Origin of the sequence: Bradyrhizobium sp. BWC-3-1 (assembly GCF_032917965.1) — a bacterium.
Classification (GTDB): Bacteria; Pseudomonadota; Alphaproteobacteria; order Rhizobiales; family Xanthobacteraceae; genus Bradyrhizobium; species Bradyrhizobium canariense_D.
The window spans coordinates 972,501-1,028,391 of record NZ_CP136625.1; the positions used below are offsets into that span (position 1 = coordinate 972,501).

The following is a 55,891-nucleotide window of genomic DNA, read 5'->3' on the forward strand; positions in this document are numbered from 1 at the left end:
GGCGTTTTCGTTTGTGCGCGGCGTTTATTTGTCCGCACCGACGCTGCATCCCTTGCATCTTTCCGTCACGATCCCCGTTCAGCATGGATGGCGCGTGAGCCGCCGAAGCCGGCGCTCGCCGCCCGCTGCATCCACTGTCCTCGCTCTCGTCGAGTTGAGAGCGGCCGAGCGGAAGTTCATGAGGCATTCACGCGGGGACCGATAATCCGATTCCGGCTCTGAGTCCTGCCAATCAAAGATCCGAGGAGACCTCCATGCCAGCCTTGCTTCGTCCCGCCCTCTCCGCGCTCGGCGTCGCGTGCCTTCTGTCCGCAGCATCGCTTGCATCATCCGGCACCGCGCTCGCGCAGGCCAAGCAGCAACCGGCGCCGGCACAGCAGGCGGCGCCCGCACAGGCCCAGGCACAGGAATCTGCGCTGAAGCAGATCGCGCTGACCGACAAGCAACTCGACGGCGTGCTCGCCGCGCAGAAGGACATGGATGCGATCACGGAAAAATTGCCCGAGAATACCGCGCCCGACCAGAAGGTGATCGGCCAGCTCGACGCCGTCGCCAAGAAGAACGGCTTTGCCAGCTACGATGATTACAACAACGTCGTCGACAACATCAGCCTGGTGCTCGGCGGCTTCGATCCCGCGACCAAGAAATATGTCGGCACCGAAGCCGTGATCAAGGCGCAGATCGCGCAGGTCCAGGCCGACAAGAAGATGCCGGCCAAGGACAAGAAGGAAGCGCTCGACGAGCTCAACGAAGCGCTGAAGACGCCGGCGCCGCAGATCGAGAACAAGGCCAACATCGACCTCGTCGGCAAGTACTATGACAAGCTGGTCGCCGCGCTGGGTGACGATCAGAACTGAACCTCTACTCTCACCGCTGTCATGCCTCGACTTGACCGGGGCATCCAGTACGCCGCGGCGGATGCGATGAGAGCGAGCTCTATAACGAGGGCCTCTGGATACTGGATCGCCGGGTCAAGCCGGGCGACGACACCTTTGGTGACGCGAGCTTTCGCTTAGCCCCGCAAACATCGCCGCAACAAAAAGCCCCGGAGACATCTCCGGGGCTTTCGTCGTTTCCGACGTCACGCCTCGCTCAGGCGTCTTACGTCCGTGTCCGCATCCGCATCATGAAACTGTCGAAGCTCAGCTCGGCCACCTGCATCCAGGCCAGCGATTCGCTGCGGAAAGCCGTCAGGCTCGCATACATCTTGCCGAAATGCGGATTGGTCTTGGCGAGATCGGCGTAGATCTCGTTGGCCGCGCCATAGCAGCTTTCCAGCACTTCCTGGGGGAACGGCTTCAGGATCGCGCCGGCCACCAGCAGGCGCTTCAGCGCCGGCGGATTGACGTAGTCGTACTTGCCGGTCACCCAGGTGAAGGTATCGCGCGACGCGGAATCGACCGCGGCCTGGTAGTGCTTCGGCAGCGTGTTCCACTTGTCGAGGTTGATGATGTTGTGACCCTGGCCGGTGCCTTCCCACCAACCCGGATAGTAATAGTACTTCGCGACCTTCACGAAGCCGAGCTTCTCGTCGTCATAGGGCCCGACCCATTCGGCGGCATCGAGCGTGCCCTTCTCCAGCGCCGGATAGATGTCGCCCGCCGCGATCTGCTGCGGCACGCCGCCGACCTTGGCGATGATCGTTCCGGCAAAACCGCCGACCCGGAATTTCAGCCCTTTGAGATCGTCGATCGACTTGATCTCCTTCCGGAACCAGCCACCCATCTGCGCGCCGGTGGATCCGGTCGGAATGCCGATGGCGTTGTATTCCTTCAGCAGGTTGTTGATCAGGTCCTGGCCGCCGCCCCACTGCAGCCATGAAATATGCTGGCGCGTGTTCAAGCCGAACGGCAGCGACGTGCCGAACGTGAAGGCGGGGTTCTTGCCCCAGTAATAATACAGCGCGGTGTTGCCCATCTCCACCGTTCCGTTGGCGACGGCGTCGAGCACCTGCAGGCCCGGCACGATCTCGCCGGCGGCGAATGGCTGGATCTGGAAACGATTGTCGGTGATCTCGGCAACGCGCTTGGCGAAATACTCGCAGCCGCCGTAGAGCGTATCCAGCGCCTTCGGCCAGCTCGCGGCGTATCGCCATTTGATCTCGGGCATCGACTGCGCGATCGCCGGCGCAGTGACGGCACTGGCGGCGAGGCCCAATCCGCCTGCCGTCAGGAATTTACGACGTTCCATGCGCTTCCCTCCGTTAAGTCGATGCTTCGACCAGGGACCGATCTTGGTGTCGTCTTGTCTTCGTCGACGCTCGACGTTGTCTGTTGAGACGTTGTGGCGTTTCCGAACGGCCCTTGCGGGCACTCGAAGATGGAATTCCGATCGTTGCGGTTCCGCGGCGAGGATGACCGGGCGCTTCGCCGGAATCAAGCCTCACGGGCGCCTCGCAGGTGCGAACGCCGGCCTGACGCAAGTCGGGCCTGCAAGCGATCTGCTATTCGGTCATTCAAAAACCAGGGAGGCTCGCGCATGACGGGCAAGAAAATCGTGGTCGCCGGAGCGAGCGGTCTCGTCGGCAATGCCGCGTTGCGACACTTCGGCGTCTCGGGCGGGTGCGATGTCATTGCCCTGTCCCGGCGGAAGCCGCGCGACCTCTACGGTGCCCGTCATGTCCCGATCGACCTGACCAGCGCAGCGGATTGCGGGCGTGCCGCCTCGGAACTGAGCGGCGCAACGCATCTGATCTACGCCGCGCTCTACGAGGCGCCGCAGCTCGTCGACGGCTGGCGCGACCCGCAGCAGATCAAGACCAACGATTTGATGCTGCGCAATTTGATGGGTGCGCTCGAGCCTGTGGCGCCCGGCCTCAGGCACGTCGCCCTGCTGCAGGGCACCAAGGCCTATGGTGTCCACGTTCGCCCCTTGACCGTGCCGGCCCGCGAAGGCCGCTCCGAAATGTACGAGCAGCCCAACTTCTACTGGGCGCAGGAAAACTTCTTGCGCCAACTCCAAGCCGGCAAGGCTTGGCATTGGACCATCCTGCGGCCGGTGCTGATCGTCGGCCTCGCCATGGGGGGCGCCATGGATTTGATTCCACCGCTCGGCGTCTACGCGGCGATGCTGCGCGAGCAGGGCAGGCCGCTCGATTACCCCGGCGGCGCCCCGCGGGTGGGGCAGGCCGTCGACGTCGATCTCCTCGCCCGCGCCATCGCCTGGTCGGGAGAGGCCGAGGCCGCGCGGAACGAGGCCTTCAACGTGACCAATGGCGACGTCTTCACCTGGGAGAACATCTGGCCTGCGGTCGCGGATGCGCTGGAGATGAGGCCGGGTAAGCCGGTCCCGCTGTCGCTCGCCAGGGCGTTTCCATCCTGGGTCGACCCCTGGGATGCGCTGCGCCGCAAGCACGATCTTGTGTCGCCTGCGTTGGCCGAATTTGTCGGGCTCTCGCTTCAATACGCCGATTATAGCGTGCGCTTCGGCCAGACCGAATCCGGTCCGCCCTCGATCGTCTCGACCGTGAAGATCAACCGCGCCGGCTTCACCGAGATGATGGACACCGAGGATATGTTCCGGAAGTGGTTCAGGCAGGCGAAGCAAGAGCGACTGCTTCCCTGACCGAGAGCCAAAGCGGATATGTCCGGGATCGTTGCCCAGGTCAGACTGTGACCCGGAGCGGTCCGCTGGCCGAGCCGGTTCGAACGGCTTCAGATCTGGCTTATCTGAGCGTGTGTCGCAACCACCGTGAGGGACGGACATCACCTAGGACGGCGATCCTCTGTAGCGGCGAAAAGTCGACTTTCCACAGATCAAGTTCAAACAACTCGTCGCGCTGGCCGAGGTTCAGCGCGACCGACACCAGCACTCCATCGGCATCGTCGAATTCGCATTCGCCAATACATCGGCCGAAACGCCGATCTGCCGCGCCGACAAAGAGAAGGCTACCCATCCCACCGTCGTTCATTTCCTCGACGAGCCCAAAATGGTCCTGCAAGGGCGAATGCTGACCTAGAATAAAGGCAACCAGATCACGCTCTGCGGGGGTGAGTGGGCGTGGCATCTTCTTTCTCGTAGCGGCTGGCTCTATCACGCTGCGAATCCTTATTGATCCAAGCTAGGTTGGCTCGTTCAACAATGTCAGCAGAGAACGAGCTTTGACTAAATCTGCAGTGGCAAGTCCCTCGGAGAAACGAACGTAAAGGGGCGCTAGCAGCTCCCGTGCCTCACCGATACGCGACTGCTTCTGCATCAGGGATGCCAGAGTTGTCGCCGTCCTGAGCTCCCAGGATATTGCGCCTTGGCGGCGTGACCACTCGAGAGAGTGATTGAGGTGCGCTTCGGCCGACACGAGCGCCTCCGCGCCACCTTGATTGAGCGCCAGGATACCCTTGATGCGCAGCAGTTCAGCGACGAACCAGCGGTCCTCGTTCCTTTCCGATTGAGCCAGCGCCCTTTCGATCGTTGTATTGGCTCCGCGGTGATCGCCGATATCAGACTCACCGAGTGCGAGATTGCCCAGAAGGAATAAATAGCGGCTTTGAAAGCCGGTCGGGGGGAAGCCACTCAAGCCTTCGCGAAGCAGGGCAAGGCCCGCAGCGGTGTGGCCACCCTTCATCTCCAGAATACCCGCATAACAGCGGCCCCATACTCCCATTGCTCTGAACGTCGCTTCTCGATGAAGCATAGTTGAGATGAGCGCTTCCGCAGCATCAAAATTGCCGATCTCAAGCGCTAGAGGGCAAGCGCCGAAGGCAATCGCATAGAGAAGAGAAAAATCGTGTCCAAGTGCCGTCGCATGATCGAAGGCGTGTTTGCCGACCGCGGCTGCCTGGTCCGGAAAACCCAACAGCCAAAGCGTTTGGCTGTAGTACGTTCGGGCAGCCACATGTTGATCAAACTGATATCGCAGGGCGTGCATTTGCCCTGGCGGCGCGACGTAGCCTGCCAGCATTTTTTCCAGATGTCGCCGGGCGCCGGCTTGGTCCCCTAGAATGTGCCGCGTCACTCCCAAAATCCGCTCTCCGACGAAACGATCAGCGACATCGATAGCGCCATCAGGCAGGTTGACGAATTTTTCGGCGATCTGCAGTGCACCGGGGAAATCGCCTCTTAGGTATCGCCCTATCCAGAGACCCCATAAGCTCCTCAGCCGATATTCGTTGTCGTCCAGTTCTTCAGCCAATCGGGATACACGCAACCACGCATCGTCGATGATCGCAGCGTCCCCGGTCGATTCCATATGCGCAACCGCCAAAGTGAAGAAGAGGCGGAGCTCCCGGCGCGCGTCACGACCCAGCTTTTCGTCGATTTGGAAAACCGCTTGCTCTGTCCGCTCCCGACATTCGTCTATGAGCATATGATGAATCCAGACCGGTGCGGCAGCGGCCGTGAGGTCGAGCGCTAGCAGCGAATCACCAGACTTGCCATGCGCCCAGTCGAGGGCAACGCGGATCTCATCGATCGGCCGACCATTAGTGGCAACCGATGCTTCGGTCAGATTGTTGCTTCCTGCCCCTTTCAGGGACCGAACGAGCTTGGAGGCAGACGCATTTTCGCTCTTCCGGAAACCGGACAGCTCGACCCCAATCCGCTCGAATAAAGTTAAATGATAGACAGCATGACGGCGAGCAACGAGGTTTGCATCATCGCTTCTGGCCAACTGTTCCTGCACATACCCGCGGGTGGTATCCAGCAATCGGTATAGCGGGATGGCGAGACGAGCGTTCGCTGTCAGAAGTGACTTGGCGGCAAGACTGGCAACGGACTCGATCACCTGCGAATCGTCCAAATCATCTCCGGCCGCGATCGCGAAGGCAGCCTCGATCGTAAACGGCCCAACGAAAACAGATAGTCGGCGCAGGATAATCTGCTCAAGCTCCGGCAAAAGATCGTAGCTCCAGTCGAGCGTTGCAGCCAGAGTCTGGTGTCGCGGCAACGCCGTTCGCCGGCCTCGCCAGAGCTCGAACTTGTGGTCGAGGAGCCGCAAAACGTCATGGACTCCGTAAGCGTCCACACGACCAGCTGCGAGTTCGATTGCGAGGGGGATTCCGTCGAGCTTTCGGCAGATCTCGGCCACGACCGGTGCATCGACGTCGTTGAGTATGAACTGAGGCTGACTTGCTGTAACGCGTTCGACAAAAAGCTGTACTGCAGCGTATGCCATCGCCTCTCGTGCATTGGGACCCTCAGGCGGAAACTCGAGGGGAGCTATCCAATGAACGTGCTCGCCTCTGACCCGCAAGGTTTCACGGCTTGTTGCCAAGATGTAAACTTGCGGCGTTTCCTCGAAGATGGTTTCTGCCAGCGCAGAAGCCGCCTCAATCACACGCTCGCAGCTATCGAGCACCAGCAAAACTCGGATGTCTCGCAGTGCGGCCAGAAGGCCGGGGATAGGATCGCGATCGTCAACGGCAAGTCCGAGCGCCGAGCCGATCGTACCCGCCACGAGATGCGGATCAGAAAGTGAGCCCAGGTCAATAAGGTGAACCAGATCGGCAAACTCTGTAGTGAGTTGGTGGCCGACAGATATTGCCAGAGTTGTTTTTCCGATCCCGCCCGGACCGACAATGGACACGAATCGTTCGGCCATAAGATGCGAGGAGATCGCTTGCACGGCGTCGTCCCTGCCAATCATCCTGCCAAGGCGATTCGGAAATGTTGAGCGTCGACCCGATTTTGCGATTTCAGCAACAGGCTTGAGCGTTCGTGAGACAGGCGCCACGAAGCTATACCCTTGTCCTGGCACGGTCGTGACATACGTCGCTCCGGCCTCTCCATCGCCGAGCACCTTGCGCAAGCCCGCCATATGAAATCTAAGGCTACCCTCGTCGACGGTGACGCCGGCCCAAACCCGAGCTAGCAGAGTCTTCTTGCTGACAACTTCGCCAGCATGCTCGACAAGAACTGTAAGGATGTCCAAGCTACGGGCGCCCAACTGAAGTGGTACACCCGATTTTTCTAGACGTCTCCGCTCCGGGATTAATTCAAAGGGCCCAAAAGAAAAACTTTCTTTCGCGAGCCGATCTTCATTGACGACCGAGCCCACCATCATCATGCGTCCAACTGGTTGTGCCGCGCGAGCTACCTTGCCATGGTTGCCACTGAAATCAATGGACTGGTGAAGGCGGCGGAACTCAGCAGAGCATGTTCGCCCCTCTGTCGCGCACATGTGGCGGCCAGCGGACATCGCTCAGTCCGCACCAATAAATCTCGATTTTATGAGTACAGGGCCTACTCTGCGCTAATGAACGCCGCTTCCATGGCCTTCCGCGTCCTGATCGTCTCGTTGCCCGCGTCGAACTCGACATCGCTCCAGCGCACGATCTCGCCATGGGCGACGTCGTGCTTCAGCCTCACGCGATGCGCCAGCCCGATAGGCAGCGCGCCGGCCTTGAGGCTCGCGGCCGCCGGCAACAGCTTGCCCCACACCGTGTAGCCGCCTTCGCCGTCCAACATCTCGCCGGCGCGCAGATTGCGTTTTGCCACGGCGGCGACGTCGCCGCGGAAACCATGGGGCTGCCCGGTCGGCTCGCCCCGCAGCGCGGCCGACAGCACCGAGATGTTCAGCTCGAGGCCGATCAAATGGTAGGGCTTGTACATCGCCGCGTACCGTCCGCTGCCGTCGGTCTTGAGGCCGTATTGCCTGAAGCAGTCGGCGGCGTAGTCGTTCGGCGCCTCCAGCACGACGTAGACGCCCCAGCGCAGATCGCGAAACACCGGCCTTCCATCGCGCTCGAGCGAGGAGACCACCTCCACGACGCCCGATCGCTCCAGCACGCCGCCCTTGCTGCCCGGCCGCATGATATGCGGCAGGTCGTCGACGCCGCAGGGTGGAAACAGCAGGCCCTCCGCAGGCACGTCCAGTCCGCAGGCGTTCGCAATCGCGGCCATCTCGATCGCCGATTTGGTACCGTCGAGGAAGGAGTTGAACATCTGCGGATTCATCCCGGCCGATTGCGCCTCGCCCGCGGTCAACCCGTAATGCTGCCAGACGCTGTCGGGCGTCACGTCGTGATAGGCCGGCAGATATTTTGTGCCTTTGCCGGCGGCAACGACGTGAAAACCGGTGGCGCGCGCCCAATCCACCATTTCCGCGGTCAGCGCCGGCTGGTCGCCATAGGCGAGCGAGTAGACCACGCCGGCCTTGCGGGCTTCCTGGGCGAGCAGCGGACCGGCAAGCACGTCGGCCTCGACATTGACCATCACGATATGCTTGCCGGCCGCGATCGCCGCGCGGGCGTGTTTGATGCCGACGGCGGGATTGCCGGTCGCCTCCACCACCACGTCCATCGCGCCGCCGGCGATGGCGCGCGCGCCATCATCGGTGAAGACGGTGGCGGCGATCCGCTCGGCGCTCCAGCCCACCGTGCGGCAGGCCTCGCGCGCGCGGTCGCGATCGATGTCGACGATGATGGGTACCTCCAGCCCCGTCGTGTGCGGCACCTGCGCCAGGAACATCGAGCCGAATTTGCCGGCGCCGATCAGCGCCACACGGACGGGCTTGCCGGCGGCAGCGCGGGCCTGGAGGAGGCGGAAGAGGTTCATGTTGTTACCCGATCAAGTATGGTGGTCCGGACGCGGTGCAGCGCCATAAGCGCGTTCACGCGCGTCTTCGACGCACTATGGCGCTACTCCGCAGAGCCGGCACCCAGAAAGAAAACTATCCGTGTGGTATGGGCCCGGCTCTGCAGCGCACCGCTTCGCGCTGCGCTGCGTCCGGGGCACGAGAGTGTCCTACTCCGCCGCCTGCCGCGGCGCACGGGCGAGCCGCACCAGTGCGTCGTCCTCCACCGTCTTGATCGGTGCAAAATCGCGATGCGCGATGTACTCCGGCCGCGTCGGGGTACGGATGTAATTCGAAACCGCGTTCAGCGTCAGGTACACGATCTTGCGCGGATAGGGCGTGATGTTGCCGGCCGAGCCGTGCACGAGATTGCCGTGGAACATCAGCATGCCGCCGGGCTTTCCCGTCGGCGCAACGATGCCGCCCTGCTTGACCAGCCGCGTCACGGTCTCCTCGTCCAGCGTCCACAGCGGATAGGAGGTCGTCGCGAGGTCATGCGAGGCCTTGAGGTCGCCGGCGTTCTGGCTCTGCGGTACCAGCATCAGCGGGCCGTTGATCGGCATCACCTCGTCCAGGAAGATCGCGATGTTCATCGCGCGCGGCTCGGGCATGCCGTCGTCGCGCTTCCAGGTGCCGTAATCCTGGTGCCATTGCCAGACATCGCCGGTGAAGGCGGATTTCGCGTTGATCTTGAACTGGTGCATGTAGACCTGCTCGCCGAACAGCTGCTCGACCGGGCCGATCATGCGCGGATGAGCACCCAGAATGCCGAACGCCTCGTTGTAGAGATGCGCGGCAAAGGCGGTGCGTGGCGCGCCGCTCTTCTCGCGCCAGACTTCCGGCCGGTTCGTGTCATAGATGCCGACCGCCTCGCGCGCGAGGAGATCGACCTCCTCCGGACTGAACAGTTCGGGCAGGAACAGCCAGCCCTCGTGGTGGAAGAACTCCAATTGCTCCTGGGACAGTTTCACGGCGCGTCCTCCTGTTTTGATTTGTTGTCGCTCGTCTTGGCCGGCCATCCACGTCTTGGCAGTGGCGGTCGCTACGCCGCCGCCTCTTCCGTCGCCCTCAATCTCTCCTCAGTCATCCGTCCCGCCGTCTGCGCGTGCGCAAGCGCCGCACGTTCCGCCGCCTTCGCATCGCCCGCGAGAATGTGTCCGGCGATGTCGGCATGCTCGGCCCAGGCGCTGCCGCGGTAATCGAGCTCCGACAGCACCGTCGCCATCGAGCGGCGCATATGCGGCCATTGCGGCGTGATCGTCTCCTCGATCACGGGATTGCCGGAGAGCCGATAGATCGCGCGATGAAACGCGACGTCGAGCGCGATCAGCTCGGCGAGCGTGGTCTTGCCATCGATCCCGCGCCCGGCGGCGAGCACCGCCTCCAGCCGCGCGCGTCCCACCGCATCGCTTGCGGCGCGTTCGCCGGCAAGCCGTGCCGCCAGCGCATCGATCGCGCCGCGCACCTCGTAGAGCTGGCGGATGCGTGCGGGATCGAGCTGGGTGACTTCAAAGCCGCGCCGGCCGCTCTCGGCGACGAGTCCCTGCCGGTGCAACAGGTGCAGCGCATGCGACACCGGCTGGCGCGACACGCCGAGCCTGTCGGCGAGCTCGTTCTGCCGGATGCGCTGGCCGGGCTGCAGCGTGCGGTCGGAGATCGCCTCCAGGATCCGCGCATAGACCTGGTCGATCAAGTTCGGAAGCGGGTCGAGAGGGATCACGCCGGCAGCTCCGTGACCATGAGAGGGAATACGGAATTCCGTATTCGAAGATACGGCGAGAAGGGGAAGGGCGTCAAGCGCGGCCAAGGGGGCGACTAGCCTCATTCTTGCGCTCCTCTAAGCCATTGATATTGCTAATGCCGGCTACTGTGCATGGGGTTGTTTTCGAGAAAAAGAGGTGTGAGGCCCTTACTCAGCCAGAAACGCGCTCACGGCCTCGCCGAACTGCAGCGGTGCCTGCTCGAACATCCAGTGGCCGGCATTGGGGATCACGGCCGTCTTGGCCCCGGTGATGTGCTCGGCCAGCACACGCCACATCACCGACAGGCTCCCCGTCGTCGCCCCGCCGCCGATCAGGAGGGTCGGGGTCGTGATCGCCTGCGCGTCCGCGAGCGTGTAGGGCCTGCGCTGCTCGTTGATCTGGCCGAGGAAGGTGATCGCGTTATCGCGCAATTGCTGCTTCGCCGCCGCCGGCACGCGCCGCCACGACCCGTCGCCTTCGATGCCTTCGTAGAAGTTCTGCAGCGCCCCCTCGACGTCGCCGGCGCGGATCATCTCGACCGAGCGCGCCGTGCGCGCGGCCAGCGGCGGATGCGCGGGCGTGCCCGCAGGCACCGGCAGGCTCGCATCGAGATCACCGCCGGGTTCTGCCAGCACCAGCTTTCGCAACAGATCGGGCCGCGACTGCGCCACACGAAAGGCGATGTGGCCGCCGCGCGAATGGCCCATCAGATCGACCGGCGCGGGTTCGACCTGCTCGATGAAAGCGATCACGTCAGCGACGTGCTGGGCCATCTTGTAATCGTCGCCGACGGCATCCCAATGTTCGGGAAAGAAATGCCGCAGGCTGACCGAGATCACGCGATGCGATTTCGACAGCGGACCGAGCACGGAGTACCAGGTGCGGAAATCGCCGAGCGTGCCGTGCACGCAGACCAGCGGCGGCCCCTCGCCCACTTCGAGATAGGCCATGTCGTAACCATTGACGCGAAGTGTCTGCATGATCAGCCCGCCAGAAAATCCAGCACCAGTTCGGAGAATTTCTGCGGCGCCTGCTCGAACATCGGGTGCGTTGCGTTTGGGATGACCGCCGTCCTGGAATACGGCACATGCGCCGCGAGCGCATGCAGCACTTTCGGCAGCAGGCCCTTGGTCCGCGCGCCCAGGATGAACAGCGTCGGCATCCTGATGGACTCCGCGTCGGCCTTCGAGAACGGCGGGCGGTTGTCGCGGACCTGGCCGATCAGCGTGAAGGCGTTGTCACGCAGATTCTGCTTCACCAGGGCCGGCAGCCGCGGCCAGGTGCCGGGCCCTTCCAGCGTGTCGACGAAGACTGCAAGGCCGCCGTCGATGTCGCCGGCCGCGATCTTCTCGGCCGAGGCCGTGAACCGCGCCAGCAACGGCGAGGGGCCGCCGGCATAGTCTGGATCGAGGCTCGCGTCGAGCTCCCCGCCGGGCTCGGCCAGCACCAGCCGCCGGAGCAGGTCCGGCCGCCGCTGCGCCACGCGGAAGCAGATGTGCCCGCCGCGGGAATGGCCCATCAAATCAACCGGGCCGAGGTCGAGTTCCTCGATGAAGGCGATGACGTCGTCGACATGCTGGGCGATCGAATAGGTGTCGCCAACGCCATCCCAGCGATCGGGGAAGAAGTGCCGCAGGCTGACGGCCATCAGCCGGTGCCGCTGGGACAGCGGACCGAGCACGCAGCCCCAGACACGAAAGTCGTTGAGCGAACCATGCACGCAGACCAGCGGCGGCCGCCCTCGGTCTTCGCCCACGTCGAGATAGGGCATGTCGTATCCGTTGACGTGGAGGCTTTGCATTCTGGGCTCGCAAACAGGGAAGGCGGAACTCCTGTGCAAGATTCCCGGAAACCGGGTGGATCGCAACTATTTCCAAGTCTAGATTTGAGCTCAGTTCACATTGGGGCATGCGAGGGGAACGCAAGCCAAGGACCAAGTTATGACCGACCAGCATTTTGCCCTGTTCGACAGCAAGATCGGCCTTTGCGCCATTGCCTGGGGTCCGCGCGGCATCAACGGCACGCAACTGCCGATGGGCGGTGAGCAGAAGATCCGCACCCGCATCAGCCAGCGCCATGCCGATGCCAGCGAAGCCGCGCCGACCGCCGAAGTACAGCAGGCGATCGACCGCATCACAAAACTGCTCGCGGGCGAGCCGGATGCCCTCACCGACATCCCGCTCGATCTCGACGGCGTGCCCGACTTCAACCGCGGCGTCTACGCCATCGCCCGCACCATTCCGCCGGGCAAGACCGTCACCTATGGCGACATCGCCAAGCAACTGGGCGGTGTCGAGCTGTCGCGCGACGTGGGCCAGGCGCTCGGCCGCAACCCGTGCCCGATCGTCGTGCCCTGCCATCGCGTGCTGGCGGCCGGCAACAAGCCCGGCGGCTTCTCCGCGAATGGCGGCGTGGTGACGAAGCTGAAGATGCTGGAGATCGAAGGCGCGCTGGTGAACCACACGCCGAGCTTGTTCGATTGAGGCGATGACGCCGCGGGCTAGATCTTCGCCGCCGTCTTCGGCCAATATTTATCGCGCAAATGCCGCTTCACCAGCTTGCCGGTTGGCGTGCGCGGCAGCTCGGCCTCGAAATCGATCGAGCGTGGGCATTTGATCGTCGAGAGGCGGCTCCTGCAGTAGGCGATCAGGTCGGCCTCGAGCTCCTTGCCGGCGCGCTTGGGATCGTGCGGCTGCACCACCGCCTTGACCTCTTCGCCCATCTCCTCGTTCGGCACACCGAACACGGCGACGTCGGCGACCTCGGGGTGGGTGATGAGCACGTCCTCGGTCTCCTGCGGGTAGATGTTCACGCCGCCCGAGATGATCATGTAGGACTTGCGGTCGGTGAGAAAGAGAAAGCCATCTCTATCGAGATAGCCGACGTCGCCGAGCGTCGACCAGCCTTTTGCGTTATAGGCCTTCTTCGTCTTCTCGGGATCGTTGTGATAGGCGAAAACCGGCGCGTCGGCGAAATAGACCGTGCCGATTTCGCCCGTCGGCTGCTCCGCGTCGTTCTCGTCCAGAATCTTGATGTTGCCGACCACGGCGCGGCCGACGCTGCCGCGGTGCTCCAGCCATTCTTTCGAGTTGCAGACGGTGACGCCGTTGCCTTCGGAGCCCGCGTAATATTCGATCAGGATCGGCCCCCACCATTCGATCATCTTGGCCTTGACCTCGACCGGGCAGGGGGCGGCGGCGTGGATCGCGCCCTTCAATGTCGAGACTTCGTAGCGGTTACGGACCTCGTTCGGCAGCCTCAGCATGCGCACGAACATGGTCGGCACCAGCTGCGCCTGGGTCACCTTGTACTTTTCGACCAGTTTCAGGAAATCTTCGGCGTCAAAGTGCTCCATGATGATGGAGGTGCCGCCGAGCAGGACCGCCATCATGTTGAAGCGCAAGGGAGCGGCGTGATAGAGCGGTGCCGGTGAGAGATAAATAGTCTCGGCGTTCATGCCGCACATGCTGGCGCAGAGCACGCGCAGAAACGCGTTCGGCTCGTCGATCGGCTTGCCCTCGAAAGCCTTCTTGATACCCTTGGGCCGGCCCGTGGTGCCCGACGAATACAGCATGTCATAGCCGGCAACCTCGTCGGCGATCGGCGTTGTCGGCTGTGCGGCGGCTTCCCTGTCGTAGGAGCGGAAGCCGGCTTGCGGCTCGTCCATCATGTAGAAGACCGGCTCGCCGGGCGCACCCTTGATCAGCGTCTTGATCTGGTCGGCACATTTCGGTGTCGTGATCACGACCTTGGCGCCGCAATCGGCGATGATGTAGTCGATCTCGTCCTGCTTTAAATAGCGGCTGATCGCGGTGTAATAGAGCCCGCTGCGTTGCGCAGCCCAGCAGATCTCCATAAAGGCGAGGCGGTTCTCCATCAGCAGCGCGATGTGGTCGCCGGCCTTCAGCCCGAGCGAGCGGAACAGGTGCGCGCCCTGGTTCGAGAGCTCGTCGAGCTCGCGATAGGTAATCGCCTTGCCGGTCCCGGCCATTTGATAGGCGATCTTGTCGGGTGTGGCGCGGGCGTGGATGGAGGGGTGTGTCATGTCTCTGTTTACGCGGCTGGGAGTAACGTTCCCCGGATATCCGGGGTCCATTGTGAGGCATGGGTCCCGGCTCTGCGCCGCAGCGTTTCACGCTGCAGCGCGTCCGGGACACGAGAGGGCTTACAGCCGCTCCACGATCGTCACATTCGCCATGCCGCCGCCTTCGCACATGGTCTGCAGGCCATAGCGTTTGCCGCGCTGATGCAAGGCATGCACCAGCGTCGTCATCAGCTTGGTGCCGGAGCCGCCGAGCGGATGGCCGAGCGCGATGGCGCCGCCATTGACATTGAGACGTTCCGAATCGGCGCCGGTGGTCTTCAGCCACGCGGTCGGCACCGAGGCAAAGGCCTCGTTGACCTCGAACAGGTCGATGTCGTCGATCGCCATGCCGGCCTTCTCCAGCGCGCGCTTGGTGGCGTGCAGCGGTGCGTCGAGCATGATCACGGGATCGCCACCCATCATGGTCATGTGGTGGACGCGCGCCAGCGGCTTCACGCCGAGCTGCTTCAGGCCACGCTCGTTCACCACCATCACGCCGGAAGCGCCGTCGCAGATCTGGCTGGCGCTGGCCGCGGAGAGCTTGCCATTCTCGGCGATCAGCTTGACGCCCTTGATGCCGTCGAGTGTGGCGTCGAAGCGGATGCCCTCGTCGATGTGGTGGGTGTCCTTGGAGCCGTCGGCGCGGGTGATCTCAAGCGGCACGATCTCCGTCTTGAAACGGCCGGCCTGCGTCGCCGCGATCGCGCGCTGATGACTGTTGTAGGAGTACTCGTCGAGCTCATCCTTGGAGAGGCCGTACTTCTCGGCCATCATCTCGGCGCCGGTGAACTGGCTGAACACGATGTTGGGATAACGCTGCTCGATACCCGGGCTCTTGTAATTGCCAAAGCCGTTCTTGGCGGGAAGCTGCGACGACAGGCCCATCGGCACGCGCGTCATCGATTCCACGCCGGCGGCGATCACCACGTCCATCGCGCCCGACATAACGGCCTGCGCAGCAAAATGCAGCGCCTGCTGCGACGAGCCGCATTGGCGGTCGATCGAGGTGCCCGGCACGCTCTCCGGCAGTTTCGAGGCCATGATGGCGTTGCGCGCCACGTTGTTGGACTGCTCGCCGACCTGCATGACGCAGCCCATGATCACATCCTCGACCAGCGCGGGATCGACCTTGGTGCGGTCGACCAACTCGTCCAGCACCTTCGCGGCGAGATCGGCCGGATGCCATCCGGCGAGGCGGCCCCCCTTGCGCCCACCGGCGGTACGCGCAGCGGCGACGATATAAGCCTCGGCCATGTCGGTTTCTCCCTGGATTATTTTGAACGGTTGGTTGTCGGGGCGGGATTTAAGGGGCGACCGGTTGTTTAGTCAATCGATCAATTAACTCTTGTGGGGAGGCGCTGCTTGGGCTTATCTGCGGCCGCTCTTCCGCCAAAATCCGGGATCTCCGTGACTACCAGCGTACCGAACAGGCTCCCCAGCGGAAAGAATTCCACGGCAGAGAAATTGCTCGTGGCCGCGAGCGAGCTGATGATCGAACGCTCCTCGATCGAGATTTCCCTGAGCGACATCGCCCAGAAGTCCGGCGCCAACGCCGCGCTGGTCAAATATCACTTCGGCAACAAGGACGGCCTGCTGCTGGCGCTGCTCGAGCGCGACGCAGGAACGGAACTGTCCAACCTGGAATATCTGCTGGCGCAGCCGATCACGCCGACCGCGAAGCTGAAGCTGCACATCGGCGGCATCATCCGCGCCTATCACCGGTTTCCCTACATGAACCGGTTGATTCACTATCTGCTGCACGAGAGCGTCGCGGGCTCCGCGGACGAAGTCTCGAAATTCTTCGTCGCACCGCTGCTGGATTTCCATCGCCGCCTGCTCGCCGAAGGTGTCAGTCAGGGCGAATTCCGCGCCACCGATCCCGTGCTGTTCTACACCAGCCTGATCGGCGCCTGCGATCATTTGTTCTTCGGCCGGCACGCGATGTCACGCGCGACCGGCGTCGGCCCGGTCACCGACGACGTCTGCCGGCAATATATCAAGCACATGGAAACGCTGATCTGCGGCGGCATTCTCACGAATATCGAGGAAGCCGCCGCGGCCGGATGATCCGGCCAGAACGCAGAAGTCTAGAGAAGAAACGCCCAAGGAAAAGGTTCGAGGAAAGGTACAAGCGATGCAGTTGAAAGACGTAGCCGTTCTCATCACCGGCGGCGGGTCGGGCCTTGGTGCCGCGACCGCCCGCGCCATGGCCGCCAAGGGCGCCAAGATCGGCGTGATCGACCAGAGCAAGGAAAACGCCGAGAAGGTCGCCGCCGAAGTGAAGGGCATCGCGCTTCATGCCGACGTCACCAGCGAGGAGCAGATCAAGGCGGCGATCGCCAATGCGGAAGCCGCGCACGGCGTCGCGCGCGTGCTGATGAACTGCGCCGGCATCGGCGGCTCGCAGCGCATCGTCGGCCGCGATGGAGTCTACCCGCTGGAAAAGTTCGCGCGCATCATCAACGTCAATTTGATCGGCACGTTCAACTGCCTGCGTCTGTTCGCCGAGCGCTTGGTCACGATCGAGCCGGTCGGTGAAGAGCGCGGCGTCATCGTCAACACTGCTTCGGTCGCGGCTTACGAAGGCCAGATCGGCCAGATCGCCTATGCAGCGTCGAAGGGCGGCGTCGTCGGTCTCACGCTGCCGGCCGCGCGCGACCTCGCGAGCCAGAAGATCCGCGTCAACACCATCGCCCCCGGGCTATTTCTGACGCCGCTGCTGATGGGCTTGAACGAAGAGGCCCGCAAGAGCCTCGGTGCCCAGGTGCCGCATCCCGCGCGTCTCGGCGACGCCAATGAATACGGGTCGCTGGCCGTGCACATCGTCGAGAACCCAATGCTCAATGGCGAAACCATTCGCCTCGACGGCGCGATCCGCATGGCGCCGCGGTAGAGCTCTTTTTCCTTCTCTCCTTGTGGGAGAAGGTGGCGCGCTCCTGAGCGCGCCGGATGAGGGGTTCTCTCCACGATCTCACCTGTGGAGGCAGACCCCTCACCCGAGCGAATGCGCGGCGCGTGACGTACATGCCCTCTCCCACAAGGGGAGAGGGCGCAGTAATCGGCACCATCGTTGCGGATGAAGGAAGTCGCGCGCATGTCCCAACTGCTGCTGATCGAGCACAATGACGGCGTCGATACCGTGACGCTCAATCGTCCGGAACACCTCAACGCGCTCGATCCTGCGCTGATCGACGCGCTCAATGTCTACTTCCAGGGCCTCCAGCGCAACCGCGACACGCGCGTCGTGGTGCTGAAGGGCGCTGGCAAGAATTTCTGTGCGGGCCTCGACCTCAAGGCTGCAATGCAGCGTCGTGCCGGGCAGCAGGAGCCGCCTGATGTCACCGAGTCGCTGGATTCGCAGCGACGCATCGCCGACATCGTGATGCTGATGCGGCGCTGTCCGCAGCCGATCCTCGCGCTGGTACAGGGCGCGGCCGCCGGCGGCGGCTTTGCACTCGCGCTCGCCTCCGATATCCGCATCGCGACGAGATCGGCGCGGATGAACTGCGCCTTCATCAAGCTCGGCCTTGGCGGCTGCGACATTGGCACCAGCTATTTCCTGCCACGCCTTGTCGGTGTCTCCGTGGCATCGGAGCTGATCCTCACCGGACGCTTCATCGGGGCCGAACGCGCACTCGCGGTCGGGCTGGTCTCCGAGGTCGTCGACGAGGACAAGCTCGCTGAGGCCGCCGAACCCTATGTCGACGCGATGATCACGGCCTCGCCCGTGGGCCTACGCCTGTCCAAAGAATGTCTCAACATGAGCGTCGATGCCGGATCGCTGGAAGCCGTAATCGCGATGGAGGATCGCAACCAGGTCCTGTGCAGCCGCTCCGAGGAATTTTCGGAAGGCATCAGGGCCTTCCTTGAGAAGCGAAAGCCTGTCTATATCAGGCGCTGACAATGAAGATCCGTAAAGGACGAGAAATTCCGGGAGACGCACTATGAGTGGAAGCGCGGCGGCGGTGATGACGAAACCCACCTTTCGCAAGGTCAAGTGGCTTGCGCGCGACATCGACGTCGAGCGCCGCGACGACGGCACGGTGGTGCTGAAGTCGCGCATCCCGCTGCAGACCTACGAGAAGCATATTCCGGCTTCGCTGGCAAAATGGGCGAAGGAAGCGCCAGAGCGGATCTGGCTTGCCCAGCGCGGTGGCCCGAACCGCGAATGGCGCAAATTGTCCTATGGCGAAGCCAAGCGCACCGTGGATGCGCTGACGCAAGGCCTGCTCAATCTCGCGCTCGATGGCCGCCCGGTCGCGATCCTCTCCGGCAATTCGATCGAGCACGCGTTGATGACGCAGGCCGCGATGCAGGCGCGCGTCCCTGCCGCGCCGGTCTCGCCGGCCTACTCATTGATGAGCCATGATCACGTCAAGCTGAAATACCTGTTCGACCTCATCAAGCCCGGCGTGGTGATGGTGCAGGACGGCCCAACCTTCGAGAAGGCGCTGAAAGCGCTCGATCTCACCGGCGTCACCGTCGTTCACGTCTCGCGGCCCTGCGAGGGTATCGAGAGCGTCAGCTTCGCCGAGCTCGCGGCGACAGCCGTGACCGCCGATGTCGAAGCGTCGATCGCGAAGATCACGCCTGAGACCGTCGGCAAACTGCTGTTCACGTCAGGTTCGACCGGCATGCCCAAGGCCGTCATCAACACGCAAGCGATGATGTGCGCCAATGCGGCGATGATGATGCAGGTACGGCCGCGCGATCCCGGCGGTCCGATCTCGACCATGCTGGACTGGATGCCCTGGAACCACACCATGGGCGGCAATGCGGCGTTCCATCCCATCCTGGTCGATGGCGGCACGCTCTATATCGATGACGGCCGGCCGATGCCGGGCCAGTTCGATGAGACGCTGCGCAATCTGCGCGAGATCTCGCCGACCTATTACGCCAACGTCCCCGCGGGCTATGCCGCGCTCGCCGCCGCCATGGAAAAGGACGACGCGCTGTGCCGATCCTTCTTCAAGAACCTCTCGATCATGGCTTATGGCGGCGCGCGACTGCCGGATGATCTCTACGACCGCATGCAGGCCCTCGCCGTGAAGACCACCGGTGAGCGCATCGTGTTCTACACCGGGTGGGGCTCGACCGAGACCGCGCCGACATCGACCGGTACCTATTGGGACACCGAACGCGTCGGCCTGATCGGCCTGCCGTTCCCCGGCGTCGAGTTGAAGATGGTGCCCTGCGGCTCGAAATACGAGCTGCGTCTGCGCGGCGTCAACGTCACGCCGGGCTATTTCGGCCAGCCTGACCTGACGAAGAAGATGTTCGACGAGGAAGGCTTTTATTGCATCGGCGACGCCGGAATCTTCGTCGACGACACCGATCCGGTGAAGGGCATCATCTTTGCCGGGCGCGTCGTCGAGGATTTCAAGCTGACCACCGGCACCTTCGTCCATGTCGGTTCGCTCCGTACGGATGCGATCGCCGCCGCGACGCCCGTCGTGCATGACGCGCTGGTCGCGGGGCAGGATCGTGCCTTCATCGGCCTGCTGGCGTGGCCGAACCTGCATGCCTGCCGCCAGCTCGTCGGCAATCCCGATCTCAGCTTCGAGGATGCAGTGAAGCATCCCGAGGTGATCGCTTGCTTCAGGCGCGGGCTGGAGGCTCACAACAAGGAGTGCGAAGGCGCCAGCAGCCGTATCATCGCGCGCGCCATGCTGATGGCGGAACCGCCATCGATCGACGGTAACGAGCTCACCGACAAGGGTTACATCAACCAGCGCGCCGGCCTGGAGCGCCGCGCCGGGCTGGTGGAGCGCCTTTATGCGGAGAATCCTGATCGGGACGTCATCATTCTCAAGTAATCGACATCATCAACACGGGTACGCGCCATGAACTTCGATTTCTCCGACGACCAGAAGCAGCTCCGCGACCAGGCGCGCAAATTCCTCACCGAGAAGTGCCCACCGAAGGCGGTGCGCGCAGTTCTCGACGGCAAGGCGCCGTACGACAAGGACCTGTGGAAAGGCCTCGCCGAGATGGGTTTTCTCGGTGTCGCAATCCCGGAGGAATTCGGCGGCGCGGGCGCCGGTCATCTCGAACTTTGCGTGATCGCCGAAGAAATGGGCCGGGCGAACGCGCCGGTGCCGTTTTCCTCCACCGTCTATCTGGCTGCCGAGGCGCTGCTGATCGCCGGCAGTGACGCGCAGAAGAAGAAATGGTTGCCGGCGATTGCCTCGGGCGAGGCGATCGGAACGCTGGCGCTGTTCGAGGGAAAAGGCAATCCGTCACCGAAGACCATCAAGCTGACGGCTGCGAATGGCATGCTCAACGGTGTCAAGAAGCCGGTCGCCGATGGCGCGATCGCGGACTTCGCGGTGGTCGCGGCACGCACGGGATCGAGCGGGCGCGACGGCGACATCTCCTTGTTCATTGTCGATCTCAGGGCCGGCGGAGTCGAGGTGAAAAGCCTGACCAATCTCGATCCGACCCGCGGACAGGCCGAGATCACTTTCAGGGATTGCAAGGCCGAGCCGCTGGGCGCGGCCGGCGAAGGCTGGAGCATCTTGACTCAAGTGCTCGATCGCGCCGCGGTGCTCTGCGCATTCGAGCAGGTGGGCGGCTCCGACCGCGCGCTGGAGATGGGCCGCGACTACGCGCTCGACCGCATCGCCTTCGGGCGACAGATCGGCTCGTTCCAGGCCGTCAAGCACATGCTGGCGGACATGTACGTGTCGGCGACGCTGGCGCGTTCCAACAGCTATTACGGCGCCTGGGCGCTCTCGACCAACGCCGCGGAGCTGCCGGAAGCCGCCGCCGCGGCCCGCATCAGCGCGACGCAGGCGTTCCAGCACTGCGCCAAGAACAACATCCAGGTTCACGGCGGCATGGGTTTCACCTGGGAGTTCGACTGCCACATGTACTACCGCCGCGCCAACGCGATGGCGCTCGGGCTCGGCAGCCTGTCCTATTGGGAAGACCAGTTGATCGACCGCATGCGCAAGAAGAACGCGGCGTAGGCGAAAGGCAACGCCATGAACTTCGACGACACTCTGCAAGAAGCCGAATTTCGCGCCACGGCTCGCGCCTGGATCGCGGCAAATGCGCCCAAGCAGTACGAGGAGGAGCTTCGCAAGTCCTCGCTCGGCCGCACGCAATTGAAGAACGCCAACATTCTGGAAGTGGCAAAGGCCTGGCAGAAGAAGAAGGCAGATGCCGGCTGGGCCTGCCTGCATTGGCCGAAGGAGTATGGTGGCCGCGGTTCGTCGCCGATCGAACGTGTGATCTGGCAGCAGGAAGAAGGGCCGTTCGGCCAGCTATCCCGCATGTTCATCATCGGCCACGGCATGTGCGGGCCGACCATGATGGCGTTCGCGCGCGAGGAGCATAAGCGCGCCTATTTGCCGCCACTCGCCTCCGGCGAAAAGGTCTGGTGCCAGCTGTTCTCCGAGCCCGCCGGCGGCTCCGACGTTGCGGGCCTACGCACGCGCGCCGAGAAGGATGGCGATGACTGGGTGATCAACGGCCAGAAGATCTGGACGTCGGGCGCGCACTATTCCGATTACGGCATTCTGCTCACCCGCACCGATCCGACCGTGCCCAAGCACAAGGGCCTTACCATGTTCTTCCTGGACATGAAGAGCCTTGGCGTCGAGGTGCGGCCGATCAAGCAGGCGAGCGGCGCTTCCGACTTCAATGAAGTCTATTTCACCAACGTCCGCATTCCCGATCACCAGCGCCTCGGCGAGGTCGGTGACGGCTGGAACGTCTCGCTGACCACGCTGATGAACGAGCGCAGCGCGATCGGCGCGGCCGTCTCGACCGGCTTCCCCGAGCTGTTCGAATATTGCTCCAGCCTGATGCTGGACGATGGCCCGGCAATCGAGGACCGCGCGGTGCGCGCGAAGCTGGCGAGCTGGGCGGCGAAAGCGAGCGGACTGAAATACACCAGCATGCGCGCGATCTCGGCGCTGTCGAAGGGCGAGCGTCCGGGACCGGAGAACTCCATTGGCAAGCTGGTCGCGGGCTCCATGATCCAGGATGTCGCGACCTATGCGCTGGATCTGCAAGGCGCTGCCGGTGTGATCAGCGGTGCCGAAGATTCCGAACTCGCCGGCCGCTTCCAGGCGATGCTGCTGCGCGCGCCGGGAACCCGTGTCGAAGGCGGCACTGACGAGATCATGCGCAACATCATCGCCGAGCGGGTGCTGGGCCTGCCCGGCGACATCCGTGTCGACAAGGACGTGCCGTTCAACAGGATCCCGACGAAGGGAAGAGGCTGATGATCCTCATCCTGAGGAGCCGCGGAGCGCGGCGTCTCGAAGGATGCAGGACCAACTGGGGCCTCGTGGGTCGAGACGGCGCTGCGCGCCACTCACCATGAGGGACTAAGACAGAGCAAGAACGAAGAGGTCCGCCATGAATTTCGACGACACCCCGCAGGAAGCCGCCTTCCGCGAGACCGCGCGCAAATGGGTCGAGGCCAACGCGCCGAAGGAGTTTTTGGCTGAGCTGTCAAAATCCTCGCTCGGCCGCATCCGGCTGGCCAACCACGACATCGTCGATGTCGGCAAGGCCTGGCAGAAGAAGAAGGCCGAAGGCAATTGGGCCTGCCTGCATTGGCCCAAGGAATATGGCGGCCGCGGTGCGACGCCGATCGAGCGCGTGATCTGGCAGCAGGAGGAAGGCGTCTATGGCAAGCTGACGCAGCCGTTCCAGATCGGCGAGGGCATGTGCGGGCCAACCGTGATGGCTTTTGGCAGCGAGGAGGCCAAGCGGCGCCATTTGCCGAAGCTGGCCGCGGGCGAGGAGATCTGGTGCCAGCTGTTCTCCGAGCCATCAGCGGGCTCTGACGTCGCGGGCTTGCGCACGCGCGCGGAGAAGAAGGGCGACAATTGGGTCGTCAACGGCCAGAAGATCTGGACCTCGGGTGCGCACTATTCCGACTACGGACTTTTGATCGCGCGCACCGATCCCAATGTGCCCAAGCACAAAGGTCTCACCATGTTCTTCCTGGACATGAAGAGCCCCGGCGTCGAGGTGCGCCCGATCAAGCAGGCCAACGGCATGCAGGAGTTCAACGAGGTCTATTTCACCGACGTCGTCATTCCCGACAGCCAGCGTCTTGGCGCCATCGGCGAGGGCTGGAGCGTGTCGCTGACCACGCTGATGAACGAGCGCATGTCGATCGGCTCGCGGCTTGCGACCGGCGTCCCGGAGATGTTCGAGTTCTGCTCCAACCTGATGCTGGAGGATGGCCTCGCCATCGACGATCCCGCCGTGCGCTCAAAACTCGCGAGCTGGGCGGTGAAGTCGAGCGGGCTGAAATACACCAGCTACCGCGCGATCTCGGCGCTGTCCAAGGGCGAGCGGCCGGGACCGGAAAATTCGATCGGCAAGCTCGTCTCCGGCATGATGCTACAGGACATCGCGACCTATGCCATGGACCTCCAGGGCGCGGCCGGCGTTCTCACCGGCACGGACGAGGAGACCGTGCAGGGCCAGTTCCAGCAGATGCTGCTGTCCTCGCCTTCGATGCGCATCGCGGGCGGCACCGACGAGATCTTGCGCAACATCATCGCCGAGCGCGTGCTGGGATTGCCGGGCGACATCCGCGTGGACAAGGACGTGCCGTACAACAAGATTCCGACCAAGGGGCGTTGACATCTCGTGTCCCGGACGCGCGAAGCGCGAGCCGGGACCCAGGAGCCATAATAGACAGGCCACAATGGGCCCCGCCTCAGCGCCGCATCACTTCGTGCTGCGTCGCGTCCGGGGCACGAAAGCGAGCTTAAGCAATGGACGCTGCAGTCAATCATAACAACCGCATCGGCGTGCTCGAAGAGCTGCTCAACGAGCGCTACTCGGTGCGCGCCTTCCTGGCCAAGGAAGTCGATCGCGCGACGATCGAGCACGTGCTGACCACCGCCCAGCGCACGGCGTCCTGGTGCAACAGCCAGCCCTGGCAGGTCGTCATCGCCAGCGGCGAGGCCAAGGAGCGTTTCCGCAAGCTGATCTACAAGGAGGCTTCGGGCGGGCTCGGGGACGACTATGATTTCACGCCGCCGCGCGAATATCTCGGCGCTTATCTCGAACGCCGCCGCGAGAGCGGTTTTCAGCTCTACAACACGCTCGGCATCGCGCGCGGAGACAAGATGGCCTATGCCAAGCAGGCGCTGGAGAACTACAATTTCTTCGGCGCGCCGCATGTGGCCATCATCCATACCGACGAGCCGCTCGGCATCTACGGTGCGATCGATTGCGGCGCCTATGTCTCGAACTTCATGCTGGTCGCGCAGGCGCTCGGGCTCGGCACAATTCCGCAGGCGGCGCTCGCGCGCCACTCCGGCCTGATCCGCCGCCATTTCAATTTGCCTGATGATCGCCGCATCGTTTGCGGTATCTCGTTCGGCTATGCCGACAATGCCCACAAGGTCAACAGCTACCGGACGTCGCGTGCGAGCCTGGCCGAGACCGTGACCTTCGTGGACGAGTGATCGAGGCGATGCACGCTCCGTATTGGACGTGATCCCGTTCGCGCGAAAAGACGGCCGCGGATGCGGCCGCCTTCATCGCGGTCTCAGTTCGATTGACGCCGGCCGTCAGCCGCCGCTGCCGCCGATCACGGCGCGAATGGTCTCGTCGGGCCCGAAATCCTCGGCGCCGTCGACATAGAGCAGCGCCGCGAGCTTGGAGCGCGCACGGTTGACGCGGCTCTTGATCGTGCCGACTGCGCAGCCGCAGATCGAAGCCGCGTCCTCATAGGAGAAGCCGGAGGCGCCGACGAGGATCAGCGCTTCACGCTGGTCCTGCGGAAGCTTGTCGAGCGCCGTGCGGAATTCCTCGAACTCAAGATGGGCGTTCTGCGAGGGCTGCGTCTTCAGCGTCTTAGCATAATTGCCTTCGGCATCCTCGACTTCCCGCCGCCGCTTGCGATAGTCGGAGCGGAACAGGTTGCGCAGGATCGTGAACAGCCATGCCGGCAGATTGGAGCCGGGCTGGAACGAGTCGATGTTGGCGAGCGCCCGCAACAGCGTCTCCTGGACCAAATCGTCGGCGCGGTCCGCATTGCCGCTGAGCGAGATGGCAAACGCGCGCAGACTGGGCACGGCCGCCAGGATGTCGTTACGCAGGGAATCCGTGAGAGGCATCAATCCCTCCCATTGTTGTCGTTAGAGCCGCCACCATTTTCCACTTGGGGGGTCGCTCCCGGCGCATCAAGTTTCTTGATCAGTTCCGCGAACCGGTCCGGAACCCCCTGCCGCACCACGTCGTCGTACATGGCGCGCAGCTGGTGCCCGATCCGGGACTGGATCTCCGGAGTGAGCCCTCCCTTGCCGGGGGTCGTGCTTTTGCTGGCTTGAGACTTGAGATCTTTCATGACCTGTTCCACGTTTCCCCGAGTTAAGTAGCTGTAAAATCGAGAAGTTCTCTCAACCGGGAGCCGTTCCCTGGATAGGCTCAATGCGAGCTGCGAGAAAAAGTTCCGCCCCCATGCGGAACTTTTCTTGGTCTGAGGCGTAATCAGCCCAGCAGGGGAACCCGGGCCCCCCGCCTAACGCCTGCACGTCAAGGTCGGCCCGAAGATGATATGGAGTGGGGATGTCCCGTTCACAGCTCGTTGCTGAACACTTGCCGTTGTTGCGCCGGTACGCACGCGCCCTGACGGGCAGCCAGTCCTCCGGTGACGCCTATGTCGCAGCCATGTTGGAAGCCATGCTGGGAGATCCGTCGGTGCTCGACGAGAGCCACGGGCCGCGCGCCGGCCTGTTCCGGCTGTTCACCCAAATCTGGAATTCCGTTTCCGTCAACGACGATTCCGAGGTGACGAACCTGCCGATGCCGCCGGAGCGGCGGCTGTCCAACATCACGCCCTTGCCGCGGCAAGCCTTCCTGCTGCTCTCGCTCGAGGGATTTTCGGAAGAAGAGGTCGGCTACATTCTCGGCACCGACGTCGGCGAGACGCGCCGGCTTGCGGATGCTGCAGGACGTGAGATGGCCGCCGAGATCGCCACCGACGTGCTGATCATCGAGGATGAGACCTTCATCGCCATGGATCTCGAGAGCCTGGTGAAGAACCTCGGCCACAATGTCGTCGGCGTCGCCCGCACCCACGCCGATGCGGTCGCGCTGGCAAAGAACAAGCGACCGGGCCTGATCCTCGCCGACATCCAGCTCGCCGACGGCTCGTCGGGCCTCGACGCCGTCAACGAGCTGCTCCGCACCTTCGAAGTGCCGGTGGTGTTCATCACCGCATACCCCGAGCGCTTCCTCACCGGCGAGCGACCGGAGCCGGCCTTCCTGATCTCGAAACCGTTCCAGCCGGCGATGGTGTCGGCGGTGGCGAGCCAGGCGCTGTTCTTCCAGCGCAACTCCCGCAACCGCGCGCCGAAGGTACCGGCGGCGTAACGAAGGCGCCAGCGCCCGGCATTTTGACGAAATCCGATCCGGCGTGCCGCAAGGTGCGCCGGATTTTTGTTGATCCGGTTGTCACGCTTGACGGCCATCGAATTCGCCGCTCATACCTCGCGCAGCGGCCGTTGCAGCCGCGGTGCCATCGGAGACGTGTTCATGGACCAGCAACTCCTCGATCGCCTCGCCATCCGCGACCTCGTCGAGAACTGGGCGGTGTGGCGCGATGCCGGCGATTGGGAGCGTTTTGCCACCGTCTGGCACGAGGAAGGCTGGATGTCCGCTACCTGGTTTCAGGGGCCGGCGCGGGATTTCATGCGGGTCAGCCAGGAGGGGTTCGCCAAGGGCGTGCGCATCCTGCATTTCCTCGGTGGCTGCAGCATCGATCTCGAGGGGGCGCGCGCCATCGCGCAGACCAAGATGACCATCTCGCAGCGCGCACCGGTGCACGACGTGCCCTGCGACGTCGTCTGCACCGGGCGCTTCTACGATTTCCTGGAGAAGCGGCAGGGAAAATGGGGCATCGTCCGCCGCCAGCCGATCTACGAGAAGGACCGGATCGACCCGGTTGATCCCTCCGCGACGCTTCAGCTCGACCAGAAAACCCTTGCCGCGCTGCCCGAAGGCTACCGCCACCTCGCCTACATGCAGGAGCTGATCGGCTACAAGGTCAAGCGCGACATGCCAGGCCTCACCGGGCCCGAGGTTGAGAAGCTCTATGCGGAGGGGCGGGAGTGGCTTGCGGGGAAGGCGAACTGAACGCCAGACAAAAGTAAGGCGCGACTGGCATCACCCCGGCCCTGAATAGAGTCCGCGGCAGTTCAGAGGAGTCCGCCTTAGTCTGTTAAGCATTTGTCGGCGCAGAGATTTCTCCGCCGTTCCAGTCCGTGCTAGACCTAGTTCATTGGCCGGAGATCGCCCCGATCCGACGCCTGAAGTGGGAACGGAAGTGGGAACGTATGGCGCGAGTGGCGTTTAAGCTGAGCGCTCGTAAGGTCGAGACGCTCAAGGAAAAGGGAAGATACAGCGACGGCGCTGGTCTTTACCTCCGCATCGCGGATGGGGGACGCCGGTCCTGGGTTTTCAGATATCTTCGTCCAGGCGGCGGCGGACAAACTGAGCTTGGCTTCGGACCGGCCGTAGGGAGAGGCAAGGATGGCCTCTCGCTCGCAGATGCACGGGAGAAGGCCGAAGCGGCCCGGGCGCTGCTGCGTCGTGGGGTGGACCCTGCGGCTGACCGTAAGACCGCAGGCACAGGCGTCCAGACCTTCGGCGAGTTCGCGGACGACTACTTGGAATCGATCAAGGCGGGCTTCAAGGGAAAGAACGCTGTGGCCGACTGGAAGCGGGATTTGGAAGTGCGGTGCAAAGCCCTCCGTCCCAAGCTTCTGCCGGACATCACCACAAACGATGTGCTGGCGGTGCTCGCGCCCATTTGGCTTGCCATCCCCCGCACAGCTCGCGAGACCCGTAGCCGAATTGAGCGCGTACTGTCGGCCGCAAGGGCCAAGGGTCTTCGGTCCGGCGAAAATCCGGCGCTGTGGCGGGGCAATCTCAAGGAGCTATTGCCGAAGGCGCCGAAGTCCAAGCGGCACCACAAGGCCGCCCCCTACAAGGAGGTGCCCGGCATCGTAGCCGCGCTTCGTACGAAGCACAGCGGCGCCGACACCGCCGTGAACCGCGCGGCCGAATTCATCATTTTAACAGCTGTGCGGACCGGCGAAGCCCGCTTCATGCGCGCTCGGGAGATCGATTTTGAGCAAAAGCTTTGGACCATCCCCGCCGCTCGCATGAAGACGGAAGACCACCCCGAGGGCAGGCCGCACGAAGTGCCCCTATCCGCTCGCGCCGTCGCGATCCTACGTGCGGTGATGCCAGAGGGCTTGGACCCGGACGCGTACGTGTTCGCCGGGCAGTGGTGCGACGAACATACGAAGCCACTTGGCCACAACGCCGTGCTCCATGCCCTTAAGTCTGTCTATCCGGCTATGACTACGCACGGGTGCCGCTCCAGCTTCCGGGATTGGTGCGGCGACGAAACGAACTTCCCCCGGGAGATTGCGGAGATGGCCCTGGCGCACAAAGTGGGCGACGAGGTTGAGCAAGCCTATCGGCGCGGGACCGCGCTGAAGAAACGGCGCGAATTATTGGACGCGTGGAGCCGCTACATCGAAGGACAATCAAACGTGGTAGCCCTGCGAGCCTAAAACAGGTATACCTACGCGGGGCTTATGGTGAGGCTCACCCTTTTGTTTCGTACGACGTAAAGCCCGGCTTCCATGCCGGGCTTTTGCTTTTTCATTCGTTACTGGAATCGCTCGCCACGTCAGGAGCATCAAGGACTCATATTTTGTGATTTTGAGTCCGAAGATTGCGTTCCGAGTTCGACAAGTGGAATGATGCATTCAAGGCCGACGCCGCTGGGCGGACGGGACCACTGGTCGCGGCCATTCGTGAATCAACAGGTGTAATCCCGCCATACGCCATTGAGCGACTTGCCTACCGTCTCGAGCTAACGCCCATTCGCAAAAAGTCCGGCCGAAAGGAAACACCGCGCGATGGTTGCGGTGCTACCCCGTATATCGCGAAGCTCTGCGACATGTACGAAAGGTACTATGACTTAATCGGAGCCAACGTTCCGGCGAACCAAGCTGAAGCGGAGGCACGCCGCATTTATGTCGTTTCGGACGAACAGTGGTTGAAGCTCATTCGAAACGGCAATACGCGCGCAGTAGCTGTACTGCGCAAGCGGGGAGCATTGCGATCAAAGCGAAGCCCCTCGAATATTCCGGGGGCTTATGTCGGTTGAGACCCCTCGATATTGCAAAGGCAACCCAACTGGAGTTGCCGACATGCGATCGCTTCCTCTTCCCGCACACGCCCAAGACATCCTAACCCGCATCGAACTTGAAGATCAGCAGATCAGCGACGCAGCCCGTCGCCGCGCGGCTGACCTTCAAGAGCTAACCAAAGAGGAGGCAGAAGCTGTTACGGAGTGCCTGCGGCTTGCTGATGCCGACGACGCCGGAAAGCTGAACCGCGAAGAGCGTGGCGGCTGGAACGACGACACCGGAGAACAGATTATCCAGAAGGTCCGCGACCCGTCCCGGCTTTTGGCTGCTCAAGCACACCTTGCGTCCATTCGGCGGAAGAAATCCCTTCTTGCTTCCAGGGTGCAGGTTGCGCGTATGACCGGAACTCGCATCAAGTATGAGCTTGCGAGTCACAAAGGTAAGCTTGTTGCGGTGAAACGCCCGCATGTCCCCCTAACCAAGGGTGAACGGGCTGCCGAAGTTCTTCCCCGTCTTCGTGAAACTTCGCTTGGTCTAATCGCAGAACGTCAGGCCCTTGTGAAGGCGCCGCGTACCAGCAGCGAAGTCAAAGCGGCCGCATACGCCGAAATCGACAAGCTCGCCGACGCCGGCCTGCCCAAGACGTTGGCCATGTTCCATGGCGCTGGCATTGCGTGGTCGCGTCACACGATTGCCGAGGGCCGCTATCACGTGCCCGATGGCGTTGCGTTGGTGGCCTTTTTGATGCGGGACCAACTGAAGACGCAGCTTTCCAAGGTGATCGATTTCAACGCCAGCGCGTTTCCGGATGCCATCTCAGCTGGAGAGAAGGCCGAACGGCTCGCCGAGTTGGACTCGGAAATTGAAGTCGCCGAGCGCCTGGAGGCTGCGGCCGTTGAGCAGGTCATTTCCGAGGGCAGCGTTGCGTACCACCGTCCCGATTGCTCCGTCCTTGCAGCGCTTTCGCTCCGCACTGAATAGCGGCGCGCCGACAGTTTTCATCACGATCATCATTTTCTAAGGAACGTTATCATGCCTGACAATATTGCAGACCTGTTCTCCGGTGACGCCTTTGAGCTTTCATCGCTCACCGCAGCCATCAACGAAGTTGACCATATCCCCGGTCGCGCGGGTCAGCTCGTCTTCGCCGACTCCAAGGTGTCGAAGCCGATTTCAACGCTGTCCATCGCGATTGAGCGTGTTGGCGAGACGCTGGAGTTGCTCCAGACGACGCCGCGTGGCGCACCGGCCGAAAAACTAGCGGTCGACCGCCGCTCACTGGTGAGCTTCAAGGTTCCGCACCTTCAGGTCGAAGACTCGATCTACGCCGATTCGGTGCAGGGCATCCGGCAGTTTGGAAGTTCGAACGTCCTTTTGACAGTGGAATCCAAACTAAAAGAAATTTTGACGAAGATGTCCCATCGGATCGACTACACTCTGGAGCACCACAGACTTGGCGCGCTCAAAGGCGTGATCCGCGATGCTGACGGCAGTGTGTTGACTGACCTGTATGAGTCGTTTGGCTTCTTGAATTCCAGCGGCCTTGCGCAACCTGAAACGTTCGACTTCGACCTCGATTCGCTCGCGACCGAGTCGGTGGACATCCGGGTCAAGTCACAAGATATCGCCCGCTACATGCGCCGCAATGCCAAGGTGCCGCTCCCGAAGGAGGCGCTTGTCTGGGCTTTCGCCGGGGACACCTTCTTTGACAAGCTGATTTCGCGCCAAGACGTGAAGGACGCTTGGGTCGGTACCGAGGCAGCCGCCGCAATGTTGGGCGGTAACTGGGCACATGGGGTATTCGAATTCGGAGGCATCTTCTGGGAAAACTACAGGGGCAGCGACGACAACGAAACCATTGCAATTGGGCAGGACGAAGCGCGCATTTTCTTTGTTGGCGTCCCGGAGCTGTACGTGGAGGCGTTTGCACCGGCCGATTACATTGAGACGGTGAACACGCCCGGCCTCCCCAAGTACGCTAAATCCGCGCCGGACCGCATGGGCCGCAGCGTGGAGATCGAAGCGCAAAGCAATCCGCTGCCGCTGTGTGTGCAGCCTGCAACCTTGTGCCGAGCGGTCTCGGGTTCATCGAGTTAACGATAACCGCCCGCTGCACCACGGTGAAGTTACGTGTGCTTCGAAGTTCACACGCGCAACTTTTCTCCTACCAGCGGACGGAACAAGGCCGGTGGCGTCAGTGGTGGCGCTGTTGGTCGATCCGGCCGGAGGTGTTTGTTGATCCTTCGAATGGCGCCTCCGGCCGGTCTTCACAGTTCATTTCAGCACTAAAGGAGATTTCAATGCGATGTTCGACTGATCGTCTTAAAGCTTCGGCCGCCTTCTATGCCGAAGCGAATGGCTCCGACGCGTTGCGCTCGCTCTTGCTCGCGGTCGCGGGCGTCACGGACGTGGCCGACGTGCCCGAAGCCGAACGCATGCGCGTCAACAGCGACTTGCGGGAGCGCGTGGGCGAGGGGATTCCGACTGGTCCGGTTGCATTGCAGGGCGTCGCACGCCGCGCCTTTGCAAAGATGGCGGTGCGCAAATGAGGCGCCGCGACGGATTTATTGGCTTTCCAGAAGTAGCGCGCAGACTGAAGAAGAGCCTCTCATATACTTATCAGCTTGCGAGCGCGGACCTAATGTTCCCCCCGGTCGAAAAGGTGGAAAATGGGCGCCAGCTCTTCTCGCCGCACACCGTGGCCTATTACCGCAGGCATTGCCGTCGTTGGTACCGGCCCCGCAAGGAGCTCCAGTGATGGCCGAACACTTCAGCTATTCGCGACCCGCAACCAAGAACGAACTAGCGACGCTCCAGGCCAAGCGTGCGAATCGCGCCGCCGAATTGAACCGCCTAATCGCGACTGCGGCGGCGAAGGCGGTGGCTGCGTTGCCGAAGCCGAAGGATGGCGCGCCCGGACCCATCGGGAAGGATGGTCCTCCGGGCAGAAACGGCATCAACGGCTTGGCGGGCATGGACGCGTGGAGCCCATTGTTCGCGCTGGCTGAATTCGGCGGACGCTATGTGCTCGAACTGTATGGCTGGACCGGTGGTGCGGGCATGGCCCCCGAGTTGACCGGGTACATCGGCGAGTTCGGAATTGTCGCTGACGCCGCCGATGCCGTGAACTTATCTGGAGCTACCGGTGCGAGTGGCAAGGATGGAGTTGACGGCAAAGACGGCTCGATTATCCTCACGGGTCCACGCGATCCAAGAAGCTCCGACGGCAAGGACAACGACTTTTGGCTCAACGCCAAGACGGCTGATTTCTTCGCCAAAGAAGATGGCATGTGGCGCTTTGTCATCAACCTGCGCGGACCGCGCGGCCCATCTGGCAAGACGGGTGGCACGATCATCGGCACCGGCGAGGAAGGCTCGTCTATCATCGTGAACGCCGGACCTCCACCGGAAGGCGGCGTCGTCGGTAAGGAGATTCTAGTTGGAAGCGGAGTTCCGTCATGAAAGACGGCACAATCCACTTCGACCGTGACTCGGGCAATTGGTGGGCGATGGTTAGGGGCCGCTGGGTCTTGCAAGGTAACCTCCACGACGTTGCCCGCAACGCGGCGCGGTGGGACAGTGATGTGATCGTCAATATCGCAACAGCAAGATGTTGGGCCGCGAAGCCGCGCAGCTAAGCGAGCATCGTACGACCCAAAACAGACAGTCTCGGAAAACAAGTGGCCGCCGGCGCGGGCAAGCGCTGACGGCCGATAGGAGATTGTCGAATGAGCAACAGCGAGCAGATCACGGCCAAGGGCGCCGCTCAAGTAACGATTGCGATCCGCCCGGCGTTCACTGTCAACATTGTGCGCCCGGAGAAAGATCCGGATTACGAGGTTGAGCCGAATTTCCATTTTGGGCCGCCGCCGCGTTGGGGGTGGGACAACGCCGTTGATGTCGCGGAAGCGAAACGCTGCTGCCAGGACATGGCTTATTGCCCTTTGGATAACGCTTGGGGCCGTACGGTTATCTTTGACCTCGCCCTGAACCTTCGCGATTTGGGCATCTCCAAGCCGATGGCGGTGGACCTGATTCATACCTATTGCATTAGCCCGCTTCCCAAGGGCGACGTTAACGAGCAAGTCCACGATGCCTACTTGGCGGCGCGGAGCGAGCCGGGTTTGGAGAGTAGCGCGGGCCATGTCAGCGCCGTTGATGCTGCCGTAGTTGGTGGCGCGTGGCCCGAAGCGCCGGGTGATGTCCCTACCGTCTGGCCGAAGCCGCTTCTGTATCAGGGCCGAGACAACGCCAGCAAATCCGCCGAAACACTCCTGGCGAACCGTCCGGGTGAGCTCATTTCTTCTGATGGCGCGCTATACACGTTGGAGGGCACCTGCGTGTGGCGCATGCTTGAAGATGACGAACTGGCCGCCGAAATCCGCGCCACCGATCCCACTAACGTGGTGGACGTGGGCAAGATTTATCAGATGGTCAAGGCCGTCCATCTTGCACGCTTCATTAAGGCGCGACCATTCGAATGGATCGACAAGCCCAAAGATGCGCCGGAGCCCACGGACTTGGTCCTTGCGGCAAACGGCATCCTTGATGCAAGGACGCTCGCATTGGCGCCGCACACCGGCCGCTACTTCGCGACGGGCGTTCCCGCTTGGGAGTACGATCCGGCGGCAACGTGCCCGCTCTGGCTTGAGAAGCTGGACGAATGGTTGCATCCGTCATTCCACCCGACGCTTCAGGAGTTCATGGGGTACCTGCTAACCTCAGACACGTCGATTGAAGTGCTGCTGGCGATGATGGGCGCAAAGCGTGGCGGAAAGGGCACCATCACCAAGGTCATGCAAGCACTAGTTGGTAAGCATCACCACGCGTCAGTGACTCTCAACGACTTGGGTAGCGACTTCGGCTTGGCTGGTCTGATGGACAAGCGCGCCGTGTTCATCCCCGATGCGCACGATGCGAAGCAACCGGCTGCCGCAATTGAGCGGATCAAGTCCATTACAGGCAATGACGAGCTGTCGGTAAACCGCAAGAACCAAGCTATGCTGTCGGTCCGCATTCCGGCCAAGATCGTTTTGGTTGCCAACAAACATCCCAAGTTCTTGGACGAGTCAGGCGCGCTTGCTGACCGCGAGTTGGTGTTGGTCTTCGAGTCATCTTTCGCGAAGGTGAAGGATACCGAGCTTGGCAACAAGCTGCGAGCCGAATGGCCAGGCATCGCGAAATGGGCCCTTGAGGGGTTGCGGCGGCTCCGCGCTAACGGCAATCGCTTCACAGTTGGCCAGCGCGGGCGGAAGGCCCAGCAAGAGCTTGCGGAGGCTCAGAGCCCCGCACTGCGGTTCGCGAATGAGTCGCTCATCGTGACCGGGGACGAGGCGGACGCCGTTCCGCTGGCCGTCCTGTTTGAAGCCTATGAGCATTGGGCCTTCCACGTTGAAGGCATGTCGGGCCGCGAGAAGCGCAACCGCGCCGACTTCAAGGCGGACTTGATCGCCGCGTTGGGGGAGAGCGGCGTCCGGTTTGATCCTAAGCTTGCCCGTCGCTGGCGCGACCCCCGCGCAGAGTCCAAGCACGGGAAGGGCGTCGTCATGCGCAGATGGTTCACGGGACTTAAGATCAGACCTGCGGTAGTGCTTGAGTAGCAACCCCACCCAGCACTCCAATGGTGTCAAAAGACACTTTAATGGTTGACCTGGGCCCCGTAATGGTGTTCTATCCACCATGACGGCGGCATTTGGCGCTGCGAGCATAATGGAGGGTACGATTATGGCGAATACAATTACCTTTAATGTTACTGATCCTGTTCTCGCGATGCAGGTAGCGGAGCTGATCGCGCGGTACGAAGGCAAGGGCGGTGCTCCGGGGGTGGAGCAGTCAACCGAGTCTCAGAAGCCGCTTGTGGGCATAACAAATGGGCGCAGGATTGAAGTCCCGCACGGGGAGCAGCTGTGGCACAATTATCTTGGCACCGATCTCTACGCGACTGTCGAGAATGGAATGATCAGATTTGGAGACCAAATTTACGACACTCCGAGCAAGGCCGCTTTGGTCGCCGGTCAAACCGTTAGTCCGAGCTGCAACACTCCCAACGGATATAAGTGGTGGAACGTCAAGCGCGATGGCAGGTGGGTGCCAATCGAAAAGCTCACAAAATGAAAACGAGCCCGGGTATCTTACCCGGGCTTTTTTCTTCACGGGAAGCCGATTGTTGACTGTTGCCAGCGTTGACGTCGTGTTGCTACGCGACGACAACACGCAAGTCATTGAAGGGGCAAACTAATAGGCAAGTGTTGCGCGTGTTGTCGTGTTTTCTGAGGTTCGCATGCCGCGCGGCCCATTAGCTAGGCGACACCAAATAAGAGCTTAGCAGCCCAGCAATAAGCACTTCTCAAGCGACTTTGGTTTTTGAGCAGCAACATGGCAACAAACCAGGGAAAACGCTGGAGGCTCAAAGCCTTTGGTGTTGCTGCCGACGGCAACACAACGGCAACATCAGACTTGAAGGGCAACACTTGGTACCGCAATCGCTCGCCGCGTCACCGAAAGAGCGGAATAGATTAGAGACCTTCTCCGCTTCCAGATTAATTCGACAGCCGGGTCCCTCTCGCGCGCGACGCAATGCGGGCAGAACGGAGGCGCGGAGGGCGCCCAGCTGGGGGATTTTTTAAAACAGCTTAGGGTATCGATGCGCATGCGTGCCTAGGCGCATTGTTCTAAGCCGTTGCTCGCCTGCGCTTTGACTTCTCTGGAACAGCTGCCAATGGCGCCGCCGCCTTCTCGTAGAGATTGAAGAGGTGTTCGACGCGCTCGCGCTCAAACGCGAAGCCGGCTCGGCGATATAGGCGGTCAACTGCGCGATCTAGCTCGGCATGTGCGCGCCGAAGCGGTGGAGGCATTGCGTCGGCATCGTACAGGTCTTCAAGCGAAGCGTTTGGGAAAGCGGCCCGAGCGTCCAAAACTCCTTGAGCGAGGACTTCGATGTTGGCTTTCTGCTTGTCATCCATTTCCGGCCAAGGAAACGAATTGTAGATCGAAGGAGAATAGCTGTAGTCGCTTTTCAGCCGCCCTCCCACCGTTCGCATCCACGCCATATGCATAGCAGACGTTAGTATTCCCAAGTACACCAGCGGCGCGCCAGGAACAATCTGAAGCTTGTTGGACGCGATGACGTCCGGTCCCAGAATTGCCATCGGGATGTATTCCCGAGTCTCGGACGACACTTCGGGAACGGCTAGATAACGCGTGGACGGCTGTCGATCTTGAGTGAACAAGGTCGGATATTTCGCGAATGCTTTCACGCTCGGTGTTGGGCTTAGAAGGCGACCTTTCCGTACTCGATCTAAGCGCGCTGCAATTGGCTTGGATTTGCGAAGTTGAGTCGGATCAACGTCCTTGAGCCAAAGACACCATCTCCATTGGCCCGATATAAGTTCATCGCCCCCGACGTAAGGCTTTAGCCACTTCTTGCAATTTGCGTCCGCTTGAATCAGGTTGCTCTTCTCTTCATCGTCCAGGATCAAATTGCTGTAAGTCACGTAGCCGCCGCCGGGCTTCTTAATACGCGCGCCATCAGTCGGCTGACTGCCCTTCATCATCGAAAGGCGACCGGCGGGTGGTTGGGTTCGCGCCGGCACAGCGTATTGAGGCCCGTCTATCAAATAACCATTGATGCGCGAGACTTTCGCAAGGTGTGGGTCGCCCCTGACGTGGTCGTACTCATAAACGACACGCTGCACTTCAGCCTTGAAGGTCATACCAACAATGACGCAGTGCACTGCCGCCTTCCCGCGAGCTTCATTGTTCCATTGGAAAGTTCGATGAGCAAACCGGATCGAAAGTTTGTCCGTAAGCATTATCGGCCACAGTATTCCGCATTGCTCGCCTTGCGTTATCGAATTCGTAGAGACGAAAGCTATCTCGATCTTATGATTGGATGAGGCGTAATCTTTCGCCTTCTTGAACCAGCACGTTACGTAATCGAGGCGATTGAATTGGCCCTTGGTTCCCCAGATGCGCGCCATGTCTGTTTGTTGAGCGGCCTGCCGCCACTGGTGACCGACGAAAGGCGGGTTGCCGAATACATACGAGCATTTGGCTGCCGGGAGGAGCTTGGTCCAATCATAGTCGAGGGCGTTCGCGACTGCGATGTGAGGTGATTTCTTCAAGGGAATACGAACGTACGACCGCCCAAAATCCAGGCTCAACCTGTTGTTCATGATATGGTCAGTCATCCACAGCGCTGTTTCAGCGATACGAGCGGGAAATTCATCGATCTCGATTCCGTAGAACTGATCAACGTCCACGAGAGACAAAGCCGCGACGTCAAGTTCACGCTGCTCCTCTGCGGCAATATATTCGCGTAGTTCTCTGATTAGCTCGATTTCCAGTAAGCGTATCTCGCGATACGCAATGATGAGAAAGTTGCCGCATCCGCAAGCTGGATCAAAGAATGTGAGCTTAGATAACCTTTCCTGAAAGTTTTGTAGTTCGACTCGACGGCGACTATCCCTCCGCGCCTTGAGTCTGGCGAACTCGGTCCTTAGCTCCTCCATGAACAGCGGTTCGATGACTTTTAAGATATTTTGCTCGCTAGTATAGTGAGCGCCTTGCAACCTCCGTTCTTCAGAATTCATCACCGATTGAAATAGAGAGCCGAAGATGGCGGGCGAGATTGCGGACCAATCAAATTGGCATGCATCCAGCAGTCGCTGTCGCATTTCGGAGTCGAATGAAGGGATCAAGAGGGGGTCGCGAAAGAGATCGCCATTTACATATGGAAACCGAGCGATATCCGCATCTAGAGTCTTCGGGCGCTTCGTTTCCGAAGTGTTCAATGTTTGAAATAGCTGCGAAAGCCAACCGCCAAGATCTGATCCGTCAGCCTGGGTTCGGGTTTCGAGGAAGTCAGCGAAAATATCGCGTGGCTCGAAGATTCCAGTATCGTCGGCAAACAAGCAGAACACAATTCTAACCAAGAACTGTTCAAGATCGTGCCCGATATATCCAGCTGCCTCCAAAGCATCATGGAGTCTAGCAACAAGTTCTGCCGCCTCGATGTTTACCGGGTCTTGATCTTTGAACGAGCGCTTCTGCACGCCAATGATGAAGCCCAATCGTTCGACGTTCTTAGGCAGGTCTGCCAAAGCGAAGCAGACACTCTCATCTTCATCTAGATCGTAAAGCTCAAACGTCTGGAAGTCGCTGAGCAGTATGTACCGCGGTAGTTCATTGTCTTTTAGGCCGGGAAAGTAATCCAGCGCCTGCTTTTTTGCTTTTTTCAAGTCGTGACCGGCGCTCTTTTGTTCAACGAGCAGCACGCCCTTCCAGAAGAGATCGATATAGCCGCGTTTTTCGCCCAGTTCTTTACAGGCTCTTCAAAGGACGCTACTCGCCGCACCGGCACACCGAAGACATCGAAAAAGTCGCGATAAAAAAGCTGCGTTTGTCCCTTTTCGTAACCCTCGCCGACCCACTCGCGAGCGAAACGCGCCGCGCGCACGCGAATTTCGTTCCATGACAGTCGCATCTTGATTTGCCCCCAGTTGTCGCCCCGCCATTATGGAATGGCTTTTTGAGCGAACTTTCCGTTGTACTTCAATTCGAAGATGAAAGGTTTGTTGATCTTGGCAACGCGCTGCTTAATGCCCTGATACGACCTCATGAAGTACACTGCTTTGTCCCACGTGGGGGAGCTTGCGCCCGGCAGATAGAAGCATCCTGCGCCGTACTGTTTGACGGCCGCCGCTTCCGGAAGCAATGTATGGAATTTTCTGTCGTGACTGAAAATGATCCACCCTTCAGCCGCTACTTTGCTGATCCACTCGTCGTCGGGTGTCTGATCGTTGAATCGAAACTTGTTCTTGGGGTCGTGGTGATACTCGACTGAAAAATCGTAGGGGCGGGCCGCCTTAATCACTTCCGGTAAGCGCGAACCAAAGTTTCGATCAAAATAGAATGTCAGTGCACGCGAAATTCCTGCCTCCCCTGCCCCGAGACGCCTTCGAATTTCAATGCCTCTCGAACGTCTTCTGTCCCTATCCGGAAGTCCTCCGCGATATCAGAATCGCTCTCACCCGCATCCCAGCGGCCCTTTATAACCCAGGTCGGCGTTCCTTTGATCATTGGAGTACCGAACGCAATTCGAGGATCGATGAGGATGGGCGAAGACCGCCCTGCCAAGTGCCACCGTAGGGCCAACCCATCGTGCTCTTCGTCGTAGTCAAATTCCTTTAGGCGACCGATGACGATTTCCCAAGCAAGCTGACCACCTTGATCGGTTTGCACCACGCTACCTTCGTGCACGCCGTCAACCTGATTAGAGTCTAAGTACAAGTGCTTCGCATCGACGCTAAATTTGTAGGTGGCGAAGGGGTACTCGCGCTTGAGAATGTTTTTTGCATAATCGCGCGTAGCCTTGATGTTGCGCAGTGGCACTCCCGCCTTTCGAAATGCCGCCACGACGGCGACCTCGATCAACTGCATATAGGAGAGTGCAGCCTGATCCCCCTTCGAAAGAAACTCCTTTTCGATGCGGTGCCAAGCGGCAACAGTCTGTGGAGAGATGCCAGCATACTGCGCTGCCTCGCCAACTTGATAGGTTGGCAAGTACAGACGGCGAAGCCAAGGTTGATCAGACCGGGTGGACACTAGGGTTACCATGGAGTTCTTCTCGAATCACATCCTAAGGTAGGAGCGATGAATAATGAATCCTACCTTCGGGCGGCGTTTGCACAGGCCGAGTGCGGCAGGAACGTCCAGGAGCGCTTGACCGTTCCTATTTTGTTCTGAATAGGGAGCCGCGTCAACCGCGCCGGACGGCAAAGATGAGTAAGCCAATGCCCACCCGTGCCACTGCTGAGACAGAGCGAGGAAGCCATCGCGGCTTCCGGGGCGACGATCCCGATAGTCGCCATGAGTGTTTTCGGAGAAGGAGTTGGACACGTAGGTCTCTCGCGACTTATGCGCGGGGTGAAGCATGGGCGCTTCAACACTTGTTCGGGATAGTCCTCGTTCGGCGCGAGGAAAATTAACCATCGCGCGAAAGGCCTGTTTTTGAAAACAGCAGTCTGCATTTCTTGGTTCGCAATAAGCATGGCCATCGTTGCCATCGCACTAGCACGAAAATATGCGGCTTTCTTGGCAAAATCCATTTTTGAAAATAGCCCCGCGCTGCTTGGATTCGCAACAAAGTGCGCATCCGTTGCGTAATGACAGCTTGCTCGCGCAGGTATAGCGCTGTTGCCGGGACAGTGAGGCAACATGGAGCCAAATAGTGACTAAGAGCAACGTCGTTAAATTGCCGAAAGTACATCGGAAGTACTTCGAGAATCCGAGCGTTCAGATGATGCTCATGATGGGTCTAACTATCGCGGATGTCTTGGAGGTTCACGGTGAACTTTTTGGAGCGCTAGCGAAAGAGTGCCCGGACGACAACGCCCTAATCGGCGATGTCGTCTCTGAACAGCGGGCGCGAAAAATCCTAATCAGCGTGCTTGATGCGAAGCTGGAGAGTATGACGGGTAGGGAGCGGGACAGAACCGCGCGCCGAGCGGCCTTCTTCAAAGAAATTCCGTTGGCCAAAGTAAAGCGTTGGGCTCCGCTTGATTGGGAGCGGGCGGCAGCCAAAGCCGAACAGCAAGCAGATTCACGACGGGACGTGACGGTTAATGCCGCGACGCGCCGATTCAACCGCGTCGTGCATGAAGACCGCCAGCGCATTTCGAAGCTGAAGGGCCGCGAAAAGGTGTCTGTAGGTGGGACGTTCGCCCTAATTGACGCCCGCAACGTCGTCCGTGACTCTGGGGAAATCGATGCGGTTGAGCGTTGGTGCCGTGAGGCGGGCGTCCTCAGGACGGGTGAGATGCTCCGCATCTAAGCCTCGGGCTGCGCGGAATAAGCGATTGTGGCACTAGCCCGGCCGAGAGTGCCGGGCTTTTCTATCGCAAACCGAGCCCGACCGGTAAAGGCGTCGCGCGAGTGGGAACAAAAGTGGGAACAATTCGAAGGGGTTGCGCTTTCGCCCGGAAATAGAATAGGGCGCGACTGGCATCACCACAGTCGCGCCCTACGTCGCCGGCTTATGGGGCAGGGGGGAATAGCCGGCTGTTGATACGACTCCCGTCCCTGAAAGTCGTTCCAGGGGGTTGCAAAATTTTTCGTGGGGCCATCCTTTTCGCACCCTGCCTTTTCGCACACGGTTAAGTGATCTTAACGCCTGAGAACTCTGGGTCCTCTCCTCGCGTTGTTCCCGCGATCGCCATGGGGCGAGGGACCGACAGCCATGTCACAGATTCAAAAGGTATTTTTAGGCGCCGTCGCGATCGCCGCGACGCTTGGCGCCGTCCAGGTCGGCGCCGTGCAGCTGGCCTCCGGCCATGATCTGGCCGACCGCTGGCAGGCGGTTGCTGACAAGCCGGGCCATAACGTCAATCGCTCCAGCAAAGCCGACCGGCTGGCCGACATCAAGCAGGCTGAGGTTCCGACCCGCACCGTGTCGATGCGGCTGAACGATCTGGCCGACACGTCGGTGCTGCTGCGGGTCCCCGCGGTGATCGAGACCGGCAACGCCAAGCCGCCGGTGTTGCTCCCGGACCAGAAGCAGAGCCGCAAAAAGCCGACGATCGCCTGCGAGCCGATGGTCAGCTCCCTGACCGAGGTCGCAAAGCTGCTCCAACCCGGCCGCTGTGTGACTTGATCGGCTTTGGCCACGGAGTCGCCCTCCGCCCGGAGGGCGATTGCTGACGTCTACTTGATCCCCTGCCCCTTCGCGTTATATCCCGGGTTTCTTCCTCTTTGGATTGACCGGGTAAACGCATGACGACGTCAGACACGGCTGTGCATACGCAGCCCTTCCAGGCCGAGGTTTCCGAGCTTCTGCACCTGATGGTGCATTCCGTCTATTCCGAGACCGATATCTTCCTGCGCGAGCTCGTCTCCAATGCCTCTGACGCCTGCGACAAGCTGCGCTATGAGGCCATAGCGAATCCGGCGCTGCTGGGCGAAGGCGACGCGCTCAAGATCCGGATCATTCCGAACAAGACGGCCGGAACGCTTGCGATCGCCGACAATGGCATTGGCATGGAGCGGCAGGAGCTGATCGACCACCTCGGCACCATCGCCCGCTCGGGCACCAAGGCCTTCGTGTCGAAGCTCAAGGAGGCCAAGGATGGTCTCGGCCTGATCGGCCAGTTCGGCGTCGGCTTCTATTCCGCCTTCATGGTAGCCGACAAGATCGTCGTGGTGAGCCGCCGCGCCGGCGAGAGCGACGTCTGGACCTGGACGTCCTCGGGCGGCTCGGGCTTCGAGATCGCGCGTGCCAGCGAGGAGGATGCGGGCCGCGTGCAGCGCGGCACCGAGATCGTCCTGCATCTCAAGGACGATGCGAAGAAATATCTCGAAGCTTACGAGATCGAACGTATCGTCGGCGCTTATTCCGACAACATCCTCTTCCCCATCGAGCTCGTGCCTGAAGGGGGCGAACCGCGTCAGATCAATTCTGCGAGCGCGCTGTGGCAGCGCTCGAAATCCGAGCTCACGCCGGAAGACTACAAGAAGGCCTATCAGCAGATCGCCTCCGCCTTCGACGATCCCGCGATGACGCTGCATTATCGCGCGGAGGGACGTTACTCCTACGCCGTGCTGCTGTTCGCGCCCTCGACGAAGCCGTTCGACCTGTTCGAACCGAACCGCAAGGGGCGGGTCAAGCTCTATGTCCGCCGCGTGTTCATCACTGACGATGCCGATCTGCTGCCGGGCTATCTCCGCTTCATCCGCGGCGTCGTCGACAGCGAGGATCTCCCGCTCAACATTTCCCGCGAGATGCTTCAGAACAATCCGCAGCTCGCGCAGATCCGCAAGGCCGTGGCGACCCGCGTGCTGTCCGAGCTCGAAAGCCTGGCGGAGAAGGATCCGGAGAACTTCGCGAAGATCTGGGAGGCCTTCGGCGCGGTGCTGAAGGAAGGCATCTACGAGGATTTCGAACGCCGAGAAAAGCTGCTCGCGCTGTCGCGTTTCACCACGACCTCGGGCGAGAAGCGCTCGCTCAAGGACGTCGTCGCCGGTTTCAAGCCGAACCAGACCGAGATCTATTATCTCGTCGGCGCCAGCATCGACCGGCTGAAGTCGAACCCCCGGCTCGAGGCGGCGACTGCGCGCGGCATCGAAGTTCTGCTGCTGTCCGATCCCGTCGACGCCTTCTGGACCTCGATGCCCTCGGAGTTTGACGGCAAGCCGCTGAAGTCGCTGAGCCAGGGCGATCTCAATCTCGACCTGATCCCGCGCGTCGACGAAGCCGACGAGGCGAAAAAGGACGAGCCGCCCGCCGACGAGGCCGCCACCATCGCGGTGATCAAGGCCGCGCTCGGCGAGCGCGTCAGCGACGTCAAGGCCTCGACGCGTCTTACCAGCTCCGCGTCCTGCCTCGTCGCCGACAGCCAGGGCCCGAGCCGCGAGCTCGAGCGCATCCTGTCTCAGCAGAACCGTGGCATGCGCACCAAGCCGATCCTTGAGATCAACCTGCGCCATCCGCTGGTGACGGCGATCACGAAGGCTCAGGCCGGCTCCAAGACGGTTGACGATCTCTGCCTGCTCCTGCTCGAACAGGCGCAGATCCTGGACGGCGAGCTGCCGGAGGACCCTGCGGCGTTTGCGGCAAGGTTGAACCGGCTGGTGTTGCAAGGGCTCGGCGCGTAGCGGGCGCAGTGCACCGCACTCACCTTGCCGTCATCTGCGCGCAGGAACGGTCGCCTCTGCCATGGTGTTATGCCATACGAGGTGGCCGGTATCCGGGCCGCCGACATGACAGATTCGAGGATTTCTCCATGCGTTTGCCGATCCTGACCCTGACCGCAATTGCCACGCTGTTCGTGGCGGCAGATGCCAGCGCCCAGACCTACGATCCGCGTTACCCGGTGTGCATGCACGTCTATACGCCCGGTAGTTTTGGTGGGGGCGGCGGCGATTATTTCGATTGCTCCTTCACCTCGCTGCCGCAGTGCCGCGCCACGGCCTCGGGCCGCTCGGCAAGCTGCGACGTCAATCCCTACTATGCGTTCGACCAACCCCCGCCGCCGCCGCGCCGGCGCCACAAGAACGTGCACTAGCGGTCCCCAACGGCCTTCAGGGGGAATTTTCATGCATCGCTTGTTCGGACTGATCATGACCGTCGGTGCCCTGCTCACGGCCGCGCCGTCGCATGCACAGACCTTCGATCCGCGCTATCCCGTCTGCATGCACGTCTATTCCGGTGCAAACGGCGGTGGCGGGGAGTGGTACGATTGCTCCTTCACCTCAGTGCCGCAGTGCCGAGCTACGGCTTCCGGCCGCTCCGCCAGCTGCGATCTCAATCCGTATTATCCGTTCAACGCACCGCCGCAGCGCTTGCGCCATCAGCGAGGCGCCTAGGGCTCACCGCCCGTTCGGCCGTCAATCAGACGGAGTATGCAGGGCTAGCTGCCGTGGGGCGCCTCGTTGGCCGCGGTGACGATCGCGTCGGTCAACTGCCAGGTCATCTTGTCCGTGGTCCAGTCGCTTGCGTGCAGCCTGCTGTCGTCGCCCGGGTCGACCATGCGGTCGAACGAAATTCTTGCAACGTCGTGCCAGCCCTTCATCAGCGCGAAGCGGCGAAAGACGTTGACCCGCTTTGCATGCGCGATCTCGCTGATCGCTGCGACCATCGCGTTCGCCTTGTCGGCCTTGGCCGGCGTCAGCACCGCCGGCACATATTGCAGATCCATTAGGATGACGTCGATCCCTCCGTCCACAAGCAGCTGATCGACGCCGTCAGCGATGGCCCTCCTGGTCTCGTCAAAGGTCGGTGGATTCTGATCGGCCGATTGCCACACCGCATTGGTGCCGACCTGCCAGATCACGAGATCCGGCTTCTGGTCGAAGACGTCGTGCTTGAACCGCAAAAGCTCCTTGGGAGCCTCTTCGCCGCCGACGCCCCGGTTGATGACATCGATCCCGGGCTTCGGAAATATGCTCCGAAGGTCCGCCAGCAATCGTTGCGGATAGGGCGCGATGCCTCCTTCGCCCGCCGTGGTCGACGAGCCGATCGCGACCACCTTGACCTGTCCGCGCCTCAGGCCATTGGCAAAATTGGTCAGCGGCTGCTCGAACGGCGCGGCCTGGACGGGAAATTCAGACGAGCCGAGAGCCACAGGTCGTCTCCCTTTCGCAACCGGGACAATGCAGGGTCAAAAAGACTAACCCGTTTGCCCGGAGCCGCCTAGCCTCACGCCCCGACAACTGGCTTTGCTATTGCAAGAACTGCCAGGCGGCGCACCTCGATCGCCTCCGGTTTGGTAAAGGATCACTAGAGTTAATCGTGCACTAACCCGGTTTTACCTTGTCTCTTAACATCTGGGCAGGGCGTGCGAGCTAAGCTGCCGGAAACCCGCAGACACGTTCCGAAAGAATGAACGGCATGACAACCGGCGTCATCGAGCAACCGAAAGCCGCGCGCGCACCTTCGGCTTCGAAAATCTGGCTGAAGGCGATCGAGCTCACCGCACGGATCGAGACGTTGCCGGGCCGGCTGTTCGCCGATGTCGTCGACGATTGGGCGCAGCGCCAGCCCAATCGCGTTGCGCTGACCACCGATGACGCGAGCCTCGACTATGAGGGACTTTCGAAACGCATCAATCGTTATGCGCGCTGGGCGCGCTCGGCCGGTGTGGCCAAGGGCGGCACTGTCGCGCTGATCATGCCGAACGGCATCGATTATGTCGCGGCCTGGCTCGGCATCAGCCGCGTCGGCGGCGTGGTCGCGCTGATCAACACCAAGCTCGTCGGGCACTCGCTCGCGCATTGCGTCGGAGTCGCAAAGCCCGCTCACATCATTGTTGCGCATGAGCTTGCAGCGGAGCTGGCCGGGCCGTTGCCGCACTTGAAGACGGAAGCAAAGGTCTGGACCCACGGCGATGCCCGCAGCGAGCGTCCGATCGATGTCGCGCTCGACGCCCTCGATGACCGGCCGCTTTCGCCGGACGAGCGTGGTGACGTCACCATCGACGACCGGGCCCTGCTGATCTACACGTCCGGGACCACCGGCCTGCCGAAAGCCGCAAGCATCAGCCATCGCCGCATCCTCAATTGGGGCTTTTGGTTCGCCGGCCTCACCGGCGCGACGCCGCAGGATCGGCTCTACGATTGCCTGCCGCTGTTCCACTCGGTTGGCGGCATCGTGGCACCATGCAGCATGCTCGCTGCCGGGGGCTCGGTGGTGATCGCAGATAAATTCTCAGCCTCGAATTTCTGGCCCGACATCGTGCGCCACGACTGTACGCTGTTTCAGTATATCGGCGAGCTCTGCCGCTATCTGCTCAAGGCGCCGCCGTCGGAATACGAGAACCGGCATCGCCTGCGGCTCGTCTGCGGCAACGGCCTACGCGGTGACATCTGGGACGATTTTCAGGCGCGTTTCGCCATTCCGCGCATCCTTGAATTCTACGCGGCGACGGAAGGCAATTTCTCGCTGTTCAATGTCGAGGGCCAGCCCGGCGCGATCGGCCGCGTTCCGCCGTTGCTTGCGCATCGTTTCCCTGCCGGTCTCGTCAAGCTCGAGCCCGATAACGGCGCCCCGCTGCGCAATGCGGAGGGGTTTTGTATCCCCTGCGCGCGCGGCGAGGCCGGCGAAGCCATAGGCCGCATCGGCACTGCGGATGAGGGCGGCGGTCGCTTCGAGGGCTACACCGAGGCGAGCGAGACCGAGAAGAAGATCCTGCGCGATGTCTTTGCCAAGGGCGATTCCTGGTTCCGCACCGGCGACCTGATGCGGCTCGACGAGAAGGGCTTCTTCCACTTCGTCGACCGCATCGGCGACACCTTTCGCTGGAAGGGCGAGAACGTCGCGACTTCGGAGGTCAACGACGCCATGCGCGATTTCACCGGCGTGATCGACGCCACCACCTACGGCGTCGGCATTCCCGGCACCGACGGCCGCGCCGGCATGAGTGCGATCGTGGTGAACGAAGGCTTCGCCGTCGAGGCACTGCCCGCCCATCTCGCACAGCGCCTGCCCGCCTATGCTCATCCCGTCTTCATACGCATCTCGCGCGAGCTCGATGCGACCGAGACGTTCAAGCAGAAGAAGGGCGAGCTCGCGCGCGAGGGATTTGATCCCGGCGCGGTCTCCGATCCGCTGTTCATGCGGGACCCGAAGACCGGCGCCTATGTCGCGCTGGACGCGGAGACGTATGCGCAAATCAACCAGGGTACGATCCGGCTCTAGCCGCGCGAAAATCCGCCAGATAGGTCCAATTTTATCCGAATTGTCCAAGAAGCCATTTACTTCTGTCGGGTAAACAAACGGGCAAGGGAGGCGGTCATCAAGAACCGCCGCAACACGAACGACAACAGAAGCGAGCCAGCCATGTCGGTACGGTCTAAGGTCATTGAAGCGATCCAGCAGATCGCCAAAGAGCAGCACGTCGCGCTTCCCGCACTCTCGGACGAGCTGTCCCTGCACGAGACGGGCTTCGACTCGCTCGCCTTCGCCATCCTGGTGGCGCGCCTCGAGGACGAGACCGGCGTCGACCCTTTCACCATTTCCGAGGACGCAGCGTTCCCCGCCACCGTGGGCGATTTCGTGCGGGCCTACGAAAATGTCCCCGCGTGAGATCTTTGCGCTCCGCGACCATCTCGGCGCGGAGCTGACCGGCCGCACGCTGTCGGACGCGCACGATGTCGTGTCGTTGACGGATATCCTGTCGCAGACGGTCCTGGGTGGCCGCCTGGGCGAGCTGTCCGGCCGCGCGGTGCTGCTGAAATTGTCCGACCAGCTCCGATCGGGTCTTGCCATGATCGAGCTCGACGGTATTGCCCGCCGCATGCTGCTGTGCCCGCCGGATCTCAACCCGGCGCATCTCGACGCGCTGATGGCGGATGCCGGGATCGATGCCGTTGTCACCGACGAGCCCGATCGCTGGGCCGAGACTGGCGTGCCGCTGGTCGTCACCGCACAACTGCCGCTTCAAGCCACAGCGCCGGCCAGGACCGAACGCGCCACGGAATGGCTGATGCTCACCTCGGGCACGTCGGGCGTGCCGAAAATCGTCGGCCATACGCTGGAAGCACTCACCGGCGCCATCGTCGCCGAAGGCCCGGCGCGCGGACCCGCGCCGGTATGGGCGACGTTCTACGACATCCGCCGCTATGGCGGCCTGCAGATATTCCTCCGCGCCGTCCTCTCGGGCGGCTCGATGGTGCTGTCCGATCCGCATGAGGCGCTCGCCGATCACGTCACGCGGCTGAACGCGCGGGGCGTCTCCCACATCTCCGGCACGCCCTCGCACTGGCGCAAGCTGTTGATGAGCGGCTCGGCCGCGCAGTTCGCGCCGCGCTATGTCCGCCTCTCCGGCGAGATCGCCGACCAGGCGGTGCTGGACGGCCTGAAAGCGGCGTTCCCGAATTCCTCCGTCGGCCATGCCTATGCGTCAACCGAGGCCGGCGTCGGCTTTGCCGTCAATGACGGGCTGGAAGGCTTTCCGGCGGACTACCTCGGCAACCGCAACGGCGTCGAAATGAAGGTCGTCGACGGCTCGCTACGTATCCGTTCGACGCGCACGGCGCACGCCTATATCGGCCGCGACGCGGCTGCGCTCACCGATGCAGACGGGTATGTCGATAGCGGCGATATCGTCGAATTGCGCGGCGACCGCTACTATTTCGTTGGCCGCCGCGGCGGCATCATCAATATCGGTGGGCTGAAGGTTCACCCCGAAGAGATCGAGGCGGTGATCAACCGTCATCTCGATGTGCGGATGTCGCGGGCGAAGTCACGCAAGAGCCCGATCACCGGCGGCATCGTCGTCGCCGACGTGATCCTCGCCGACGGCACCGATCCGGCGCGCGCGAAAGAGATCCGCGACCAGATTCTGGATCAGTGCCGCGCTCAGCTCGCCTCCCACAAGGTGCCGGCGGTGATCCGCTTCGTCGAGGCGCTCGACGTCACCCCGGCCGGCAAACTGGCGCGCACCGATGCATAATGTTCTCGTCACCGGCGGTAGCCGCGGTATCGGCCTTGCGATCGGCCAGCGGCTTGTTGATGGCGGCTACAACGTGATCGCGGCGGCGCGGCGCGAGAGCGACGAGCTCAAGGCGGCGATTGCCGGGTCGGAAGGGCGCCTGCATTTTCGCGCTTGCGACCTCGCCGTGATCGACGCGATCCCCGCCTACGCAAAACTCGTGCGCGATGAATTCGGCCCGATCTACGGCCTCGTCAACAATGCCGGCCTCGGCACCGAAGGCTTGCTCGCGACCATGCACAATTCCGAGATCGAGGCGCTGGTGCAGCTCAACGTGCTGTCGCCGATCATTCTCACCAAATATGTCGCGCGCCAGATGATGGCCGACGGCGCCGGCCGCATCATCAACATCTCCTCGATTATCGCGACGACCGGCTATAATGGCCTCTCGGTTTACGGTGCGACCAAGGCCGCCGCCACCGGCTTCACCCGTTCGCTCGCGCGCGAGGTCGGCAAGCTCGGCATCACCGTGAACGCGATCGCGCCCGGTTTCATCGACACCGAGCTGACGCACAACCTGTCTGACGACAGCCGCAAGCGCATCGCCGGCCGCAGCGCGCTGCGCCGCCTGCCGGAGACCGACGACGTCGCGCGGATGGTGGAGTATTTGCTGGGAGAGGGCGGTCGCAATGTGACGGGTACCGTGTTTACGGTCGACGCGGGCAATACGGCGTAGGTGGAACTCATCGCCACAATTGCATTGATCCGGCGCAATGACATCGTCCGGATTTGGTCGTAAGATCCCGCGCAATCGATTGGGTTACGTCAATCGATCTGCCCTAATCGATAGGGAGCAGTCCATGACCGCTTCGAGCCCGGACAAGGCGTCGGTAAAGCCATCTTGCGCAGAGCAAAGCGACGTTCACTGCGAGCCCGTTCACTGCGAGCCGATGTCTCACCAAAATTCCGGTGACCACGGTTACGAAATGTATCCGCAGAAATTCGTGCGTCTTGTCGGCTGCCATGACGTTCCCGCCTCCGCGCTACGCAAGCGCGTGGGCGAGAAGCTGCACTAGACATTCAGGTCCGATGCTTCGGCAGGTCAATCCGTTCGTGTGAGAACTCCGGCGGGCCCTCGGTCAGGCGGCGGATCCGGCGCTCGCGTTCGTCTTCAGACAGCGCAGGATCGAGCAGTCCCTCGAGTTCACGCACCGCAAGCTCTTCGATCCTGGTGGCATCCGAAGCGAGCGGGTGCCCTGGCGGGAGTGCCGGGGGCGCGACCTTCAGGCCGAGCTCGACCAGCTTACCGATGGCTTCCGAGCGCTACAGGTGATGGGTTTCGGCCCAGCTATCCACGGCCGCGGTCAGGCTTTCCGGCGTCTTCACCGCGCTGATCGGATCACGCCCAGTGCGCCGGCTTGCCGGAGCGATGGAGTCCTTCCTGTCGAAGTCGGACACGTCGATGTTCCCGCGCAACCATGTCAGATCATCGAGACTAGACGCCATTTACGGTCAACCGTTTAATGACCTTCTGTGGCATTGCAGTGCGCCCTCATCTTGTTGTCCGGGTCCATTTCGGCCAATGGTTGCAAGGGCGCGCGCCTGGCGAACCGAATCGATTCTTCTACGTATGTCCCTTTGGACGTGCGTCCCAACCATCCGGCATCATCCGATGACATCAGCGTTCTATAGCGGCATTCCGGTCTTTCGCGGCTTCACCAGTCTGATGGACCCCGCTTTGTATTCGCCGCTGCCCGACGACTGGAGCGTCGGCGTTGCCGACATCGTGGATTCGACCAAGGCCATCGCGGCGCAGCGCTACAAGGCGGTGAACATGGCCGGTGCCGCCGTGATCGCGGCCGTGACGAATGCATTGGAGGGACGCGAATTTCCCTTCGTGTTCGGCGGCGACGGCGCGAGTTTTGCGGTCGCGCCTAATGATCTCGAACTGGCCCGCGAGGCTTTGGCTGCGACCGCGACCTGGGTGCGGGAAGATCTCGACTTGCGGATGCGCGTCGCGCTGGTGCCGGTGAGCGTCATTCGCGCGCATGGCCTAGACGTGCGCGTCGCGCGCTTCGGACCGTCGGCCAATTTGTCCTATGCGATGTTTTCTGGCGGCGGGCTCGCCTGGGCGGACGCAGCGATGAAGCGCGGCGAGTTTGCGATCACCGAAGCGCCCGCGGGGACGCAGCCCGATCTCTCCGGCCTGTCCTGCCGCTTCGAGGTGATTCCGGCTGCGCGCGGCCTGATCCTGTCCGTGCTGGTCATGCCGGCCCAAGGCGCCGATCCCTCGGCATTCCGCAACGTGATCGAGGACATCATCCATCTCGTCGAGCGCAGCCCGGATGCCGGTCGTCCCGTGCCGCCACAAGGGCCGCCGCTGACATGGCCGCCGCAAGGGCTGGAATATGAGGCGCGCACCAAGCGCGGAGGTCCGTTGCTCGCACGCCGCGCCAGCGTGCTGGCCTACACCCTTTTCGTCTATCTGATCATGCGCTTCGATCTCAAAGTCGGCGGCTTCGTGCCGAAGCTTTATACACGGCAGGTCGTGGAGAACTCCGACTTCCGAAAATATGACGACGGCCTGCGCATGATCCTCGACTGTACGCCGGAGCTCGAACGCGCCCTCAGCGATCGCCTCGCGATTGCCGCGCGCGACGGCATCGTGCGTTACGGCCTCTATCAGCAGGACGCTGCGATGATGACCTGCTTCACCCCGTCGGCGTTGCGCAGCGATCACGTCCATTTTATCGACGGCGCGCGGGGCGGCTACGCCTCGGCGGCGACGGCGCTGAAGGCGATGACGGCGTGAAGCGCTAGCGCCCCGCCCGCGTCCAGGTTTCGCCGCCGCAGAGCGCGCCGACGCAGCCTTCGACCCGCAGCGAATCCGGATGGAATCACATTCCCGCGTTTATTTGCCTGCGTGCAATGACCTGCGCTTATTTGACCCAGCGCACGAAGGCGACCGAGGCCGCGGTCGACAGCCCGAATACCGCCATGGCGCCGCCGACCAGCGCGAACAGGGTCCAGGCCGGAGCCTGCGCCATCATGAGGCCGCCGCCGCCGATCGCGACGATCAGCAGCCGCGCGGTGGAGGCGAGCACGGGACCGCCGACCCGCGCCGCGCCTTGCGAGGAGAAATACAGCGACACGCCCACGCCGAAGAACACGAAGGTCGGGCCTGCCCAGTGGAAGTAGCTGTGCGCGGCGGCGGCAACGCCGGGATCCCTGGTGAAGAGCGAAACCCACAGGGATGGATCGAGCGCGATGATGAGGCCGATCAGGCCGACGGTAAGTCCCGAGGCCCCGGCCGCGGTCCAGGCCACGCGCCGCGCGCGCTTCACCTGTCCGGCGCCCATCGCCATGCCGACCATCGGCACCGATGCGATGCCGAAGGCGAAGGTGATCGGGATCAGCAAGAATTCCAGTCGCGAGCCGATGCCGTAACCGGCCAGCATCTCGGTGCCGAAGGTCGCCAGGATCTTGGTGAAGATCAAAATGGTGAGCACGGTCTGGAGCGGCGACAGGCAGGCGACCGCGCCGACCTTGAGGATGTCGAAGAACAACGCGCGATCGAAATGGAAGGCGCCGAAATCCAGCGGCAGCCGGCTGCGGCCGGACCAGAGATACCAGAGGAAGAAGATCGCAGCGCAGGTGAATGCGATCAACTGACCGGCGGCCACTCCGGGCATGCCGAATTGCGGCACGCCGAACAGGCCGAGCCCCAGCGTGCCGCCGAGCGCGATCTGGAGCACGCTCGTCCCGATCAGCGCCATCGAGGGCAGACGCATGTCGCCGGTGCCGCGGATCACCGAGGCCAGCGTGTTGACGAGCCAGATCGCGACCGCGCCGGAGAACAGCATTTGCGAATAGCCGCTGGCTTCCTCGAGCACACGCTCGCGCCCGCCCAGCAGCGCGAAGAACGAGCGGCCGAAGACGAGCATCGTCACCGTGAAGAAAAGCCCGCCGCAGAGGCCGATGATGGCGGCATGCAGCGCCAGCGTCGCCGCACGGTTCCGGTCGCCTGCGCCGAGCGCGCGGCTGATCGCAGACGAGACGCCGCCGCCCATCGCGCCCGCGCTCATCATCTGCGTCAGCATGGCGAATGGAAACACCAGCGCGATCGCTGCGAGCGGAATGGTGCCGAGCCGGCCGATATAGGAGGTCTCGGCGACCGCGACCAGCGTGCTGCCGACCATCGCGATCATGTTGGGGATCGCGAGCCGCAGCAGCGTCGGCAGGATCGGGGCCGTCAGCAAGCTGGCGATGGGCGAGGCGACCGGGGCAGGCGGCGGCATGGCGTCTATCGAGGCGTCGATCGTCATGTGTCACCGCGCGGAATATTGGATGATGATCGACATATTATATGGCGCGCAGCGCCGGCACCAGCCGCGCCTCACGCAGGGCTCACCAGGGCAGGCCGCAGAGGTCGATAGTGCCGAGTGTCGGCGCGCTGACGATGTTGCAGACATAGGGCGCCATGTGGGTGAAGCGGATCCGCCCCTCCGGCTGCTCGCAATAGACCTCGCCCTTGAAGGGGAGCCAGCTGCGGGCCTCGTAGAACGCGACATTGTGCGGCTCGCAGAACAGCAGCGCGAAGCGGACCGCCTCGTTGGCGCGCATGGTATGCACCGCGGCATCGATCGCCATGGTCGCATAGCCGCGGCCGCGCCGGTCCTCCCGCGTGCAGACGCCGCCGATGCCGCCGATGTGAACCTTCTGCCCGTTCCAGGTGACGGTGCGAAAATAGATGCCGACATGGCAGACGAGACCATCCTCGGGCGTCTCGATCAGAACGCGCAGGTCGGCATTGGCCCATTTGACGTGGGCCCAGGGCTGCTTCCCGACGATATCAGGTCCGAAGACCGCCTGGTGCAGCGGCTCCGCGATCCGCCAAGAGGCGTCGCCGTTCAAAATGTCGATCTCGATGCTCATGGCTCTCTCTTTCGCGTCTCCGCGCCGTCGGTGCGTGTCGTTCTGCCATAAGCACCTCAAAGGCAATGATATTTTATGGCCTGGTTCAAACGCCCTACATTCTTGCGACGATTTTATGCAATCCGGCTAAGCCGCCGCACCATGCCTTTTGGAAAATTCGCGGTATTTAACAGCCGCGGAACCTTCTATAAGGGGTGACCGTTAAGTCTCGTTCCCCATCAGTCGCGGACAACACCCATGACCTTTACGCTGCCCCCACTCCCCTACGCCTATGACGCCCTCGGACAATTCATGTCGAAGGAAACGCTCGAATTCCACCACGACAAGCATCATCAGGCCTATGTCACCAACGGCAACAACGCGCTCAAGGGCACCGAATGGGAAGGCAAGTCCCTTGAGGAGATCGTCAAGGGCTCGTTCGGCAAGAACCCCGCGGTGTTCAACAATGCCGGCCAGCACTACAACCACATCCATTTCTGGAGCTGGATGAAGCCCAATGGCGGCGGCACCAAGCTGCCGGGCAAGATCGAGAAGAAGATCAACGAGGACCTCGGCGGCTTCGAGAAGTTCAAGACGGACTTCCAGGCGGCCGGCGTCGGCCAGTTCGGCTCCGGCTGGTGCTGGCTCCAGGTCAAGAACGGCAAGCTCGAGATTTCCAAGACCCCGAACGGCGAGAATCCGCTGGTGCACGGCGCCACCCCGATCCTCGGCTGCGACGTCTGGGAGCACTCCTACTACATCGACTACCGCAACCGCCGTCCCGACTATCTGAAGGCGTTTGTCGAGAACCTCGTGAACTGGGAATACGTCGAGTCGCTGTTCGACAAGGCCTGAGTTCGACGAGGCCTGGGCTTCACGCATTCCGGGGCCGGCTTTGCCGCTCCGGAATGACGGAATTGAAAGGCGGTCGAGGCGCGGCCGCCTTTTTGTTGTGCGGAATTCGCACTTCGCCTCGCATGGCCCTGCGCGAGGTGCGCATCGCTCCCGTCATCGTACTGTTTGCATCGCATCTGCGGCGCCCTTAAGCAGGACGGGCATCGCCCTCGAGCCGAACGCGCCCGTTGTCAGATCCTTCCTCGAAAGACCCGGCATCCGCCGAGGACGCGGAATCCGAGCCGCGGCCGGGTCGCGTGCGCAAGCCGATCGGCTGGTCGACCATCATCATCGCAGCCCTTGTGGCGGTGAGCGCAGGTCTGGTCTGGCGGCGTGATGGCACCGACGGTGTTCTCGAGATACTGACCCACGATCTCTCGCTGTTCGGCGGCATCCTGCCCCGCGTGCTGGCCGGCTGCCTGCTCGGTGCGTTCATCTCCGAGATCCTGCCGCACGAAAAAGTCTCGCGCGCGCTCGGGCCGAAATCGGGCCTGAAAGGCCTTCTGATCGGCACCGCCTTCGGCGCGATCCTGCCCGGCGGTCCCTTCACCGCCTATCCCGTGGCGAGTGCGCTGCTGGCGGTCGGCGCCGATTTCGGTGCCACCATCGCCATGGTCGTGAGTTGGACCTTGATCGGCTATGGCCGGGCGGTCGCCTGGGAAATCCCG

54 protein-coding genes and 2 pseudogenes (1 of these 56 running past the window's edge) are annotated in these 55,891 nt (G+C 62.1%); 35 read left to right on the top strand and 21 right to left on the bottom strand.

What is annotated here, in order from left to right:
- The first annotated feature begins 254 nt into the window (after positions 1–254).
- Positions 255–857, top strand: a complete 603-nt coding sequence (locus RX329_RS04725) for a hypothetical protein (RefSeq protein WP_018453274.1) — start codon at positions 255–257, stop codon at positions 855–857.
- 244 nt (positions 858–1,101) lie between these two features.
- On the opposite strand, the gene RX329_RS04730 is transcribed toward RX329_RS04725, so the two are convergent.
- Positions 1,102–2,190: a TRAP transporter substrate-binding protein gene (locus tag RX329_RS04730; RefSeq protein ID WP_085385474.1), complete on the bottom strand. Its 1,089-nt coding sequence runs from the start codon at positions 2,188–2,190 to the stop codon at positions 1,102–1,104.
- A gap of 288 nt (positions 2,191–2,478) precedes the next feature.
- Here RX329_RS04730 and RX329_RS04735 point away from each other — a divergent pair, with 288 nt between their 5' ends.
- A complete protein-coding gene (locus tag RX329_RS04735) occupies positions 2,479–3,564 on the top strand; it encodes an NAD-dependent epimerase/dehydratase family protein (RefSeq protein WP_085361208.1) in 1,086 nt (361 codons plus the stop codon).
- A gap of 100 nt (positions 3,565–3,664) precedes the next feature.
- Here RX329_RS04735 and RX329_RS04740 read toward each other — a convergent pair whose 3' ends face one another.
- From RX329_RS04740 to RX329_RS04770, 7 genes are all read right to left on the bottom strand, one after another.
- Positions 3,665–4,006 (bottom strand): DUF6984 family protein, encoded by a 342-nt coding sequence (locus RX329_RS04740; protein WP_026232500.1) that lies wholly within the window; start codon positions 4,004–4,006, stop codon positions 3,665–3,667.
- A 54-nt stretch (positions 4,007–4,060) separates the two neighbouring features.
- Entirely contained in the window at positions 4,061–7,000 is a 2,940-nt protein-coding gene (locus tag RX329_RS04745) for an ATP-binding protein (RefSeq protein ID WP_158091732.1), read from the bottom strand.
- A 176-nt stretch (positions 7,001–7,176) separates the two neighbouring features.
- Positions 7,177–8,490, bottom strand: coding sequence for an NAD(P)H-dependent oxidoreductase (locus RX329_RS04750; RefSeq protein WP_018453279.1), 1,314 nt, complete (start codon positions 8,488–8,490; stop codon positions 7,177–7,179).
- Between the two features lie 189 nt (positions 8,491–8,679).
- Entirely contained in the window at positions 8,680–9,480 is an 801-nt protein-coding gene (locus RX329_RS04755; RefSeq protein WP_018453280.1) for a phytanoyl-CoA dioxygenase family protein, read from the bottom strand.
- 71 nt (positions 9,481–9,551) lie between these two features.
- Complete coding sequence (locus tag RX329_RS04760; RefSeq protein WP_085350721.1) at positions 9,552–10,229, bottom strand: GntR family transcriptional regulator; 678 nt, start codon at positions 10,227–10,229, stop codon at positions 9,552–9,554.
- A gap of 189 nt (positions 10,230–10,418) precedes the next feature.
- The gene (locus tag RX329_RS04765) at positions 10,419–11,231 is read right to left on the bottom strand and encodes an alpha/beta fold hydrolase (protein WP_085385472.1); all 813 of its coding nucleotides are present in this window, start codon (positions 11,229–11,231) and stop codon (positions 10,419–10,421) included.
- A gap of 2 nt (positions 11,232–11,233) precedes the next feature.
- On the bottom strand, positions 11,234–12,052 hold the full coding sequence (locus tag RX329_RS04770; RefSeq protein WP_085361210.1) for an alpha/beta fold hydrolase: 819 nt from the start codon (positions 12,050–12,052) through the stop codon (positions 11,234–11,236).
- A gap of 139 nt (positions 12,053–12,191) precedes the next feature.
- On the opposite strand from RX329_RS04770, the gene RX329_RS04775 reads away from it, so the two are divergent.
- Positions 12,192–12,734, top strand: coding sequence for a methylated-DNA--[protein]-cysteine S-methyltransferase (locus tag RX329_RS04775; RefSeq protein WP_085361211.1), 543 nt, complete (start codon positions 12,192–12,194; stop codon positions 12,732–12,734).
- A gap of 17 nt (positions 12,735–12,751) precedes the next feature.
- Here the strand turns inward: RX329_RS04775 and RX329_RS04780 are convergent, their stop codons facing one another.
- Positions 12,752–14,296 carry an acyl-CoA synthetase gene (locus tag RX329_RS04780; RefSeq protein WP_085385471.1) on the bottom strand — a complete coding sequence of 515 codons (1,545 nt, stop codon included), beginning with the start codon at positions 14,294–14,296 and terminating at the stop codon, positions 12,752–12,754.
- A 120-nt stretch (positions 14,297–14,416) separates the two neighbouring features.
- Complete coding sequence (locus tag RX329_RS04785; protein ID WP_018453284.1) at positions 14,417–15,589, bottom strand: acetyl-CoA C-acetyltransferase; 1,173 nt, start codon at positions 15,587–15,589, stop codon at positions 14,417–14,419.
- Between the two features lie 210 nt (positions 15,590–15,799).
- Here RX329_RS04785 and RX329_RS04790 point away from each other — a divergent pair, with 210 nt between their 5' ends.
- From RX329_RS04790 to RX329_RS04825, 8 genes are all read left to right on the top strand, one after another.
- Positions 15,800–16,402 carry a TetR family transcriptional regulator gene (locus RX329_RS04790; RefSeq protein WP_018453285.1) on the top strand — a complete coding sequence of 201 codons (603 nt, stop codon included), beginning with the start codon at positions 15,800–15,802 and terminating at the stop codon, positions 16,400–16,402.
- Positions 16,403–16,469: 67 nt separating this feature from the next.
- Positions 16,470–17,228 carry an SDR family NAD(P)-dependent oxidoreductase gene (locus RX329_RS04795; RefSeq protein WP_018453286.1) on the top strand — a complete coding sequence of 253 codons (759 nt, stop codon included), beginning with the start codon at positions 16,470–16,472 and terminating at the stop codon, positions 17,226–17,228.
- Between the two features lie 201 nt (positions 17,229–17,429).
- A complete protein-coding gene (locus RX329_RS04800; protein ID WP_085361287.1) occupies positions 17,430–18,236 on the top strand; it encodes an enoyl-CoA hydratase/isomerase family protein in 807 nt (268 codons plus the stop codon).
- Between the two features lie 43 nt (positions 18,237–18,279).
- Complete coding sequence (locus RX329_RS04805) at positions 18,280–20,151, top strand: AMP-binding protein (protein ID WP_085350717.1); 1,872 nt, start codon at positions 18,280–18,282, stop codon at positions 20,149–20,151.
- A gap of 27 nt (positions 20,152–20,178) precedes the next feature.
- Positions 20,179–21,306, top strand: a complete 1,128-nt coding sequence (locus RX329_RS04810) for an acyl-CoA dehydrogenase family protein (RefSeq protein ID WP_085350716.1) — start codon at positions 20,179–20,181, stop codon at positions 21,304–21,306.
- A 15-nt stretch (positions 21,307–21,321) separates the two neighbouring features.
- Positions 21,322–22,569, top strand: a complete 1,248-nt coding sequence (locus RX329_RS04815) for an acyl-CoA dehydrogenase (protein ID WP_085361212.1) — start codon at positions 21,322–21,324, stop codon at positions 22,567–22,569.
- 136 nt (positions 22,570–22,705) lie between these two features.
- Positions 22,706–23,950 carry an acyl-CoA dehydrogenase gene (locus RX329_RS04820; protein ID WP_018453291.1) on the top strand — a complete coding sequence of 415 codons (1,245 nt, stop codon included), beginning with the start codon at positions 22,706–22,708 and terminating at the stop codon, positions 23,948–23,950.
- Between the two features lie 134 nt (positions 23,951–24,084).
- Entirely contained in the window at positions 24,085–24,783 is a 699-nt protein-coding gene (locus tag RX329_RS04825) for a nitroreductase (protein WP_018453292.1), read from the top strand.
- A 105-nt stretch (positions 24,784–24,888) separates the two neighbouring features.
- Here the strand turns inward: RX329_RS04825 and RX329_RS04830 are convergent, their stop codons facing one another.
- Positions 24,889–25,437 (bottom strand): sigma-70 family RNA polymerase sigma factor, encoded by a 549-nt coding sequence (locus RX329_RS04830; protein WP_007597240.1) that lies wholly within the window; start codon positions 25,435–25,437, stop codon positions 24,889–24,891.
- Positions 25,437–25,667 (bottom strand): NepR family anti-sigma factor, encoded by a 231-nt coding sequence (locus tag RX329_RS04835; RefSeq protein WP_026232505.1) that lies wholly within the window; start codon positions 25,665–25,667, stop codon positions 25,437–25,439. Before RX329_RS04835 ends, RX329_RS04830 begins: the two co-directional genes overlap by 1 nt.
- 221 nt (positions 25,668–25,888) lie before the next feature.
- Here RX329_RS04835 and RX329_RS04840 point away from each other — a divergent pair, with 221 nt between their 5' ends.
- The 11 genes from RX329_RS04840 (at position 25,889) to RX329_RS04890 (ending at position 35,604) form a co-directional block, all read left to right on the top strand.
- The gene (locus RX329_RS04840) at positions 25,889–26,695 is read left to right on the top strand and encodes a response regulator (protein ID WP_007597237.1); all 807 of its coding nucleotides are present in this window, start codon (positions 25,889–25,891) and stop codon (positions 26,693–26,695) included.
- A gap of 162 nt (positions 26,696–26,857) precedes the next feature.
- Entirely contained in the window at positions 26,858–27,457 is a 600-nt protein-coding gene (locus RX329_RS04845) for a nuclear transport factor 2 family protein (RefSeq protein ID WP_085385488.1), read from the top strand.
- Positions 27,458–27,666: 209 nt separating this feature from the next.
- Positions 27,667–28,905: a tyrosine-type recombinase/integrase gene (locus tag RX329_RS04850; RefSeq protein ID WP_410706277.1), complete on the top strand. Its 1,239-nt coding sequence runs from the start codon at positions 27,667–27,669 to the stop codon at positions 28,903–28,905.
- Between the two features lie 164 nt (positions 28,906–29,069).
- Complete coding sequence (locus tag RX329_RS04855; RefSeq protein WP_317245517.1) at positions 29,070–29,507, top strand: hypothetical protein; 438 nt, start codon at positions 29,070–29,072, stop codon at positions 29,505–29,507.
- Positions 29,508–29,550: 43 nt separating this feature from the next.
- Entirely contained in the window at positions 29,551–30,471 is a 921-nt protein-coding gene (locus tag RX329_RS04860; protein ID WP_317245518.1) for a hypothetical protein, read from the top strand.
- 51 nt (positions 30,472–30,522) lie between these two features.
- A complete protein-coding gene (locus RX329_RS04865; protein WP_317245519.1) occupies positions 30,523–31,587 on the top strand; it encodes a major capsid protein in 1,065 nt (354 codons plus the stop codon).
- A gap of 203 nt (positions 31,588–31,790) precedes the next feature.
- Positions 31,791–32,039, top strand: a complete 249-nt coding sequence (locus RX329_RS04870) for a hypothetical protein (protein WP_317245521.1) — start codon at positions 31,791–31,793, stop codon at positions 32,037–32,039.
- Between the two features lie 340 nt (positions 32,040–32,379).
- A complete protein-coding gene (locus RX329_RS04875; RefSeq protein ID WP_317245522.1) occupies positions 32,380–32,952 on the top strand; it encodes a hypothetical protein in 573 nt (190 codons plus the stop codon).
- Complete coding sequence (locus RX329_RS04880) at positions 32,949–33,128, top strand: hypothetical protein (RefSeq protein WP_317245523.1); 180 nt, start codon at positions 32,949–32,951, stop codon at positions 33,126–33,128. Before RX329_RS04875 ends, RX329_RS04880 begins: the two co-directional genes overlap by 4 nt.
- Positions 33,129–33,218: 90 nt before the next feature.
- Positions 33,219–35,090, top strand: a complete 1,872-nt coding sequence (locus tag RX329_RS04885) for a phage/plasmid primase, P4 family (RefSeq protein WP_317245524.1) — start codon at positions 33,219–33,221, stop codon at positions 35,088–35,090.
- A 124-nt stretch (positions 35,091–35,214) separates the two neighbouring features.
- Positions 35,215–35,604, top strand: coding sequence for a hypothetical protein (locus RX329_RS04890; protein WP_317245525.1), 390 nt, complete (start codon positions 35,215–35,217; stop codon positions 35,602–35,604).
- A 557-nt stretch (positions 35,605–36,161) separates the two neighbouring features.
- Here the strand turns inward: RX329_RS04890 and RX329_RS04895 are convergent.
- Genes RX329_RS04895 through RX329_RS04910 form a run of 4 tightly spaced genes read right to left on the bottom strand, consistent with a single transcriptional unit; the run spans position 36,162 to position 40,107 of the window.
- Entirely contained in the window at positions 36,162–38,765 is a 2,604-nt protein-coding gene (locus tag RX329_RS04895) for a class I SAM-dependent DNA methyltransferase (protein ID WP_317245526.1), read from the bottom strand.
- Positions 38,726–38,974 carry a type IIL restriction-modification enzyme MmeI gene (locus RX329_RS04900; RefSeq protein WP_317245527.1) on the bottom strand — a complete coding sequence of 83 codons (249 nt, stop codon included), beginning with the start codon at positions 38,972–38,974 and terminating at the stop codon, positions 38,726–38,728. Before RX329_RS04900 ends, RX329_RS04895 begins: the two co-directional genes overlap by 40 nt.
- A 30-nt stretch (positions 38,975–39,004) precedes the next feature.
- Complete coding sequence (locus RX329_RS04905) at positions 39,005–39,364, bottom strand: hypothetical protein (protein WP_317245528.1); 360 nt, start codon at positions 39,362–39,364, stop codon at positions 39,005–39,007.
- A 41-nt stretch (positions 39,365–39,405) separates the two neighbouring features.
- A complete protein-coding gene (locus tag RX329_RS04910) occupies positions 39,406–40,107 on the bottom strand; it encodes a DUF433 domain-containing protein (protein ID WP_317245529.1) in 702 nt (233 codons plus the stop codon).
- A gap of 613 nt (positions 40,108–40,720) precedes the next feature.
- On the opposite strand from RX329_RS04910, the gene RX329_RS04915 reads away from it, so the two are divergent.
- From RX329_RS04915 to RX329_RS04935, 5 genes are all read left to right on the top strand, one after another.
- The gene (locus RX329_RS04915) at positions 40,721–41,323 is read left to right on the top strand and encodes a hypothetical protein (protein ID WP_317245530.1); all 603 of its coding nucleotides are present in this window, start codon (positions 40,721–40,723) and stop codon (positions 41,321–41,323) included.
- A gap of 405 nt (positions 41,324–41,728) precedes the next feature.
- Positions 41,729–42,142, top strand: a complete 414-nt coding sequence (locus RX329_RS04920) for a hypothetical protein (RefSeq protein WP_085361214.1) — start codon at positions 41,729–41,731, stop codon at positions 42,140–42,142.
- A 119-nt stretch (positions 42,143–42,261) separates the two neighbouring features.
- Entirely contained in the window at positions 42,262–44,139 is a 1,878-nt protein-coding gene (gene htpG, locus RX329_RS04925; RefSeq protein ID WP_085361215.1) for a molecular chaperone HtpG, read from the top strand.
- 128 nt (positions 44,140–44,267) lie between these two features.
- A complete protein-coding gene (locus tag RX329_RS04930; protein WP_018453298.1) occupies positions 44,268–44,549 on the top strand; it encodes a DUF3551 domain-containing protein in 282 nt (93 codons plus the stop codon).
- Between the two features lie 31 nt (positions 44,550–44,580).
- Positions 44,581–44,850 (top strand): DUF3551 domain-containing protein, encoded by a 270-nt coding sequence (locus RX329_RS04935; RefSeq protein ID WP_085361216.1) that lies wholly within the window; start codon positions 44,581–44,583, stop codon positions 44,848–44,850.
- 44 nt (positions 44,851–44,894) lie between these two features.
- Here the strand turns inward: RX329_RS04935 and RX329_RS04940 are convergent, their stop codons facing one another.
- Complete coding sequence (locus RX329_RS04940; RefSeq protein ID WP_018453299.1) at positions 44,895–45,608, bottom strand: SGNH/GDSL hydrolase family protein; 714 nt, start codon at positions 45,606–45,608, stop codon at positions 44,895–44,897.
- 257 nt (positions 45,609–45,865) lie between these two features.
- Between RX329_RS04940 and RX329_RS04945 the strand changes: the two genes are divergently transcribed.
- From RX329_RS04945 to RX329_RS04965, 5 genes are all read left to right on the top strand, one after another.
- A complete protein-coding gene (locus RX329_RS04945) occupies positions 45,866–47,680 on the top strand; it encodes a long-chain-acyl-CoA synthetase (protein WP_085361217.1) in 1,815 nt (604 codons plus the stop codon).
- Positions 47,681–47,821: 141 nt separating this feature from the next.
- A complete protein-coding gene (locus RX329_RS04950; RefSeq protein ID WP_018453301.1) occupies positions 47,822–48,067 on the top strand; it encodes an acyl carrier protein in 246 nt (81 codons plus the stop codon).
- Positions 48,054–49,436 (top strand): class I adenylate-forming enzyme family protein, encoded by a 1,383-nt coding sequence (locus RX329_RS04955; protein ID WP_085385469.1) that lies wholly within the window; start codon positions 48,054–48,056, stop codon positions 49,434–49,436. The genes RX329_RS04950 and RX329_RS04955 overlap by 14 nt, the downstream gene beginning before the upstream one ends.
- Entirely contained in the window at positions 49,429–50,151 is a 723-nt protein-coding gene (locus tag RX329_RS04960) for an SDR family NAD(P)-dependent oxidoreductase (RefSeq protein WP_085350711.1), read from the top strand. The genes RX329_RS04955 and RX329_RS04960 overlap by 8 nt, the downstream gene beginning before the upstream one ends.
- Positions 50,152–50,275: 124 nt before the next feature.
- A complete protein-coding gene (locus RX329_RS04965; RefSeq protein WP_026232507.1) occupies positions 50,276–50,491 on the top strand; it encodes a hypothetical protein in 216 nt (71 codons plus the stop codon).
- Positions 50,492–50,495: 4 nt separating this feature from the next.
- On the opposite strand, the pseudogene RX329_RS04970 reads toward RX329_RS04965, so the two are convergent.
- A pseudogene (locus RX329_RS04970) lies at positions 50,496–50,921 on the bottom strand (hypothetical protein).
- 166 nt (positions 50,922–51,087) lie between these two features.
- On the opposite strand from RX329_RS04970, the gene RX329_RS04975 reads away from it, so the two are divergent.
- Positions 51,088–52,227 carry a DUF3095 domain-containing protein gene (locus RX329_RS04975; protein ID WP_085350710.1) on the top strand — a complete coding sequence of 380 codons (1,140 nt, stop codon included), beginning with the start codon at positions 51,088–51,090 and terminating at the stop codon, positions 52,225–52,227.
- A gap of 4 nt (positions 52,228–52,231) precedes the next feature.
- Here the strand turns inward: RX329_RS04975 and RX329_RS04980 are convergent.
- The 3 genes and pseudogenes from RX329_RS04980 to RX329_RS04990 all read right to left on the bottom strand — a co-directional run.
- Positions 52,232–52,303 (bottom strand): annotated as a pseudogene (locus RX329_RS04980) (DUF2147 domain-containing protein); the annotation flags it as partial.
- 51 nt (positions 52,304–52,354) lie between these two features.
- On the bottom strand, positions 52,355–53,740 hold the full coding sequence (locus RX329_RS04985; RefSeq protein WP_085350709.1) for an MATE family efflux transporter: 1,386 nt from the start codon (positions 53,738–53,740) through the stop codon (positions 52,355–52,357).
- Positions 53,741–53,822: 82 nt separating this feature from the next.
- Complete coding sequence (locus RX329_RS04990; RefSeq protein WP_085350708.1) at positions 53,823–54,350, bottom strand: GNAT family N-acetyltransferase; 528 nt, start codon at positions 54,348–54,350, stop codon at positions 53,823–53,825.
- Positions 54,351–54,587: 237 nt separating this feature from the next.
- On the opposite strand from RX329_RS04990, the gene RX329_RS04995 reads away from it, so the two are divergent.
- Both RX329_RS04995 and RX329_RS05000 read left to right on the top strand, forming a co-directional pair.
- Positions 54,588–55,184, top strand: a complete 597-nt coding sequence (locus RX329_RS04995) for a superoxide dismutase (protein ID WP_007597204.1) — start codon at positions 54,588–54,590, stop codon at positions 55,182–55,184.
- 227 nt (positions 55,185–55,411) lie between these two features.
- A protein-coding gene (locus RX329_RS05000) for a permease (RefSeq protein ID WP_085350707.1) crosses the window boundary here: on the top strand, positions 55,412–55,891 show its 5' portion. Its footprint extends 132 nt past the window's final position; only the first 480 of its 612 coding nucleotides appear in the window; it begins with the start codon at positions 55,412–55,414; its stop codon lies beyond the right edge, outside the window.

Excerpts from the sequence above, each read along its gene's own strand:
- RX329_RS04725 (WP_018453274.1), top strand. The coding sequence starts at position 255 with ATGCCAGCCTTGCTTCGTCCCGCCCTCTCCGCGCTCGGCGTCGCGTGC.
- RX329_RS04730 (WP_085385474.1), bottom strand. The coding sequence starts at position 2,190 with ATGGAACGTCGTAAATTCCTGACGGCAGGCGGATTGGGCCTCGCCGCC.
- RX329_RS04735 (WP_085361208.1), top strand. The coding sequence starts at position 2,479 with ATGACGGGCAAGAAAATCGTGGTCGCCGGAGCGAGCGGTCTCGTCGGC.
- RX329_RS04740 (WP_026232500.1), bottom strand. The coding sequence starts at position 4,006 with ATGCCACGCCCACTCACCCCCGCAGAGCGTGATCTGGTTGCCTTTATT.
- RX329_RS04745 (WP_158091732.1), bottom strand. The coding sequence starts at position 7,000 with ATGATGATGGTGGGCTCGGTCGTCAATGAAGATCGGCTCGCGAAAGAA.
- RX329_RS04750 (WP_018453279.1), bottom strand. The coding sequence starts at position 8,490 with ATGAACCTCTTCCGCCTCCTCCAGGCCCGCGCTGCCGCCGGCAAGCCC.
- RX329_RS04765 (WP_085385472.1), bottom strand. The coding sequence starts at position 11,231 with ATGCAGACACTTCGCGTCAATGGTTACGACATGGCCTATCTCGAAGTG.
- RX329_RS04770 (WP_085361210.1), bottom strand. The coding sequence starts at position 12,052 with ATGCAAAGCCTCCACGTCAACGGATACGACATGCCCTATCTCGACGTG.
- RX329_RS04775 (WP_085361211.1), top strand. The coding sequence starts at position 12,192 with ATGACCGACCAGCATTTTGCCCTGTTCGACAGCAAGATCGGCCTTTGC.
- RX329_RS04780 (WP_085385471.1), bottom strand. The coding sequence starts at position 14,296 with ATGACACACCCCTCCATCCACGCCCGCGCCACACCCGACAAGATCGCC.
- RX329_RS04785 (WP_018453284.1), bottom strand. The coding sequence starts at position 15,589 with ATGGCCGAGGCTTATATCGTCGCCGCTGCGCGTACCGCCGGTGGGCGC.
- RX329_RS04795 (WP_018453286.1), top strand. The coding sequence starts at position 16,470 with ATGCAGTTGAAAGACGTAGCCGTTCTCATCACCGGCGGCGGGTCGGGC.
- RX329_RS04800 (WP_085361287.1), top strand. The coding sequence starts at position 17,430 with ATGTCCCAACTGCTGCTGATCGAGCACAATGACGGCGTCGATACCGTG.
- RX329_RS04805 (WP_085350717.1), top strand. The coding sequence starts at position 18,280 with ATGAGTGGAAGCGCGGCGGCGGTGATGACGAAACCCACCTTTCGCAAG.
- RX329_RS04810 (WP_085350716.1), top strand. The coding sequence starts at position 20,179 with ATGAACTTCGATTTCTCCGACGACCAGAAGCAGCTCCGCGACCAGGCG.
- RX329_RS04815 (WP_085361212.1), top strand. The coding sequence starts at position 21,322 with ATGAACTTCGACGACACTCTGCAAGAAGCCGAATTTCGCGCCACGGCT.
- RX329_RS04820 (WP_018453291.1), top strand. The coding sequence starts at position 22,706 with ATGAATTTCGACGACACCCCGCAGGAAGCCGCCTTCCGCGAGACCGCG.
- RX329_RS04825 (WP_018453292.1), top strand. The coding sequence starts at position 24,085 with ATGGACGCTGCAGTCAATCATAACAACCGCATCGGCGTGCTCGAAGAG.
- RX329_RS04830 (WP_007597240.1), bottom strand. The coding sequence starts at position 25,437 with ATGCCTCTCACGGATTCCCTGCGTAACGACATCCTGGCGGCCGTGCCC.
- RX329_RS04835 (WP_026232505.1), bottom strand. The coding sequence starts at position 25,667 with ATGAAAGATCTCAAGTCTCAAGCCAGCAAAAGCACGACCCCCGGCAAG.
- RX329_RS04840 (WP_007597237.1), top strand. The coding sequence starts at position 25,889 with ATGTCCCGTTCACAGCTCGTTGCTGAACACTTGCCGTTGTTGCGCCGG.
- RX329_RS04845 (WP_085385488.1), top strand. The coding sequence starts at position 26,858 with ATGGACCAGCAACTCCTCGATCGCCTCGCCATCCGCGACCTCGTCGAG.
- RX329_RS04860 (WP_317245518.1), top strand. The coding sequence starts at position 29,551 with ATGCGATCGCTTCCTCTTCCCGCACACGCCCAAGACATCCTAACCCGC.
- RX329_RS04865 (WP_317245519.1), top strand. The coding sequence starts at position 30,523 with ATGCCTGACAATATTGCAGACCTGTTCTCCGGTGACGCCTTTGAGCTT.
- RX329_RS04870 (WP_317245521.1), top strand. The coding sequence starts at position 31,791 with ATGCGATGTTCGACTGATCGTCTTAAAGCTTCGGCCGCCTTCTATGCC.
- RX329_RS04880 (WP_317245523.1), top strand. The coding sequence starts at position 32,949 with ATGAAAGACGGCACAATCCACTTCGACCGTGACTCGGGCAATTGGTGG.
- RX329_RS04885 (WP_317245524.1), top strand. The coding sequence starts at position 33,219 with ATGAGCAACAGCGAGCAGATCACGGCCAAGGGCGCCGCTCAAGTAACG.
- RX329_RS04890 (WP_317245525.1), top strand. The coding sequence starts at position 35,215 with ATGGCGAATACAATTACCTTTAATGTTACTGATCCTGTTCTCGCGATG.
- RX329_RS04900 (WP_317245527.1), bottom strand. The coding sequence starts at position 38,974 with ATGCGACTGTCATGGAACGAAATTCGCGTGCGCGCGGCGCGTTTCGCT.
- RX329_RS04910 (WP_317245529.1), bottom strand. The coding sequence starts at position 40,107 with ATGGTAACCCTAGTGTCCACCCGGTCTGATCAACCTTGGCTTCGCCGT.
- RX329_RS04920 (WP_085361214.1), top strand. The coding sequence starts at position 41,729 with ATGTCACAGATTCAAAAGGTATTTTTAGGCGCCGTCGCGATCGCCGCG.
- htpG (WP_085361215.1), top strand. The coding sequence starts at position 42,262 with ATGACGACGTCAGACACGGCTGTGCATACGCAGCCCTTCCAGGCCGAG.
- RX329_RS04930 (WP_018453298.1), top strand. The coding sequence starts at position 44,268 with ATGCGTTTGCCGATCCTGACCCTGACCGCAATTGCCACGCTGTTCGTG.
- RX329_RS04935 (WP_085361216.1), top strand. The coding sequence starts at position 44,581 with ATGCATCGCTTGTTCGGACTGATCATGACCGTCGGTGCCCTGCTCACG.
- RX329_RS04945 (WP_085361217.1), top strand. The coding sequence starts at position 45,866 with ATGAACGGCATGACAACCGGCGTCATCGAGCAACCGAAAGCCGCGCGC.
- RX329_RS04950 (WP_018453301.1), top strand. The coding sequence starts at position 47,822 with ATGTCGGTACGGTCTAAGGTCATTGAAGCGATCCAGCAGATCGCCAAA.
- RX329_RS04955 (WP_085385469.1), top strand. The coding sequence starts at position 48,054 with ATGTCCCCGCGTGAGATCTTTGCGCTCCGCGACCATCTCGGCGCGGAG.
- RX329_RS04960 (WP_085350711.1), top strand. The coding sequence starts at position 49,429 with ATGCATAATGTTCTCGTCACCGGCGGTAGCCGCGGTATCGGCCTTGCG.
- RX329_RS04965 (WP_026232507.1), top strand. The coding sequence starts at position 50,276 with ATGACCGCTTCGAGCCCGGACAAGGCGTCGGTAAAGCCATCTTGCGCA.
- RX329_RS04975 (WP_085350710.1), top strand. The coding sequence starts at position 51,088 with ATGACATCAGCGTTCTATAGCGGCATTCCGGTCTTTCGCGGCTTCACC.
- RX329_RS04985 (WP_085350709.1), bottom strand. The coding sequence starts at position 53,740 with ATGACGATCGACGCCTCGATAGACGCCATGCCGCCGCCTGCCCCGGTC.
- RX329_RS04990 (WP_085350708.1), bottom strand. The coding sequence starts at position 54,350 with ATGAGCATCGAGATCGACATTTTGAACGGCGACGCCTCTTGGCGGATC.
- RX329_RS04995 (WP_007597204.1), top strand. The coding sequence starts at position 54,588 with ATGACCTTTACGCTGCCCCCACTCCCCTACGCCTATGACGCCCTCGGA.